Raw genomic sequence first — 53206 nt, forward strand, 5'->3', positions numbered from 1 at the left:
GAAGGACGACGACGGCCGCGCGCCCCGTGGCTGCAGATCAGCTCTCGGCGGTTGCGGTGAGCTGCTGGAGCAGGCGCTGGACGCGGGCGTCGATGTCGTCGCGGATCAGGCGCATGCGCTCCATACCCTCGATCCCGCGCGCGGACGGCTCGTCGGTCTCCCAGGTCTCCAGCCGACCGTCGAGCGGGATCTCGGTGTCGAGCCTGGCCTCGGTGCCCAGCACCACCACGCGGTCGGCGCGGCGCAGGAGGTCGGGGTCGATCGAGCTAGGTCGCCCCTGGGACATGTCCGCACCGAGCTCGGCGACGGCCTCCACGGACTGCGCGTTGAGCTTGCTGCCGGGTTCGGTGCCGGCCGAGCTGACGCGGACGGCCCCCTGGCCTCGGTGGTCCATCAGCGCTGCGGCCATCTGGGACTTGCCGCCGTTGCGGACGCAGACGAAGAGGATCTGGGGTCGGGTGTCGGCGTTCATTGGAATCTCCTGGAGATGGGTCGGTTCAGGCGCGGATGGCCGGCACGGTGGGGTCCCCGGGGAAGAGCCTGCGCCCCGCCCAGAGGCTGACGTACACGAGACCCACCAGCACGGGCACCTCGATCAGCGGGCCGACCACTCCTGCCAGCGCCTGGCCCGAGGTCACGCCGAACGTGCCGATCGACACGGCGATGGCCAGCTCGAAGTTGTTGCCGGCGGCGGTGAAGGCCACCGTCGTCGAATGGGCGTAGTCCAGGCCCGCGGCCCGGGAGGCCAGCAGCGCCAGGGCGAACATGACCACGAAGTAGGCCAGCAGCGGCAGCGCGATCCGCGCGACGTCCCACGGGCTGGAAGTGATCGCCTGACCCTGCAGCGCGAACAGCAGCACGATGGTGAACAGCAGCCCGCGCAGCGCCCAGGGGCTCAGGCGCGGCAGGAGCGACTCCTCGTACCACTGCCGTCCCTTGGCCCGCTCCCCCAGCACGCGCGTGAGGAAGCCGGCGAGCAGCGGGATGCCCAGGAACACGAGCACGCTGAGCACGATCGCCCCGACCGAGAACTCCACAGAGGTCGTCGCCAGGCCCAGCCAGGAGGGCAGGACCTGCAGGTAGAACCAGCCCAGCGCACCGAAGGCGATGACCTGGAAGACGGAGTTGATCGCCACCAGGACCGCTGCGGCCTCGCGGTCGCCGCAGGCCAGGTCGTTCCAGATCAGCACCATGGCGATGCAGCGTGCCAGCCCCACGATGATCAGGCCCGTGCGGTACTCGGGCAGATCGGGCAGCAGCAGCCATGCCAGGGCGAACATCAGCGCCGGGCCCACGATCCAGTTCAGCACCAGCGAGGTCCCCATGAGGCGGGGGTCGGCGGCGATGCGTCGGGTCTCGTCGTAGCGGACCTTGGCCAGCACCGGGTACATCATCACGAGCAGCCCCACCGCGATCGGCAGGGAGACCCCGGCGATCGAGATCGCCTCGAGCGCGGTGTCCAGGCCGGGGATCAGGCGTCCGAGGGCCAGGCCGAGCACCATGGCCAGCAGGATCCACACCGGCAGCCAGCGGTCGGTGAAGGACATGGCCTGCATGACGGGCTGGTCAGGGGCGGTCGTCGTAGCGTCAGCAGCCAAGGAGCGCGGGCCTCTCAGATCGATGGATGTCGATGGGAGGTTACGTCCTCATATCGACGTTCGTCAATGTATTGTGAGGGCATGAGCGCCATCGCACACGAGCAGAACACAGAGGGCACACAGGCCATGGCATCCGGCCAGGAGTGCTGCTCGCTGTCCGCCGGGCCGCTGAGCTCCGCGGACGCCGAGCGCTCCGCTTCCATGTTCAAGGCACTGGGCGATCCCATGCGCCTTCGACTGCTCTCCCACGTGGCCGCGCAGGGCTGCGAGTCCGTGTGCGCCTGCGATCTCACGGAGCCACTGGGGATCAGCCAGCCTACGGTGAGCCATCACATGAAGCGCCTCGTGGAAGCCGGCCTGATCGTCCGGGAGCAGCGGGGCCGCTGGGCGCACTACAGCGTGGTGCCCGAGGCCTTCGCGCGGCTGCGCCAGGTGCTCGACCTGCGCTGAGCGACCCGCGCGCGGCTCAATCCTTCAGCGGGTGCGCGGCCTCGTCGCGCGCCATGCGGAAGGCCAGCCACACGACGACGGCCATCACCGCCGGCACGATCGCTGCGGCGGCGAAGATGGCCTCCACGGGAACCACCGTGGACAGCGGCCCCACGACGGCCATGGACACCGGCATGAGCAACAGCGAGACGAAGAAGTCCAGGCTGGAGACGCGTCCGAGCATCCGCGCCGGCACGCGGCGCTGCAGCAGGGTCCCCCACAGCACCTGGCCGATGCCGTCGGTGGCGCCCACCACGATCACGATCGCGACCAGCACTGCCCAGGACTCGGTGAAGCCCACGAAGAGCAGCGGCAGCGTGCCGAAGCCCCAGGCCACCATGATCCAGGTCAAGTACCGCCGCGGCAGGGGCATCCCGGAGATCACCAGCGCACCGACCGCCGAGGCCGCGCCCGTGACGCCCAGCAGCAGACCGACTTCCGCAGCCCCGCCGCCGAAGGAGTCGCGCACCACGAACGGCAGCAGCACCTCGAGCGGGCCGATGAAGCAGAACACGGTGATCACGGCGAAGATCAGGGTGCCCATCAGCCACGCGGTGCGCCGGACGTAGGAGACGCCGTCCATCATGTCGGCGAGCATGGAACGCAGTCCGCCCGACGGGGCCGCGGCGGGATCGGGCGGAAAGAGGGTGACGGGCTCGTCGTCGCCGGTCTCCCGGTGGTGCTGTGCACCGGTGACCAGCGGATCCGCCGACGGCAGCTGCGGGAGCTGGCCCGTGACCGGATCCGGAACCAGTTCGGGCACGCGCAGACCCAGGATGATCGTCACGGCGACCGCGTAGCAGAGGGCGACCATGGCGAAGCCGGCGGTCGGCGAGAGCGCCGCGGCCAGCAGACCGGCCAGTGCGGGCCCGGCGGCCGTCTGCAGCAGGGGCCGCGCGGAGCCCTCCAGCCCGTTGGCCGCCAGCAGCGCCTCCGCCGGCAGCAGCCGCGGCAGCGAGGCGGAGTACGCCGGATAGAAGATCCCCACGCCCGCGAAGATCAGGAACGACGCCGCCGCCAGCAGCCCCACGCTCAGCATCCCCGTGGCGCTGAGGATCGCGGTGACGGCGGTGACGAGCGTGGAGGAGATCATCACCGTGCGCAGGACCAGGTGCGGAGGGAAGCGGTCGGCCACCACCCCGCCGATCAGCGCGAACATCACCACGCCGACGGCACCGGTGGCCGAGACGACGGACAGCTCGACCGGGGAGCCGCCCTGGGCCATGACCTGGAAGACGATGGTCAGCGCCCAGGTGCCCTGCGCGAGCACCACCGCGAGCATGGCCGCAGCCAGCCGCGGGTAGCCCGCATGGCCGAAGGGCGCCACGGCCCGCCGCGCGGCCCGGGCGGCTCCCGCCAGCCGACGACGCCCGCCCTGGCTCGGTTCGGGCTCAGGCGTGGGCTGCTGCGGCTGATCGGTCGGGGTCATCGCGGGAAGTCTAGATGCTGGTGGTCAGGGGCCGACCGGGCTGCGCGGGGCCGTCCCGAGCCGACTCTGCACTACAGCAGTCCGCGGATCACGAAGACGAACCCCACCACAGCGAGCAGGGCGCCCATCACGCCCATGGGGAGTATGATCCGCGGGCCGCCGCGCGCGATCCCCTTGTTGATGACGTGCTTCTGGACCAGGTAGGCCATGACCACCGACAGGCAGCCGATAGCCAGGAGAGGGACTCCGAACGGGTCGATCATTTTTCCTCAATCACGTGCGACCAGGATTTGCCGAAACTATTTTGAATTGCGTTCATTGCCCATAAAGAAGCCAACAGTTCCGGCGATACCCACAGCACCCAGGGCGATTATTCGCCAGTCGCCGACCACAACACCCGCTACCACCAGGAACACAGACTGCAGCATCCACACCGCAGTTGATCCCGAATATCTTCTCCTGCCCGGATGATTGTGCACTTTCAAACACCCCCCCTTGCGCCCATGCGACCCTCGCGGCGATCCCACCCAAGACAACCCATCAGCCAGCACAACCCACGATAGTCTTGATCAGAATTGCTGCAGTGGCAGCTGCGTCACCTTCGACCCCGCCCTGCCTGTCCTGTCTGTGAACGCTTTTCGACAAAATCGAATATGGCCGTGTACACCAGGACCCCAAACCCTGCTAAGACCCCAAGCCAAAGTTGAGAATAGATGGCGTATGCAATAAATCCCAGCCCGCCAAGCGCCATATATATGGCATTTGTGATGGTTGCGCGCCTCAAGGCTTTGCCGTCTCGACGGAATGCGCCCGCTGCACTCGAGAGCTAGGCGTCGAATATCGATGCGGAACCAACAGTACAGGCATCAGAACCGCCCATCAGAGAAGGAGGGTGCGTCACGATGCCCCCAAGGCGAGGGCTCACAGGATCTGACCCAGTGGACAGTCAACGCCCGTGGAAGAGGTTTGACCACGAAGGTGGGAGACAGGTCTCACTGAGCGCCCTTCACAACCCCCAGAAATTCCCTGCACCCTTGGGAACGACACAGATATCTGGCGTCAAACGTCAACCCGAGCAGTCCAGAGCGGTGATGCCGAACCGCGTGCTCGCATCATGGCCCGTCACCGAGCAGCCCCGAGCCTCGAGAGACTCGACCACCGTCTGGTGATATTCGTTCGAGTGATAGGAGACGACAGCCGTCCTTCCGCGGACAGGGACTTCCCACGCCATCCATCCCTCCCGGTTGATGCCCCAGAGAGTGTCCGAGGACAGTCGATCCTCCGCGAGCATGGGGTCTTCGATGGGATGGTCCAACGGATACGCGTAGATGAGGCTCCGGTCCACGGCTTCCATGAAGATCACCGATTCGGGGTCGCCCAAGAACTCTGCGGCCGTGCGGTACTCATGGCCGATCTTGGCCTCCGCTTCTTTCTGCCCGACCAGAGAGGGGATGAATCCCACCACCAGCACCCCGATCAAGACCATGCGAAGTGCGCGAGACGGAAGCGTCGTCAGGCTCAGCGCAAGCAGTGCGACGACGACTGGTGCCGCGAAGGCCAGATACCTCTCGGTGTAGAGCTGCATGCCCACGATTCGAGCGAGCAGAAGAGCGACCGCAGGCAAGAGGGCATAGGCCAGGAGCCACCTCGTCAGCCCTCGGTCCCGAGATCGGATAAGCCCGACGATCACGATGACTGCGCTCAGCAGCGCCAGCCACGGGGCCAGGGCGTGGCCGATGCCGCCCCAATGCCCATCGGCGTTCGCCGGGCTGAAGAAGTACTGCGCCGCCATTCTCTGCAGCATCTCGGGAATCCCGCGATTGATCCAGGCGACCTGCTCGCTCTGCGAATAGGCGAGGACGGCCAGCGGGGCGGCTGCGACGCCGACACCAGCAGCCGCCATCAGCGTGTGCAGGCCAGGCTTCCTGCCGGCCAGGACAGCTCTCAGCACGAACAGCGGCACCACGAGCAACGAGTACATGGTGAAGCCGACCGCGAGGATCTGGGCGACTCCGAATCCCAGCAGATCAGCTCTGCGATACCCCCGCAGGTAGTTCTCGAAGCACCACAGCGCCACGACGCAGGCGAGCATGCCCATCGCATAGCCCCGGGCCTCCTGCCCGGCCCACGTCAGGCCCGGGAGTGCCGCAGCGAGAACTGCGGTCAGAACTCCGGAGATCACAGATCGAGAGACGCCCTCCCCTGTCACGGAGACGGCCCATCTCATGGTGGTCCTGGTGAGGAACCCGCTCATGAGAATGAGCGCGATGGCGGAAGGAGTCCGCATGGCCAGTTCGGACGTCCCGAAGACGGCCGCCCACGGGTGCATGAGCACGTAATACAGGGCGTGCACGGCATCGACGTTGCGGAGCATCTGCAGAAGCTCAGGGAAAGGACGAGTCACCGCCGAGATCGTGGCGACTTCGTCGTGCCAGAACTCCGGCTGGGCGATGCCCCAGAAGGCTGTCCCGAAGCTCAGGGCCAGCGCAAGAGCAATGGGCCATCTCGGCAGTCGGTCCGCGGCTCCATTTTTCGACTCAGAGGTCTCTCGCCGATCGCCGTTGTCGGGGGCGGCAGTGCTCGAGAGCATGATCCTCCAAGTCCTCGGGAACGGCGGGGCGGGGGCGACCCCCGCGCAGAACTCTCCGCGAGACCATGGTCATCCAAGCGCCTTCTAGGATATCCCCGTTGCTCCCGCAAGCGGCGAGGACCCGTTCGAGGCCTTGTGCCCGAACTCCGAAGGAGACCGATGTCGAGCACCCTCTGGCGAGCCCCCAGCACGGCCTCGTCGACCCATCCGGGTTCGCGGTGGGTGATGCGAGCCGGGATGGCAGTGATCGCGGTGCTCTTCGCGGCCTATATGTCTGCGATCTACTGGGATGCACCGGGACTGGACATGGAGGTCTACTGGCGGGCGGCGCAGGTCCTACACGGCCTGAACCCCGCGACTGACGAGCTCTATGCCCCGTCGCTGGTGGAGACGCGGAAGTTCGAGCTGCCTTTCACCTACCCTCCATCGGCCGCGCTGCTGTTCTATCCCCTGGGCGGGCTGAGCCTCGAACAGGCATGGCATGTGATGTGCCTCGGCGGCTCGCTGGCGATGGTCGTTCTGGTGTGGCAGGTCCTGCGCCTCGCGCCGTTCTCACGCTCGTGGTTCGGTCTCCGGGTGGTTCCGACTCTCGTGGCGTTCTCCTTGGGCTGCCTGGCCGCCAGCCACCTCTACCCCGTGCGCTTCACGTTCTTCTACGGGCAGATCAACACCCTCCTGGCGGTGCTGATCCTCGCCGATCTCACACGCCAGAGCACCCGTCGCCGTGCCGCGGGCTTCTTGACGGGGCTTGCCGCCGGGCTGAAGATCACGCCGGCCGCCATGGGCCTCGTTCCGCTGGCTCTGCAGCAGTGGCGGACGATCGCCGGCATGGCCGTCGGATTCATGACCACGGTGGTGATTGCCGCCCTCTTCCTGCCCCGACAGGTGTTCTCGTACTTCACCGAGCAGCTGTGGTCCACGGACAGAGTGGGCGATGCCACCCGGCTGTCCAACCAGTCGCTGACGGGGACGCTGTATCAGTGGGGTTTCCCAGAGGCATCCGTCCGCCCCCTGTGGCTGGTGCTGTCTCTGCTGCTGATCATGGCCGGGGGCCTGGCGATCCGTCGTCTCGCCCGCCATGACGACCTGTTCTCGGCCGTGTGCATCGGAGCCATGGTGATGCTGCTCATCTCGCCGATCTCCTGGGAGCACCACTGGGTCTGGGTACTGCCTCTGGCAGCGGCAGTCCTTCCGCATGCCCCCGCCCAGCGCACGCCCGTGGGCTGGGCCGTCTCCCTGGCGCTCTTCGCGGCACTGTGGTTCCTCTTCGCCAACAACCCCGCCCTGATCGCAGCCCACGTTCTCGGAGATCTGAACGCCGACTACTACTTCTACGCGGACAGCCGGCTGCAGGCTGTTGTGGCCACCATGCCTGTGCTGGCCGCGATCACCGCCGCCGCCTGGATCAGCCTGCGTCCGCAGGACGAGGCCCTGCTCCACGACGCGGCTTGATCAGGCTGGCAGTCGTCCTCGCCCCGACGACCGGCAGATACTCATGGCACTCGCCCTGATCCAGGCCGACCTGGATTCCCTGGCCCGGCGCTTGCGGCCGTCCGGTGGGAGCGGCGCCGTCGAAGGCCTCACCCTGACGCTGATGTGGCTGGGCAGCAGACTCGGGATCGCAGGCCGCTGGGCGCTCGGCGCCGGCCTCCTCGCCCACGGTGCGGCTGTCGCTCTTCTGGCCGCCTGGCGGTATCGCGGCAGATCCGCCTGTTTTGAGCTCAATCGCCAGCAGTGGTCCGGTCAGACCGGCTGCCTGGGGTTCCTGGGTCTCCTCGGCGGGCTGTTCGTCGCTCAGACTCTCTCCGGCATCCTGGCCGACTCCGGCGCAGGCTTGCTGCCCCAGATCGGGCTGGCGGTGGTGTTCGACCTGGCCCTGTGGCTCGGGATGCGCGCCCGGACCCGGCGCGCTTCGAGTCCGCGCTGGCCCTGCTGGACAGCCGGCTGATCGTCGTCCGGGAGGACAAGCGGCCCGGTTCCGAGCGTCCTGGTTCCGGGCAGCGGGTGCATTTGAGCTTCCAGGGCGAGCAGGCGATCCTGCATCACCTGGCGCACCTTGAGGAGATGGCGCAGCGCGGCTGAGTCTCAGCGTCCGTCGGGCGCCCCCACCGCCGCCAGGCAGACCTCCCGCGTCACCGGCCAGGCGGGATCGCTGACCTGGATCAGGTCGTTGTGCTGCGCGCCCCACACCAGCTCGATCCGCCCGGCCTGCCCCTGCGAGCGCAGCCGCTCCAGGTACGGCTCGACGGTCTGCACAGGAACCGTCCGATCATCTGTCCCGTGCACCACATGCACGGGGAAGCCCGTGGGCAGCTGCTCCAGCGGCGAGGCCAGCGCGTAGCGCTCGGGCTGCTCCTGGGGCGTCCCGCCCAGCAGGTCCACCACGAACTGATCCTGGTCCTCCTCCACGGCGCGCACCGGATCCAGCACGCCGGCCAGAGAGGTCGCGCTGGCCACGGAGACCTCGCTCTGCGCGGCCAGGGAGGCGAGCAGCTCGGCTGGGCCGTCGTCGCCGGTCGCCGCAGCCGCCCCCAGGGCCCCGGACAGTGCCCCTGCCGCCCAGACCGCCAGGTGCCCGCCGGCGCTGTGCCCGACCAGGTGGATCCGCTGCGGATCCGGGATGAAGGGAGCGTGCTCGCTGAGGCGGGCCACCCCCTGCACACCGGTCAGCGCATCCGCGAACGTCCCCGGCCACCCGCCCGGGGACGGCGTCCCGCGATAGGCCGGCAGCCACACGGCCACGCCGTAGCGCGCCAGGTCGCGGGCCGCGCCCAGGACGTAGTCCCAGCTCGACGCCTCCCGCCATCCCCCGCCGTGGAAGAAGACGATCACGGGCAGCCGCTCCCGCCCCCATGCCCGGCGCTGCGGCAGGACGAGATGCCCGTACTGACCCCGATCCGGAGAGCCCCAGACGATCACGCCGACGTCGTCCCAGCCTCTGGCCCGGGCGCGCCCGGCGACCACGAGCGACTGCGCCTTCCCCGGGCGCACCAGGGTGCTCGCTGCCAGGCCGGCGACGGCCGCGGCCGAGAGGCCGGCACCGCGCAGCAGCAGCCGCCGCGAAATCCGGGCGCTCACGCGGAGCCGGGGGGAATCTGCTCGAGCAGAGCCTGGCGCGCCCGGAACCAGGGCTCGCCGTGGACATCGGCCCACGAGTCATGATCGGCGTCGTCCATGATCACGAGCCGTCCGGAGTTGCCGGTCTCCTCGTGGCGCTGCACGTAGTTGCGGATCGTGGACTCCGGGACGGTCATGTCATTGCGCCCGTGCAGGACGTTCACGGCCCGATCCAGCGGCAGCTGATCGATCGGCGAGGCCATCTCGTAGCGCTGCGGATCCTCCTCCGGTTCCGCGCCGCTGAGCAGCGCGCGCACCACCCAGCCCCGCTGCGAGCGCTCGGCGAGCTCGAGGTCATAGACCCCGGCCATCGCGGTGGCGGAGCGGGCGATGACTCGGCAGTCGGCCCCGGGGGCGCCCTCGGCGAGCCGGTCGCGTCCCAGCGCCCACGCGGCCAGGTGCCCGCCGGCACTGTGACCCAGCATGTGGACCTGCTCCAGATCCGGGGTGAACTCCCCCGGCTCGCCGAGCTCTGCGACGTAGTCGATGGCATCCGAGACGTCGTCAAAGGTCTCCGGCCAGCCGCCGGGGCTGTCCTCGCCGTCGATCCCGCGGTAGGTGGGCACCCACACGGCCACACCCCAGCTCGCCAGGTCCCATGCCAGATCGGCCATATAGGAGGGATCGGAGGCGTCGTTCCAGGAGCCGCCGTGCAGCATCACGACCACGGGATGAGTGGGGCGCGAGGAGCCGTCGCCCCAGGCCCCCGGGTCGGGCACGAGCAGCCAGCCGGTCTGGCGCTTCTCATCCGCGCCCCAGGTGTGGCGGCCGCGGTCCACGGGCTCGCCCGCAGGCTCGCGCACCGCGGGGTCGCTCCACTGCTGTGCGCGCTGGTGGCCCACCGGGGTGGAGACGGTTGCCCCCACGCCGATGGCCAGGGCCAGGCCTCCGGCCGTCTGCAGCAGACGACGTCGGCGGATCGCCTCCGGCGCTGCGGCCCTCTCGGCGCGCTCCTGGAGCCGACGGCGCTCCTGCTCTGCTGCCAGCTTGCGCGTCTCTCGCCTGGATCCCGGTTCGGGGCGCGGCTGCTGCGCGCCGTTCACGACCCGCGGACCACGGGACGCAGGGCGGGGTCCTCGGTCTCGCGCCCCCACTCGGACCAGGAGCCGTCGTAGATCGTGAGGTCGCGGTCCTCCCACCCGGCGGCCACGGCCGCGAGCGCCCCGACGCAGGCGGAGACGCCCGAGCCGCAGCTGAAGGCCACGGGGCCTCTCCCGCCCAGGCGCTGCTGAAGCAGGTCGTCCAGCTCGGCGGGCGGCAGCAGGTGCCCGCCGGGGGCCAGGTCGCTGAACGGCAGGCTCACGGCGCCGGGCATGTGACCGGCGCGCAGCCCGGGACGCGGCTCGGGGACGGTGCCGGCGAAGCGCTCGGCGGAGCGGGCGTCGGCCACCGTGCCGTCGTGCTCGGCCAGGCGACGGGCGACGTCGTCGGCATCCGTGAAGGCGCGCGGATCCAGCTGCACGCGCGGAGCGGCGACGGGTTCGGGGCTGTCGTCGAGAGGACCCTCCGGGCGGCCCGAGGCGATCCAGGCGGGCAGGCCACCGTCGAGCACGTAGGGCGTGCCGACCCCGGCGGCGCGCAGCATCCACCAGGCGCGAGCCGAGGAGAACAGGCCCTGGCGGTCGTAGGCGACCACCACGGTCTCGTCGCCGATCCCCAGCTCGCCCAGGCGCTGCGCGAAGTCGTCGGCGCCGAGCATGGTGTGCGGGATGTCGGCCTCCTGATCGGACAGCGGGCCGTCCAGATCGAAGCGACGCGCACCCGGGATACCGGTGGCGGCACCGCGCTCGCCCATGATCGAGGCGTCGACGACCACGACGTCGTCCAGGTGATCGGCCAGCCAGTCGGCGTCGACGACGGGGCCCTGCGGGAGTTGCTCGGAGCGCGCGGTGTCCATGTCCGGCATCTTCGCACTCCCGCCCGTCCAGCACAGCGGCGCAGGCCGCACTGGAGGCGGATCGACCCGAAAGGGACTACAGCAGAGCCCGCGCGCCGCGGCGCACGGCGTCCTCCAGCTGAGCCAGGGCCGGAAGCGCCGTGGACCAGCGCTGCAGGTGCAGGCTCACCGCCTCCGGGTGGAGGCCGGGAACGGGCAGCAGCGGGGTGTCGGCGGCGGCGAAGGGGGCGCCGGGCAGCTGGAGCCGCGGCACCATGCCCCATCCGATGCCGTCGGCGATCGCTCGCACGAAGGCCTCCGCCGAGGGCACCCGGTGCTCGGGCGGGCGGCCCGTGATGCCGGCCCGGTGCAGCGCCGCGGACTGGAGGTCGTCCTTGTCGTCGTAGACCACCACGGGGAGACGGGCGAGGTCAGGCTGCGGTCCCGCGTGCTCCAGCAGCGAGGCCGCCGCGCGGGGTTCGTAGACCATGGCGCCCAGGGGGATCGTGCGGCAGCCGGTGACCGGAGCCGAGGACGTGGTGATCGCCGCCGCCACCTCGCCGGCCAGCAGGAGCCGGCGGGAGTGGTCTTGGTCCTCGGCGCGCAGTCGCACGCTGATCCCGGTGCCGGGTGCGGCCAACTCCGCCAGGACAGGGCGGAACCAGGTGGCCAGCGAGTCCGCGTTGACCGCGACGTCCAGCGGCGTGGACTCGGCCTGATCCATGCCGAGCTCGACCCGGGCGGCGTCATGCAGGGACAGCACCTGCCGGGCCATCCGCAGCACGGCCTCCCCGGGATCGGTGGGACGCACCGGGGCGGTGCGGCGCAGCAGCACGCGGCCCGTCTGAGACTCCAGGGCCTTGATCCGCTGGCTGACCGCCGGCGGGGAGATGCTCAGGCGCTCCGCGGCGCGATCGAAGGCGCCCTCGTCCACGGCCGCCACCAGGGTGCGCAGCTGCTCGATGTCCACTTTTGAATCTCTTATCTGTGTTCAGGATCTTTCGCTGGCCTGAAGGGTAGCTGCGCCGTAGGTTTCCTGGCCATGGACATCTACTTCACCGGCATGCTCACCGGCCTGGCCCTCATCGTGGCCATCGGCGCCCAGAACGCGTTCGTGCTGCGACAGGGCATCCGCCGGGAGCACGTGCTGGTGGTCGTGGCGATCTGCACGGCGGCCGACGCCTTGCTGATCACCGTGGGCACGTTGGGGATCGGCTCGGTCGTGGAGCGGGCTCCGTGGCTGCTCACCGCGCTGCGCTGGGGCGGGGTGGCCTACCTGGTCTGGTTCGCGATCGGCTCGTTCCGCTCGGCCCTGTCTTCCCATTCCCTCACAGCCGACGACGCGGTCGGCCCCGGCGGGTCGCTGCGCAAGGTCGCGCTGACCACCTTGGCGCTGACCTTCCTCAACCCGCACGTCTACCTGGACACCATGGTGATGCTCGGCAACCTGGCCAATCAGCACGGGGACCAGCGCTGGACCTACACGCTGGGCGCGATCACCGGGTCGGTGCTGTGGTTCCCCGCGCTCGGGTTGGGGGCGCGTGCGCTGGCCAAGCCCCTGAACCGCCCCGGCACGTGGCGCGCGGTGGATATCGCGGTGGGCGTGGTCATGCTGCTGGTCGCGCTGCGGCTGGTCGTGGCGGGGTGAGAAGCGGGCTTGTGCTGTCGGATCCTCGGCGCATCCTGCTGATATGGACATGCACTCACCAGCCCCCGGCCGCACCTGGAGCGGCACCGTCTTCTGCGGGGTCAGCCTGGACGGCTTCATCGCGCGGGCGGACGGGGACATCGACTGGCTGGAGGCGCCGGTTCCTGCCGGGCAGGCAGCGCCCTCCGGCTCGGGCGCCGAGGCCGTCCCGGACTTCGAGGCCCTGCTGGCGCGCGTGGACCACCTGGTGATGGGGCGGGCCACCTTCCAGAAGGTCCTGGAGATCGGCTTCTGGCCCTACGACCCCGCCCAGGTCATCGTGCTCAGCTCCACGCTGACCGGCCCGCAGCCCCATGGGGCGCTCGTGGCACCGGACCTGCCTGCCGCCGTTGCGCTGCTGGAAGCGCGCGGTGCCCGCGGCGTCTACTGGGACGGCGGCACCACGATCCAGGCCGCCCTGCGCGCCGACCTGGTGGATGAGCTCGTGGTGACCACGGTGCCCCGGCTGATCGGCGGCGGCATCGCCCTGTTCGGGGCGCTCGAGCACGATCTCCCGCTGCGGCTGCGCGGCAGCAGGGTGCTGGACGGCGGGATGGTGAGCACACGGTACGACGTCGTGCGGGAGGTCTCGTCGGGCTGATCTGCCCGCCGTATCGTGGCCCCGGATCACCGCAGCGGTGCTCCACATGCCCGTCGAGAGGACCCGCCGTGCCCCAGTTCTTCATCTCCGTGAACCACTCCGATGACTTCCAGATGCCCGAGGGCGTCTCCATCGAGCAGCTGCACACGGACGTCATGGCCTTCAACGAGAAAATGGCCGCAGAGCAGCGCATCGTCTTCGTGGGCGCCCTCGAGCAGCCCGCCTCCGATGCCCGCCTGGTGGATGCCACCAGCGGCGAAGCCCTCGTGGCGCAGGAGACGGCCTCCGGTGCGGAGATCCAGCTGGGCGGCTTCTGGATCCTCGAGGCGGCCGACCTGGACGAGGCGCTGAACCTGGGGGCGCAGGCCTCCGCCGCCTGCCAGGGCGCCGTCGAGGTGCGCAAGATGCAGGGCGAGGGCTGAGCCCTGGCTCTCGAGGCTTCGCGGGTCTGCGTGGTCGTCGCCCGGCCGCTGCCTGAGGTGGTGGAAGTGGCCGCAGACCCGCGCCGGCTGCCTGACTGGGCCGCCGGTCTGGCCGGAGCAGAGGTCACGCCGAGCGAGCAGCCCGGGGTCTGGGTCACCGACTCCCCCATGGGCCGCGCCCTGGTGCGCTTCACCGGCGGAGACGACCCCGGTGTGCTCGATCACGAGGTCACGCCGCCGGACGGATCGACCACGCTGAACCGGTTCCGGGCTTCGTCCTGCGCCGGCGGAATCGAGCTCGTGTTCCTGGTGGAGCCCGCTGCCGGCGCCTCGGCGGACGACCTCGCGCGGGATGCCGCCATGGTGCGCGTGGATCTCGAGCGGCTGCGGGAGCTGCTGGAGGGCTGAGATCCTGCCTGAGGGCTAGACCCCGCGTGGCCCTCAGGGCATCCGGCGGAACATGCCGGCGGAGACGTCGTGCCGTTCCTGGAAGCCATGCCGGGCGTACAGCTTCCGACCCGGCGGATCGGCCATGAGCGAGACGTAGGCGTTCGCGGGTGCGCGATCGGTGATCTCCTGCAGCAGCCGGGTCAGGATCGCATCGCCCAGGCCCTGCCGCTGATGCTGCGGGTGCACCGCCATGTCCGTCACCTGGAACATCCAGCCGCCGTCGCCGATCAGACGGCCCATGCCCACGGCTGCTCCTTGGTGCGTGACATGGACGGCGGCCCAGCCGCCTGCGACCGCGATCGCCGCCTGCTCGGGAGTGACCGGCGAGAGCCCAGTCTCCCGACGCAGCATCGCGAAGTCCTCCGCCGACGGCGCGGCCATGTGCAGCTCATATCCGTCCGCAATCTCCATCCCTCCATCCTCTCCTCCCTCGCCGAGTGGATACCCAGTTGCGCTATTCGGGCAGATAGCGCAACTGGGTGTCCACTCGGTGGTGGGGGTGAATGCAGGAGTGTTTCGGTTTGATCACGATCACATCGCGGGACTCGAAAGTGCACTGCTCATCTGGGCACGGTGGGGCTATGGAGACACTTCCTGCGACTCCGAAGGCAGACCGGGTGGCGAATGCGCTGCGCGCCGTGCAGCGGCGATTCCGTCCGGTCTGGTGGCACCGTCTGCCCGAAGGACTCGACACTGACCACCGTGCTCGTGATCGCGGGGCTGGCCGCCATGCTCGTCCTTACGCTGAAGGTCGCCGACCGCAGCTATCACCGCGACCTGGCGAGCATGTGGGCCGACCTGGGCGCCCCTCCCGGCCACGCCGAGGCCGCACCTCCGCTGGACGATCCGCGCACCCTGCAGCTCATGGCGGCCCTGGGCGCCTCCCAGGAGACCCGGGGCTGGGCCTTGCGTGATGACCTCGGGATCAGCGCGGACGAGGCCCTCGAACGGCTCCGGAAGCTCGAGGACTTCGGTCTGATGAAGGGCTACCGGCGGTTCCTCGAGAGCCGTCGGGACGAGGACCGGTGGTATCGGATCACCCCCGTGGGGGACTTCGCCTTGGGCAGTCACCTGGCGGCAACGAGGCAGGACGCCCATGCGTGAGCACATGCCATCCGCCGCGGGAGATGCGTTGACAGCACCGCGCGAGAGCTCGTGGGCTGACGTCGATGTCGCCCTGGAGCAGGCGCAACGGCGGTTGCATCCTCGCTGGTGGGCCAGTTTGCCCGAGGCCGCTCTGCTCCTGGTCGCACTCACCGCCATACTCACCTCCGTTGCCTGGGGATGGCTGATCTTGGTCTGCATCAGCATCCTGATCATCTTCGGACGCATGCGCCCTGCTCTGGTGGGGGCCGAACACCGCTACCCCGCGTATGGCCCGGCCTCCGTCTCGCTCCTTGTGTCGAAGTCCCTCGCGCTGATCTGGATCATCTGGGCCATCTGGAGCGTGCCGGAAGGCCGCCCGCTGGGCACATCCTTCGCGCTGGCACTCCTCACCGTGACTGTCGTCGGAATTCTCGAGCTGCTCACCCAGCGGATGCTGGCCACCTCGATGCCCAGTGCCGGTCGGCGGTGGGCCTCCCTGGCCAGACGACACGAACTGCATCCGGCACTTCGTGACCCGGTTGTCCTGCAGGCCATGGTGATCCTTCACCCCACACGGAAGATGCGAGTGACGCAGCTGGCAGCCGACCTGGAGCTGGACCGTGACCGCGCAGAGGCCGTTGTCGAGGACCTGGCTGGTCAGGGGCTGGTCACGCTCCGGAGGAAGATCGTCGACGGCCCCGACCGTCTCTGGGCGAGTTCCATGGGCCGCGGCCAGACAGTGCTGGAGGCGCACCTGGCAGCCATCCAGAGAGGAACAGAATGACCACCGCTCAGCCCAACCCGTCTCCCGCGCAACGGCTCGGACAGCGGCTCATGCCGGGGCGTTTCGACTTCCTGGTCTTCACCCTGGCGGGGTTCTGGTATCTCCTGGCGAACTGGGCGGGTTCCCCATGGCTCATGGGGGCAGCATCCACCGTCGCGCTGATCGCAGGAGGCCTGGGCCAGTTCCTCCGTCATCGCCGCGACGGCGCGGTGGCGCACCAGCGCTTCGGCATGAATGGCCGGCTGAGCTGGGGGATCGCCGCGATCTGGCTGACAGCCGCTGTCGCCATTTTCGTCTTGGGGGTGGTCTTCGACCCGCAGGAGTGGCCGGCGTGGAGCCGGGCGCGCTGGCCTACGCGGTTGCCTTCGGACTTCTGATCACCGGCCGCCGATGGCTTGCCGCGCGATCTCAGCACATCGCCCAGTCCCCTGGGCCTGCATCCTCACTCCGTGCGGATCCCCGAGGGACCCCCGACGACGTTCTGTGCGATCTGCTGTCCCGCACCCAGATGATGCGCGTCGACGCCCTCATCGGTGGACCTCTCGATCCCACCCGAAGAGCTCTGTCCGCGCCTGGAGTCACTGATGGACGCTGGCGTCGTCGGCCGCAGGATGAAGGACGACGGCCCCGTGGACGACCACCATTGGGTGCATCTGAGCTTCCACGGGGAGCAGCAGCTCACCACCGCCTGACACCTCCGCCGAGTGGACACCCAGTTGCATTGTTCGCCCCGATAGCGCAATTGGGTATCCACTCGGCGGGGTGGGGCGGGCGTAGCGTGGGAGGCATGTCTGAGATGCAGCGAAGTGTCGACGTCGTCGTGATCGGCGGCGGATCCGTGGGCGAGAACGTCGCCCAGTACGCGATCGAGGGCGGACTGTCCGCGGCGATCGTGGAGCACGAGCTGATGGGCGGTGAGTGCTCCTACTACGCATGCATGCCCTCGAAGGCGCTGCTGCGGCCGCTGGACGTCGTCGCGACCGCCTCGCACCTGCCCGGGGTCACCGGGGCGCGCCTGGACGAGGACGCGCTGCTGGCCCGGCGCGACTCCTTCGTCTCCCACTACGACGACGCCGGGCAGGTCTCCTGGGCGGAGCGCGCCGGCGCTGACGTCGTGCGCGGTCACGGCGAGCTGATCGGCGAGCGTCAGGTGCGTGTGCGGGGCGACGACGGCAGCGAGCGGATCGTGCATGCAGAGCAGGCGGTCGTGATCGCCACCGGCAGCGTGGCCGCGATCCCCTCGATCTACGACGGGCTCGGCGCTTGGACCTCGCGCGATGCGACCGGCGTCCGCGAGATCCCGCAGCGCCTGGCGATCGTGGGCGGCGGTGTGGTCGCCTGCGAGGCCGCCGCCTGGATGGCGGGGCTCGGCTCGCAAGTCACCATGCTGGTCCGCGGGGAGACGCTGATGGGCGGCATGGAGCCGTTCGCCGGCGAGCATGTGGCCGAGGGGCTGCGCCGCGCCGGGGTCGAGATCCGCTTCGGGGCCTCCGCCTCCTCGGCCTCCCGGCCCGACGTCCGCGACACCGGCCTCGGCATGATCCACGGCGGTCCGGTCACGCTGGATCTGGGCGACGACCAGCTCGAGGCCGATGAGCTGCTCGTGGCCACCGGGCGCCGGCCGGCGCTGGATGCCGTGGGGCTCGAGGCCGTGGGCCTGAGCGCCGAGGACGTGCTCGAAGGGCGCCTGCCGTCGTGGCTCCACAGCGTGGGCGATGCCTCCGGCGCCGCCATGCTCACCCACACCGGCAAGCACGACGCCCGCGTGCTCGGCTCCCGTCTGGCCGCTGAGGCCGGGACGGCGCCCGCCGAGACGCCCGAGCCCCAGGACGTCCCCGTGCCGCAGGTGGTCTTCACCGACCCGCAGGTCGCCGCCGTGGGATGCACCGAGGCGCAGGCCCGCGAGAGCGGTCTCGATGTCGTGGTCGCGCAGGTGCCGTACGGATCGGCGGCCGGATCGGCGCTGCTGCGCGACGACGTCGACGGCACCGCCCAGCTCGTGGTCGACCGCGGCGCGGGAGTCGTGGTGGGCGCGACGTTCGTGGGCCCGGAGGCCGCCGAGCTGCTGCACGCTGCCACGATCGCGATCGTGGGCCGGGTTCCGGTGTCCCTGCTGCGCCATGCCGTCCCGGCCTACCCCACGGTCTCGGAGCTGTGGCTGCGTCTGCTGGAGCAGCTCCCCCGCGACCTCCGCTGACCCCAGCCCCGCCCACCCCGCCCCCTCCTCGCCGAGTGGGGGCGGGGCGCAGTGTGGGCTCATGCGTGAATGAGACGTGAACGGGACATGATCCCTCCGCACGGCTGACAGAAAACCACGACAACCCCACACGAAACCACATGCCCTCCTCGTAGCGTGAAGGCATGAACAGGAACTCGAAACTCACCGTCGTCGGCGCCGGAGCCGTCGGGTCCAGCGTGGCCTACGCCTGCATGATCCGCGGCTCCGCCCGCCACATCGCCCTCTACGACATCGCCGCCGAGAAGACCGAGGCCGAGGTGCTCGACCTCGCCCACGGCAGCCAGTTCACCGGCGGAACCGACATCGTCGGCAGCAGCGATATCGAGGTCGCTCGCGACTCGGACATCGTCGTCATCACCGCCGGCGCCAAGCAGAAGCCGGGGCAGTCCCGCCGCGAGCTCGCCGACACCAACGCCCGGATCACCCGCACCCTGATGGAGCAGCTGCTGTCGGTGGCCCCGGAGGCCGTCTACGTCATCGTCACCAACCCGTGCGATCCCATGGCCATGGTCGCCCAGGAGTTCTCCGGTCTGCCGGCCAACCAGGTCTTCTCCTCCGGCACCACGCTGGACACCTCCCGACTGCGGTGGCTGCTGGCGGACCGGGCCGATGTCTCGCGCACGAGCGTGCACGCGCACATCGTCGGCGAGCACGGCGACTCCGAGTTCGCCCTGTGGTCCACTGCCTCGATCGGCACCGTGCCGATCCTGGAGTGGACCCGCGACGGGCAGAAAGTCTTCACCCGCGAATCCCTCGACGCCCTGACCGACGAGGTCCGGGGCGCGGCCTACAAGGTCATCCAGGGCAAGGGCGCCACCAACTACGCGATCGGGCTGTCGAGCGCGCGCATCGTCGAGGCCGTGCTCGGGGCGCAGAACGCCGTGCTCAACGTGGCCCCGGTGCTCTCCGACTTCCAGGGGATCGACGGCGTCGCCTTGTCGGTGCCGTGCATCGTCGGCGAGGACGGCGCCTTCCCCATCCGCGAGACCCCGTTCTCCGACGACGAGCTGACCAAGCTGCGGGACTCCGCCGAGACGCTGCGCGAGGTCGTCGACGGCCTCAGCGCCGGCTGAGCCGCACCCCCGTCGCCGAGTGGATACTCAGTTGCGCCATCCGAGCGAACAGCGCAACTGAGTATCCACTCGGCGGGGTGGGGGTTCGACGCCCGCCGCCCCCGCACTCGATCGCGCCCTCCCTCCAACCCGGAAGACCTCTCCCATGTGGACCCAGACCATCGACCCCCTGGGCAGCCTCGCACTCTCCGCGATCGTGGCCGCCCTGCCCATCCTCGTCTTCCTGCTGTGCATGATGGCGCTGAAGCTCTCCGGGCTGACGTCCGGGATCATCGCGCTCGTTCTGCAGATCATCGTCTCGGTGGCCGTGTTCGGCATGCCGGTCTCCGCCGCGGGCGGCGCCGGCCTGCTGGGTCTGCTCACCGCCGTGTGGCCGATCGCGTACATCGTGGTCATGGCGGTGTGGCTCTACCGGATCACCGTGCGCTCCGGGCGATTCGACGTCATCCGGTCCTCGATCGCCGGCGTCTCCGATGACCAGCGCGTCCAGGTCCTGCTGATCTCCTTCGCGTTCGGCGCCTTCCTGGAGGGAGTGGCCGGCTTCGGCGTGCCGATCGCGATCTGCGCCGCGCTGCTCGTGCAGCTGGGCTTCCAGCCGGTGCGCGCCGCCGTCGTCTCTCTGGTGGGCAACGTGGCGGCCGGCGCCTACGGGGCCATCGGCCTCCCCGTGCTGGTGGGCGCTCAGGTCACCGGCATGGAGGTCCACGAGCTCTCCCGCGCCCTGGTCCTGCTGCTGCAGCCCCTGACCCTCCTGGTCCCCTTCCTCATGGTGCTCATGCTCGGCGGGCTGCGCAGCCTGCGCGAGACCTGGCCCGCGGCGCTCGTGGTGTCGCTGGCCTTCAACCTGGTGCAGGGCGGACTGCTGTGGTTCGTCGGCCCCGAGCTCGCCGACCTGGCCGCCGGACTGGTCGGCATGGTCGCCCTCATGGGGCTGTCGCGGGTCTGGAAGCCGACCCGGCTCTCTCGCCCGGAGGGTGCCCCGGAGCCCGACGGCACCCGGACGACGGCTCGCGACGTCCTGGTCGCCTGGAGCCCCTTCTACATCCTCTCGATCCTCATGCTGATCTGGTCGGTCCCGGCGGTGAAGGCGCTGTTCTCGACCGGCGCGCTCAGCGCCACCACCTTCCAGGTGCCCATGCCTGGGCTCACCGGCCAGGTCATCGCCGCCTCCGGTGCGGTCGTGGAGGCCACCTGGTCCTTCTCGATCCTGGGCGCCACCGGCACCGCGATCCTGATCGCCGTGATCCTGAGCTTCCTGAGCACCCCGCAGGTCGACGCCAAGGCGCTTTTCGAGGAGCTGCGTACCACGCTGGCCTCGCTCGGCCCGGCGATCGCGCTGATCGCCGTCATCCTGGTGCTGGCCAACCTGGCCAACTACTCCGGCGGCTCCACGGCCATGGGGCAGGCGCTGGCCGCCGTCGGCCCGATCTTCCCGCTGATCGCCCCGATCATCGGCTGGATCGGCGTGTTCCTCACCGGCTCGGTGACCAACAACAACACCCTGTTCGGGCCGCTGCAGTTCGCCACGGCGCAGGGCATCGGCGCCGACCCGGCCGCCCTGGTCGGCGCCAACACCGCCAGCGGCACCACGGCCAAGGTCGTCTCGCCGCAGTCGATCGCCATCGCTGCCGGCGCCGTGGGCCTCTCCGGGCGCGAGGCCGAGATCCTGCGCGGATCCATCGGCTACAGCCTGGGCATGCTGGGGCTCATGTGCCTGTGGAGCTTCGCGCTGGCGTCGCTGCTCTGACCTCTGCCCCCTATGCCGAGTGGATACTCAGTTGCGCCATTGGGCCGAACAGCGCAACCGAGCATCCACTCGGCGGGAGAGGCGCGTCAGGACGCCCCGGGCTCCCGAGGCGCCTGGGAGAGGACCAGCTCCGCGCCGATCACGCCGTCGAGCATCCCCGGACCGATCGGGTCTCCGGCGCGGATCACGCTGAGGCCGCCGGTGGATTCCAGGATCACGCACTGGACCTGATCCTGGTGCGAGATCCCGCGGTGGCGCAGCACCCCGTAGACCTCGCGCGGCGACAGATGAGTGCGACGCAGAGCGGAGTCGACGAACCGCCCATGCGCCATGATCACCCGGGGCCGAGTGCGCAGGCCGGGGACGCCCGCCGCCTGCTGCACCGCGCCGAAGGCCGCCTCCAGCAGCAGCAGCGTGAGCAGCCCGATCGCACCAGCCGCCAGCGTGGGCGGGTGGCCGATGATCACGCGTCCCGCCACCGATCCGAGCATGATCAGCACGACGGCGTCGAACCCCGTCCAGCCCGAGAGCACCCGCACGCCGAACACGCGGACCAGCAGCAGGAAGATCAGGTAGATCCCGATCGCCGAGGCCACGACCACGGGGATGCGCCACAGCTCGATCCCCAGGTGGTCGATGAATGCCTGCGTCCAGCCGCCCGGTGGTGTCATGCCCTCCATCTTGGCCGATGGCGTGCGACCGTCGTCGCTCCTCCGTCGCCATCCCCTCCTCACCCCGCCGAGTGGTTCCCAGTTGCGCTGTTCGGGCGAACAGCGCAACTGGGATCCACTCGGCGGGGGTTTGCTACGTTGACCGCATGCCTGCCGATGACGTGATGCCGCAGCTGCGGGAGCTCGTCCGCGAGCGCGACTGGGCGCAGTTCCACTCCCCCGAGAACCTCGCGAAGTCCATCAGCATCGAGGCCGGCGAGCTGCTCGAGTGCTTCCAGTGGTCCGGCCAGGCGGACCAGGCCGAGGTGGAGTCCGAGCTCGCCGACGTCCTGACGTACGCGTATCTGCTGGCCGATCGCCTGGGGCTCGATCCGCACGAGATCATGCGGCAGAAGCTGGCTGTGACCGAGCAGAAGTACCCGGTCGAGAAGGCCCGCGGCAGGAGCACCAAGCATGACCGGCTCTGAGGGCTCCGTCGTTCCGTTCACGATCGAGCGGATGCCGTTCACCGCCCAGGCCATCGATCGCGGCGGCCTGGAGATGGAGATGTTCCGGGACTGGCCGATCGTCTATCTGCTGGACGACGCCCGCCGGGTCTACGTCGGCGAATCCCTGCACGGCGTCTCCAGGATGCGCCAGCACCAGGCCTCCGAGGCCAAGCAGGGCATGCGCACCCTGCGACTGGTGCTCAGCGAGATGTTCAACAAGTCCGTCTGCCTGGATCTCGAGTCCGCGCTGATCCGCCTCTTCCAGGGCGACGGCAGCTTCCACGTCGTCAATCGCAATATCGGGATCGTCGACGCCGGCTATTACCAACGCGAGCGCTACCGAGAGGCCTTCCGCGAGATCTTCGAGGAGCTGCGCGCCGGCGGCATGTTCCAGCGGACGATCCCGCAGATCGAGAACAGCGAGCTCTACAAGTTCTCGCCGTTCAAGACGCTCACCGCGGATCAGGCGGTCGCCGTCGGGGAGATCGTGGAATCCCTGCTGCAGGACTTCGAGTCCGACGGCGGCATCAGCATCATCCAGGGCGATCCCGGGACCGGGAAGACCATCGTCGCGGTTTATTTGCTCAAGCTCCTGTCGGATATCGCCGCATATCAGGACGGCGATGAGGCCGACCCTGAGGAGATGTTCTCCGAGCATTTCGACGAGAGCACCCGGGATCTCATGGCTGATCGGAGGATGGCGTTCGTCGTCCCGCAGGAATCGCTGCGTCACGCCATTCAGAGCGTGTTCTCCCGGCTTCCGTCGATGTCCGAGGTGAAGGTCCTGACGGCCTTCGAGGTCGGCGAGAGCGAGGAGGACTTCGATCTCGTGATCGTGGACGAGGCGCACCGGCTGAACCAGTACGCCATGCAGGCCCACGGCACGCAGCTGAAGCGATTCCGGGATATCACCACGAAGCTCTTCGGGCATCTGAATGAGGACAAGAACCAGCTCGACTGGATCCGCGCCAAGTCCAGGCACGTGGTGCTGATGCTGGACCTGCACCAGAGCGTCCGGCCTGCGGACATCCCCCGCGCCGAGCTGGAGGCCGTCGTCGGGCAGGCGCGCGAGCGCGGCCGGGTCCACCCCCTGCACACCCAGATGCGGGCCGCAGGCGGCAACGACTACATCGCCTACGTGCGGGATCTGATGGCCGGGCGGTCCCCTGAGCGTCGGCTCAGCTTCGACGAGTACGAGTTCACCATGTTCGACGACGCCGGGGCCCTCAAGAATCGCATCGAAGCGCTGGAGCCCGAATACGGGCTGTGCCGGATGACTGCGGGATTCGCCTGGCCGTGGCGCTCGAATCCTCGCGGCAAGATCCGGGCAGACCACGACTTCGAGCTGGACGGCACAGCGTTCCGCTGGAACTCCGTGACCACGGACTGGGTCAACTCCCCCAAGGCCCCGTCGGAGGTCGGCTCGATCCACACCCTGCAGGGCTACGACCTCAACTACGCCGGGGTGATCATCGGCCCGGAGCTGCGCTTCGATCCCGACGAGCAGCGGCTGTGGGTCGATCGGGCGCACTACGCGGACCGCAACGGCAAGATCGACAACAGGCTGCGCGGCCAGACGACGACCGACGACGATCTCCTGCACTACGTGACCAACGCCTATGCCGTGCTGCTGACCCGCGGCATGCGAGGAACGTTCGTCTACGTCTGCGATCCGCAGCTGCGCCGCCACCTGGAGCGCTTCCTCCCCAAGGCCGCCCCGCTCCTCTGAGACCCTCCCACCCCACCCCGCCGAGTGGATACCCAGTTGCGCTAAAGCAGCGAATAGCGCAACTCAGTGTCCACTCGGCAGGAGGAGGGGGAAGAGGGCCACCAGGGAGAAGGCCACGCCCGCGAACACCAGGGCCCACCCCATCACCGGGCGGAGGTCGCGGGAGGTCACCCAGTCATAGACCGCAGTGACCCTCCGGGCAGCCGTCGGCACTCGCGGCCAGGCCCAGGCCGCCAGCAGGTACGGGCCCACCAGAGTCAGCAGGAACGGCAGGAAGGCGACCGCCTGCCACAGGATGTCGGGGCTGAGACCGGTGAGGATGCGCCCGACGACATACATCGTCGCGAAGCCGCTGAATCCCAGGAACGTGTTCACGAACCCGACGCCGGCCATGCGCAGCCGATCCTCGTGCGGCGCGTTCTCCGGCACGGTCGGGGCAGGGCGGGGGCGGCGGGCCCGCCGCAGCACCACCGCGCCGGCGATCAGGACCACGACGGCGGCCACGAGATCCACGGCGCGGCGGATGAGCACGGCCTAGATGTCGCTGCGGGCGGCGTCGATCCAGGTGTTCGGGTCGACAGTGCGGAGGACCAGCAGCATGACCGTGGAGCCGACGGCCAGACCCGCGGCCAGGGCGGCGATCGGCGGTTCGGGGCGGGAGGCGCGCGTCAGCACCCGCAGGCTGACGCCGTAGAGCGTGGGGCTGAACCCCACGACGAGGCCCAGCCCCAGCAGCATCGGCGTCGCCGCGACGACGGCTGCGATCTCAGTCCACCCCATGCGCCCCAGTGTCCCCGCCGAGTGGATGCTCAGTTGCGCTATCGCGCCGAACAGCGCAACCAGGTATCCACTCGACGCAGTAGACGGAGCAGAGGCAAGCAGCCGGGGGGCCCAGGGGGCAGGGATGAAGAGGCGCGTGAAGGGGGCGCTCCCCTCTGGCCGAGTGGATGCTCAGTTGCGCTATCGGGGCGAATTGCGCAACTGGGTATCCACTCGGCGGGAGGGGGGAGGGTCAGGTGCCGCAGTAGGTCGTGAACGGGCGGGCACCGGGGGCCGTGCCCGAGGACTCCAGGCCCGCGAAGTCCACGTGCTCCTGGAAGGGCGAGCACACCGCGGCCAGCAGCCGCTCGTACGGCACCAGATCCCCAGACTCAGCCTGATCCAGCGCGTGCTGCAGATGGTGGTTGCGAGGGATGTAGACCGGGTTCACCGAGGCCATGAGGTCGCGCTGCTGCTCCGCCGACGGATCGCCGAACCGGGTCAGCAGGTCGCGGCGCTCGGAGTCCCAGGCTCGGAAGGCCGCGGCGTCGTCGAACAGCGACTCCGCGGCCCCGAAGGCGAGCGCGCGGAAGAACGCCGTGAAGTCCTGCCGGTTCTCCTGCAGCAGCCCGAAGGTCCGCTCCACGAACGCGTCCAGCGCCGAGAGCGCGGCATCGCGCTCCTCATCCGGCAGCCCGTCGACGTCGAGCCCGATCTTGCGCCCCATCCCCCGCGAGAGTGCAGCCCGGAAGGCCGGCGCGTACTCGTGGAGCACCTCGGTCACAGCCTCCACGCCGGCGTCGGGATCATCCGGCGCCACGAGGTCCACGAGCGACTCCGCGAACCGCGACAGATTCCACAGCCCGATCTCCGCCTGGCGCCCGTAGGCGTAGCGCGCCCCGCGATCGATCGAGCTGAACACCGCCCCCAGGGAGAACTCGTCCACGAACGCGCACGGCCCGTAGTCGATGGTCTCCCCGGAGATCGTCACGTTGTCCGTGTTCATGACCCCGTGTACGAACCCCACGTGCATCCACTGCGCGATCAGCTGCGCCTGCGCGTGCACCACGCTGCGCAGCAGCTCGAGCGTCGGATTCTCCGACGACGCCGCCTCGGGCCAGTGCCGCTGGATCGCATAGTCGGCCAGCTCCCGCCGGGTCTCTACCGAGCGCTGCGTGGCCGCGAACTCGAAGGTCCCCACCCGCAGGTGGCTGGCGGCCACGCGGGTCAGGATCGCTCCGGGCTCCGGGTCGGGCCCGTTGCGCTGGATCCGCTCGCCGGTGCTCACGACGGCCAGCCCGCGCGTGGTGGGGATTCCGAGCGCGTGCATGGCCTCGCCCATCAGGTGCTCGCGCAGCATGGGCCCCAGGGGCGCCTTGCCGTCGCCGCCACGGGAGAACGGGGTGCGCCCGGAGCCCTTCAGATGCAGGTCGCGACGGCGGCCGTCGGAGTCCACCAGCTCGCCGAGCAGCAGCGCGCGGCCATCGCCGAGCACCGGATTGAACTGCCCGAACTGATGCCCCGAGTAGGCCTGCGCGTATGTGGTCTCGGCGATGTCGCCGCTGAGCAGCGCAAGACCCTCCGGCGAGCGCAGCCAGTCCGGGTCCAGTCCGAGCTCGCGGGCCAGCTCGTCGTTCACGACGACAGCGCGCGGCTCTCGCACCGGAGCCGCCGACCATTCGCGGGAGAGATCGGGCAGGGCTGCGGCGTAAGTGTGCTCGAAGGATGGAGAAGCGACCATGTCACCCAGGCTATCGACGACGACAACCGCCCCCTGCCGCTGAGGGCGCAGATCTGCAGCCCATCAGCACCCTTGGGCTGCGCTGGTGCGGCGTCATCACCGCCCCTGCCGTGAGGCCGCACCTGCGCAGGCCATCAGCCCCGATCAGCTGCACAAGTGCGGCCTCACGGCGAGGGGCCGGGGGCCAGGAGCAGAGAGGGGGTCGCAGACGGCTGGGGGCTGTGGGCAGGGGGCAGGCGGCGGGGAGCAGCGGACGGAACACTGGGGGCAGGGGGCAGGAGGCAGGAGGCAGACGACGCACGCGCGAGTAGCTTTGAGCCCATGCACCTGCGCAGCTTCCGCGATGTCCTGGCCCACCGGCTGATCGCCCAGGCCCTCGTGACCCCGCGCGCGGATGCCGCCGCGCACATGCTCGCCACGCAGGATCAGATCTACGCCGCAGGCGTCACCGCTCTGCAGATCCGCTCCGGCTCGGACGTCCTGCGAGAGATCCGCGAGCACCGCATCGTGCGCGCCTGGACGCAGCGCGGCACGGTGCACCTGGTCGCCGCGCAGGATGTCGGCTGGCTGACGCGGCTGTGCTCACCGCGCGTGGAGGCCACCGCCGCCAAGCGACGCCCCGGCCTGGGCCTGACCCCGCAGGACTACGACCGCGCCCACACCGCCTTCCGCGAGCGCCTGGCCAACGGCCCCCTGACCCGCCCGCAGGCCTACGACCTCTTCCGCGCGGTCGGGATCTCCCCGGAGAACGGCCCCGGTCAGCACCTGCTGCGCAGCTTCGGCGGCCAGGGCGACATCGCCCAGGGCCCGCGGGAGGGCAGCGACGACACCTTCCTGCTCGTCGAGCACCTGCCCACTCCTCAGCGGGAGCTCGACGGCGACGACGCCCTGCGCGAGCTGGCCGTTCGCTATCTCGCCTCGCACGGGCCCGCGACGGTCCAGGACCTCTCCTGGTGGTCGGGGCTGACGGTGCGCGACGCCAAACGAGCCGTCGAGCTGGCGGGGGACCACACCGAGAAGGTGACGATCGAGGGCCGGACCGAGACCCTGTACGCGCCCCCGGAGGCCGAACAGATCAGCGACGAGCAGCTCGACGCCGCGCTGCAGACCCAGCTCGAGCTGCCCGCCTTCGACGAGTACCTCATCGGCTACAAGGACCGCTCCGAGTTCCTGCCCGGCGAGCTGGTCCCGATCGTCGGGCCCACCAAGAACGGCATGTGCAGGCCGTTCCGCGTGCGGCAGGGGACCATCGCCGCTGCCGAGGGACCTGCCCGCACCGCATGACGCCTGGATTGTTGAACAATCACGGTCGTGCCTGGTATACCGTGAGCCGTATCACTGAAGACGCGCGCCACAGCGCCCGCACCCCACAGGACGGAGACCACGGTGACCCACGGATCCACCGCGGCCGACAGCGCGGACACCCGCCCCGCGGACCCCGACGACCCCCAGAGCCCTCAGACTCACGGATCGAGCCCCCGCTTCGAGCTGAGCTGGACCATCTCCTTGTTCGGCACCGCCGTCGGCGCCGGCGTCCTGTTCCTGCCCATCAACGCAGGCCTCGGCGGCATCTGGCCGCTGCTGATCGTCACGATCCTGATCGGGCCGATGACCTACCTGTCGCACCGGGCGCTCTCGCGCTTCGTGTGCGCTTCCCCGGACCCGGGCGCGGACATCACGGTCGTGGCCCGCAAGACCTTCGGCGAGGGCGTCGGGCGCGTGATCGCCGTGCTGTACTTCCTGGCGATCTTCCCCATCGTTCTGATCTACGGCATCGGCATCACCAACACGGTGGACTCGCTGATGGTCAATCAGCTGGGCATGGGCTCGCTGCCGCGCTGGCTGCTGTCCGGGGTGCTGATCGCGGTGCTGATGCTCGTAATGGTCTCCAGCCAGCGGATCATGCTGATCGTGACCCAGTGGCTGGTCTACCCGCTGATCGCGATCCTGCTCTTCGTGAGCCTGTACCTGATCCCCAGCTGGGATCTCGACGGCCTGGCCGCCGGCCCGAGCGCCGGCGAGCTGATCATGTCCGTGTGGCTGGTGATCCCCGTGCTGGTCTTCGCCTTCAACCACTCCCCGGCGATCTCGCAGTTCTCCCTGGCCATGCAGCGCCAGTACGGCTCCCGCGCCAGCGATCGGGCCTCCGTGGTCCTGCGCCGCACCACCATCCTGCTGGTCATCTTCACCATGGGTTTCGTGTGGTCCTGCGTGCTCTCGCTGGGTCCCGACGGCCTGCAGGAGGCCAAGGACGCGAACCTCCCGGTCCTGTCGCACCTGGCCAACGTGCACGGCAGCCCCTTCATCGCCTACCTGGGCCCGGTCGTGGCGATGGCCGCGATCGCCTCGTCGTTCTTCGGGCACTACCTGGGCGCGGCCGAAGGCGCGGCGGGCATCGTCCGCTCGATGCTCGACCCCGACGGCTCCCGGATCGGCGATCGCGCCCTGCGGATCGGGATCGCCGCCTTCATCTTCCTGAGCACCTGGGCCGCTGCGATCATCAACCCCTCGATCCTGTCCATGATCGAGTCGATCGCCGGCCCGGTCATCGCGATGATCCTCTACCTCATGCCCATGTACGCGATCCGGAAGATGCCCGCCCTGGAGCCGTACCGCGGCCGCCTCTCCAACGTGTTCGTCACGATCGCCGGCCTGGTGGCCGTCAGCGGCATCATCTACGGACTGGTCTCCTGACCCTGATCGCAGCCAGCTCGGCCCGCTGAGGGTCACGACGACGCACCCCCTGCGCGCCCCAGCGAGAATTCCAAATCTCACCTGCGAAGATATCGAGAATCAGGTCGTCTGCCGGGCGACACCTCCACGGGCAATGACCAGAACGTGGACTCGCGCCAGGACACCGTCACCGACGGCGGCAGGGCCAACAAGGGCATCTTCTGAGCCGACGGCAGCGCTGAACGCCCCTCCGCAGGAGGCGGGTCTCACATCGAGACCCGCCTCCTGCGCCGCTGCGGGCACCTCCCCGCGGATACGCTGGATGCCCGCATCGCAGCCCGTCCTTCGCGATGCCACCAGGAGGAACCCCCACCGTGACCGGCCCCGCCGCTCCGAGACCCGGCATCAGCGTGGTCCTGCCTGTGCGCGACGACGCCCCCGCCCTGCGCCGCTGCCTGGCGGCCCTGGCCCGCCAGGACCGCCCCGCCGACGAGATCGTGGTCGTCGACAACGGGTCGAGCGACGACCTCCTCGCCGTCATCGCCGCCGCCGAACGGGACCAGGACCTGCCACTGCGCCTCCTGCAGGAGCCGCGTCCAGGGGTCTCATTCGCCGCCCACGCCGGCTACGACGCGGCCTCCCACGAGATCATCGCCCGCTGCGATGCCGACAGCATCCCGCCGTCGTCGTGGCTGGCACGCATCGAGCGGCAGCTGGCGGCGGAGGACGACAAGCTGGTCGCCATCACCGGGGTCGGGCGCTTCGCCCCCGGGCCGCGCGCGCTGGGCCGATCGCTGTGCGGCCTCTACCTGGGGCTCTACCGCCTCGCCTCCGGACTGGCCCTGGCCCACCCGCCGCTGTGGGGCTCCAACATGGCCATGCGCACCTCATGGTGGAACCGGGTCAGCCCACGACTCGCTCCGCGCCCGAGCATCCATGACGACTTCGAGCTGAGCTTCGAGCTGCAGCCCCACGAGGCCATCGCGCTGGACCGCGGGAGCGTCATGCCGGTGTCGTGGCGGGCGGCCGTCTCCCCCCGTCGGCTGCTGGCCCAGCAGCGCATGGCCCGTCGGCTGCTGCTGCGGCGCTGGGAGCAGGAGCCGCCTTGGGAGCGGCATCGACGCCGATGGGCGGAACGCAGGTCGCCCCTGTGAGCGCCCTCGCCCGCCTCACGGCCTCCGCGCTGTGCTTCACGGGCATCGCCGTCGCCGCGGTCTACGCGCTCCAGACACGCTGGGTGGACGTCGCGGTGCTGCTGCTCGTGGGGCTGGGGCAGGTCCTGTGCTTACTGGCCTTCCGCACCGCAGGAGCCAGGGCCACGGGCAGCCTGATCCTGCTCGTCGCCGGGGTGAGCGCCGCCGAGCTGCTCTACGAGCGCATCCTCCTGTGGGACCTCGTGATCCATCTGCTGGCCACGGGTGTGCTGACGGCACTGTGGCGCAGCTTGCGCGGTCATGGCGACCCGACCGACCGGCCGCGAGGCCGGGAGGGAGGGGCGACGGCGAGCAGGGTCCGGGTCTGCGCCGCGGTGGGCCTGGTCCTGGCGGTGATCTGGGAGCTCATGGAGGCCGCGGGATCCGTGCTGGTCACCCCCGAGATCCACAACCCGCCCCTGGACACAGTGCTGGACATCGGCGCGGGGATGATCGGCGCGGCCATGGTGGGGCTGCGCCGCCGCCCGCTGTGAAGAGCATCGCCCGAGTTCCCGATGACGCATCGATCCCCCGAAGGATCCCCATTCTCATCGCCAACCTGCTGATCGCGCTGCGCGAGGGCTTCGAGGCCTCGCTCATCATCGGCATCCTGGTCGCCTACGGCAACGTCCAGGACCTGGTCCGCGCTCAGGACCCGGACCTGGCCGATGAGATCGAGGGCGGCTTCGGCGACGTCAACGTGCTGTCCGAGCGGCCGTCCGAGGTCGCCGGGACGGTCCTGAGTGGACCGTGGTTGCCGAGCAGATGTGCGCCGGCGAGCTCGTGGGCGGGGAGCCGGATGCCGATCCGAACCGCCCGCCCAACGACACCGGCGAGGCTTGGGGCTATCCCCCGGCCGGGCTCACCATCACGTGTGGGGCCATGACGGCGACGACGATGCAGCCGCGTGGATGTCCGGCGGCAGCTACCTCATGGCGCGCAAGATCCGCATGACCCTGGAGGTGTGGGACCGGGTCCGGCTCTCGGAGCAGGAGCAGATCATGGGCCGGGACAAGCGCTTCGGGGCGCCGCTGTCGGTGACGGAGCCCAGTGCGGAGGCCGAGTTCGAGCCTCTGGACCTCAGGGCCCAGGGCGAGGACGGCCCGGCGATCCCCGAGGACTCGCATGTGGCGATCGTGGCGCCCGAGAACAACGACGGCCGCCGGATGCTGCGCCGCGGCTACAACTACACCGACGGCAACGACTCCCTGGGCCGTCTGGACGCGGGGCTGTTCTTCATCGCGCTCACCCGCGATCCGCGCACCGGCTTCTATCCGATCCTGGAGCGGATGACCCAGAAGGATGCCCTCACGGAGTACCTGCAGCACGTGGGCTCAGCCCTGTTCGCCGTGCCCCCGGGCCTGCGCGAGGGCGACACCATGGTGGGCCAGCGGCTCTTCAAGTGAGACTCCTTCCGACCCACGGTCGGCAGGTGCACTCAGAGGCACGGCGGGGCATCGAGAGGGCGGTCGTCGTCGCGGTGCTTCCCGGCGCCGGCCTGCGACGGCTGCTCGTCGTCGCCGTGGGCGTCGAAGTACTCCAGCGCCCAGCCGACGACCAGGCCGGTCGCGCCCATGACCAGCAGCGGCCGTCGCACGCCGTGACGCACCAGGAAGCGCTCGAACGCACCGTCGAGGGCCATGCTCAGGGCGGCGGAGCCGCTGAGCAAGGCCGCGATCGTCGCCGTCACGCCGACCAGCTGAGGCGTCGCCTTCGGGCGGGTGCCCTGCTTCCCCGAGCTCCCCGGTACGGACAGCTGCGGCATCCCCTGCACCTGATCCGTCTCGCCGCGCCGCGTCATCGCCCATGCGACGACGCCGGCGTAGCCGAGGCCCGGAGCGGCGATGATCGCAGCTCGCCCAGCCCCGCGCGCCCGGTGCCAGGGGATCATCTCGGCCAGCCCCGAGGCGGCCGCGAAAGCCAGGGTCCGGGGCGCGTACAGCCTGCTCAGCGGTGGACGTGCCATGCACTCCACGGTACGGCGGCACGGTCAGGGCGACCAGGGCAGCAGCCGACCCTTCTCCCGCCCGAGCTCAGAAGTCCATGGAGGTCTCGTGCGGCTGGACGGGGCGGATGCGCTGCAGATGCGTGCGGCGCACGAAGCGGATCGTGGGGCGCAGCATCATCTGCACCGAGCCGAGCACGAACAGCCAGGTGCCGAGGTAGACGGTGTCCTCCCCGAAGAACAGGATGCTGCCCACCAGGAAGACCAGGCCCAGCACGAAGTCGTTGGCGATCGACAGCACCTCGTAGCGCTGCCGGATCACCAGCTCGTGGTGTCCCACGCGGATGTCCAGATCCCGATCCTGCTTCGTCATGCGCTGACCCTCCTGTGCTCCACGGGACCTGCGGCAGCTGATCCACTCGTCGCAGACCAGTGGATCATCCGGGCGCATCTCACAGGTGCGGAATGACCTCGCTGCCGAGCTGGTCGATGATCTCGGCGGTGGGGCGATCGTCGCTCGCCTTGGCGAAGAGGCAGTGATCCAGCCCGATCTCCCGGTACCGGCGCAGGGTCTCCACCAGGGCCTTCGACCCGGTGCGCAGGCCCAGGCTGATCTCCTGCGCGGGGGCGTCGGGGTCTTCGAGCAGGTCCAGGCTCATGGACTGGATCAGCACGGGATCATTGCCCTGACCGCGCTGCTCCACGGCCTGGCGCCACAGCCCGAAGCGGCCCTTCTGCTCCTCGAACGGGCGGTAGTAGGTGGCCCAGGCGTCGGCATGAGCCGCATTCCACTGCAGGGTCTGCTTTGCGGAACCCACGATGACCTGCGGGATGCGCTGAGCCGGCGGGACCATGAGCTCGTACCCCTCGGTGGCCTGCAGCAGGTGCTCGCGCTCCTGCGCCACGGGGCTCAGCGCCGAGAGCAGCAGCGCCCAGCGGTCACGGAACGCGTCGCGGCGCTCGTCCAGGGAGGCGCCGAAGATCTCGAACTCCTCCGGTCGATCGCCCGTGGCCACGCCCAGCAGCAGCCTGCCGCCGCTGATCCGGTCCAGGGACAGCGCGGTCTTGGCCAGGTGCAGCGGGTGGCGCAGCGGCAGCACGGCGGCCGCCGTCCCCAGCGCGATCGTCGACGTGGCGCCGGCGAGCATGGACAGCCACTGGAACGGGTCGTCCAGCGACGACGCCAGTCGGTCCTCCCCCTGCGGAACGGCCAGCGGGACGTCACGCACCCACAGCGCGGCGATCCCCTGCTCCTCCGCGAGCCGCGCCAGCTGCTGCGCCTCGACGGGATCTGCCATTGCACCCTGGGGCTGCGGCGGCGGGGTCATCAGCCCGAGCGTCAGGCGGCCGTCGGGAGAGCGGACGGCCGCCATGGCCGGCGAGAAGTCCTGGTGCACAGGTGAGGCCTCCTGTCCCTGAGCGGCATCGCGAGACTCCACACTATCGAGACGTCCCGCTCCTGTATCGCGAGTACGGTGCCTCCCATGTCCTCCCCACAGCTGCACCGCTTCACCGGGCACATCGCAGGAGCTGGCACCGCCGAGGGGACTCGCCTGGTCCTGGGGTGCTGGACCCGCACGCCGCACGGGCCGTTCGCCGACGTCATGGTCGAGGACCGTGACGGCCATCGGATCCTGCTGGCACCCGATCGCTGGGTGGCCGATTTCGTCTCCGCGACCTACACCTTCGACGAGGTGCGCCTCGTCCCCGTCTCGGTGTCCCGCACGGGCCTGGGCCGGACGGGGCAGTGGGCGATCCAGGCAGGACCGCTGGAGTGGCGCTTCCGGATCGGGGCGCGGGCGCCGTTGGGACATCTGCTGCGCCTGATCCCGCAGCCGATCGGCCGCAGCCTCGCCTTCGCGCAGCTCAGCGATCCGATCGCCCGAGCCACGATGCCGGGGGTCCGCACTCTGGGTCAGGCCGGCCCGGGCCGCACCGAGTGGTACGCCGCCGACGATCTCCACCGGCTGAGGGGCAGCACCGCGATCTGGGAAGGGCAGAACCTGGGCGGCATGCGCGAGATGGTGCCCCCGCCGCGCTTCGGATTCAGCTCCACCCCTCGGCAGCCGTCGCTCACCGCGGTGACCAGCACGGTCCGGGTCGACTCCGCGGCGTGAGGCCTGCCCGCCTACGATGGCCGCAGGGGCGCACGCATGCCCCGCTGACCATCCACCACCACCCTCAGGAGACCCCCATGTCCTTCTCCTCGCAGAACCCGCACGACCCGCAGCACAACCCGCAGGGCGGGCAGCCGAACCCGCAGGGCGGCCAGCCCGGCTACGGCGGGCCGCCCTACGGCGGGGCGAACCAGCCGATGCAGCAGCCGGGTCAGCACCAGCAGCCCTCCTACTCCGCACCTCAGGGCGGGTACTCGCAGCCCGGGGGCATGCCCCAGGGTCAGCCCGGACGCCAGCCGGGGCAGGAGAAGGGCTTCTTCGGGGCCCTGTTCGACTTCTCCTTCAAGAACTACATCACGATCAAGTTCGCCTCGGTCCTCTACATCGCGGGCATCGTGCTGCTGACGCTGGGCTGGTTCATCATGACGGTCGCCGCCTTCGCCACGGACAGCGCCCTGGCCGGCCTGGGGATGCTGATCTTCGGTCTGATCGTCCTGTTCATCTACATCGTGCTGTTCCGCCTGATGCTCGAATTCTACGTGGCCATGGTCCGCACGGCCCAGAACACGTCGATCCTGGTGGAGCGCGGCAACCGCCTCTGAGGCGCCTGTCCTTCCGGCTGACGCCCGCCCGAGAGGAACGCCATGTCCGACGCAGAGAGCTCCGCACAGCACAGCGTGCGCCTGTCACCGCAGGCCAGCGCACAGATCCAGAAGCTGCCGCTGTCCTCGCCGGCCTCCGGCGAGGACATGGTGGGCGCGGTCTTCCACGACACCCAGGACCGCGCCCTGCGTCGTCGGGGCCTCACCCTCAGCCGCAGCGCGGAACCCGAGCGCGGCTGGCTGCTGAGCATCCCCGAGGGCGACGACCACTGGGCTGTAGAGGTCCCGCGGCTGCGCAGCGCACCGCAGCGCCTGCCCGCCGCGCTCACCCAGGTGGTCAGCGGGATCGTCGGGCAGGCCGAGCTGGTCGAGATCGACGACGACGCCGATCAGGCCCCGGACGCCGACGACAGCGCGAAGGCCGCCAAGAAGGCGAAGAAGGCCGGCGAGCCCACCGGCGTCGACGTCCTGCAGGCCGTGCTGGCTCAGCAGACCGCGGCCCTGGAGATGTGGGACCTCAAGGCGCGCCTGGACCTGCCGGATGCGCTGCATCAGCTGCGCGTCACCGCCCGGTCCCTGCGAGGGCTGCTCAAGTCCGCGCGGCCGTTCCTGGACCGCGAGAGCGTCGACGAGCTCGGCGAGCGCCTCCAGCAGCTGGGCCGGTCCCTGTCACAGGCCCGCGACGCCGAGGTCGTGGCCGAGCTGCTCCCGCAGCGGGCCGCCGAGCTGCAGGGGCGCGTGAGCGAGAAGACCGCGCAGGCCCTCGCACAGGCTGCGCAGAAGCACTCCGAGACCTCGGCCGCGAAGGTGCGCGGCGGCGCACAGTCCGAACGGACGGCGACCCTGCAGCTTGCTCGCGCCATCGCTCAGGAACCGCCCTTCACGGACAAGGGCCGGAAGAAGGCCGCAGGACTCACCCCGCGGCAGATGAGCGATCAGCTCGTGCGCCGCGCCCTGCGCAAGGCGACCAAGGAGACCGACCGCGCCCTGGCAGCCGCGCGCGACGAGGAGCTGGATGCCGCGCAGCGCCTCGAGCACCTGCACACCGTCAGAAAGGCCACCAAGCGGGTCCGCTACGTCGCGAAAGTGCTCCGAGCTGCCGGCTTCCGGCCGAGCAAGCCGGTGCGCAAGCTCGGCAAGGCCGCCCAGAAGGCCCAGGATGCGCTCGGCAAGACCATGGACACCGCGCTGACTACGGCCTGGCTCCAGGGCGGCGCCGCCGGGATGCGCCGCGCCGGGGCCGACCCGTATGAGCTGGGCCTGCTGACCGGTGTCGAGCTGCAGCGCCTGGCTCACGGCATCGACGCCGGAGACGAGATCGTGGCACGGCTGGCCCGGAGGCTCGAGCAGCACAGCTGATCCGCACCACTCGGATGACAGGCCGACGGCCCTCCCGCCGGCGTCGGGGGGGGGGGCCGTCGAAAGGTGGCCGCGCGAGGGCGGCCGATGCGGATCAGCTCTGCGCGGAGGCTTCCTTCGGGTCGCCGTCGACGTCCGTCTCGGGCTCCTCCCCCACGGGGGTGTACCACTCGGTCAGCGCGGGATCGGTGCTCTCGAAGTCGGCTCCGGCTCCGTCGCCCTCGTCCACGTGGGTGGCACCGAAGACGAAGTCGTCGCCGTGCTCGTCGATGCCGCGGTGCACGCCCTTGTAGATCGCCTCGCGCGCGTAGCGGCGGCGGATCATGTACGGGTCGTTGCGCAGGTCCTTGGCCCAGGCGATCATCACGCCCAGCAGGATGATGCTGAAGGGCAGGGCGCAGGTCACCATGATCGACTGCAGACCGGCGAGGGTGTCCTGACCGCCGGCCAGCAGCAGGAACATCGACACGAGGCCCAGGCACAGGCCCCACAGGATCGTCACGGGGTGGGAGGGGTTGGACCGCCCCGACTGCGACATCGAGCCCATCACGTTGGAGGCCGAGTCGGCCGCCGTCGTGAAGAAGATCAGGATCGCCAGCAGCACGAGGAGCGAGGTCAGACCCGTCAGCGGCAGGTTCTCCAGCATGTCGAACATGACGTTCTCACCGGAGCCCTCGGGAACGAGCTCGTGCCCGTTGAGGTTCATCCACACGGCCGTGCCGCCGAAGACCACGAACCAGGCCACGGAGATCAGCGACGGGGCGAAGATCACCACGGTCACGAACTGGCGCAGGGTCCTGCCCTTGGAGATCTTGGCGATGAACATGCCCACGAAGGGCGACCAGGAGATCCACCACGCCCAGTACATCATCGTCCAGCCGGTCGCGAAGGCGCCCTCGGCCTCGCCCTGGCTGGGCGCCACGGAGAGCATGGCCAGCAGGTTGTCCACGAAGGCGTAGACCGTCACCGGCATCAGGTCCAGCAGGAACAGCAGCGGACCGGTGACCGCGACGAACAGGGTCAGTCCCAGCACCAGCACCATGTTGGTGTTGGACAGCAGGCGGATGCCCCGCTTCACGCCCGAGACCGCGGAGATCAGGAACACCACGGTGAGCACGCTGATGATCACGACGATCGAGCCGTCGCCCTCCAGCGGCTGCCCGGTGAAGATCGAGATGCCGGAACGGATCTGCAGCGCCCCGATGCCCAGCGAGGTCGCCGTGCCGAACAGGGTCACCATCAGCGCGAAGACATCGATGAGCTTGCCCAGGATGCGCTGGTCCGCGTTGGGGAAGATCGGCTCGAACAGCTCGGAGATCAGGGGCAGGCGGCCTCGGCGGTACGCCGCGTAGGCCAGCGATCCGCCGACCAGCGAATACGCCGCCCAGGGGAAGATCGAGTAGTGGAGGCTGGTCTGCGCCAGCGCGGGCGCGACGGCGCCCATGGTGCCGGACTCGCCCTCGAAGGCCGGCGGCAGGGTCAGGAAGTGGCTCAGCGGCTCGAGCGGGCCGTAGAACACCAGGCCGATGCCCAGGCCGGCCGCGAAGAGCATGGCGATCCACGATCCGGTCGAGAACTCCGGCTCGCTGTCATCGGCACCGAGCTTGATCTTGCCCGTGGGCCCATAGCCGATGATGAACATGAACGCCACGATCAGCACCATCAGCGCCCCGAGCATCCACCCGAAGTGGGTGACCACCCAGGTCTGCATGACCGGCCCGACAGCACCCAGGTTCTCCGGAGCGACGATCGCCCAGATCAGCACCCCGATGACGAGCGCGGCGGCTGCGGCGAAGACGAACTTGTCGGTGGGGAAGTCGTCGCGGGCGTCCTCCACGTCGAACCCGGGGACCAGGGCCGGGTGGACGGTGCGGCGGCCGCTGGCCGCCAGGCGCACGGTGGTCTGGACGCTCTCCGGCGCCTTCTGGTCGTGGATCCGGTTCTCGATCTGGATCTCTGAATCGGACTCGCTGTCCGAAGCGCGGTTTCTCATAGGAAGCTCCCTGGGGTTTCGGCGGCGTCCGACACTAGCGGGTCCGCGGAGATATCCCCCAGGACGTCTCTGCCTGAGCAGGCGATGTTCATCTCGGTTTCGCTATCGGGCGGCGGTGCTAGCTTCGGGCCATGACCGAGACCGCCATCCGCACCGCAGTCCCCGACGACGTCCACGAGATCGTCGAGCTCGTGCACGACCTGGCCGTGTACGAGAAGGAGCCCGACGCCGTGAAGCTCACCCCCGACGTGCTGCGGGAGCAGCTCTTCGGTGAGCGCCCGGCGATCTTCGCCCACGTCGCGCCTGCCCCGGAGAGGGCCGGACGGCGGATCGAGGGCTTCGCGCTGTGGTTCCTGAACTACTCCACTTGGGAGGGCACGCACGGGATCTACCTGGAGGACCTCTACGTGCGCCCGGAGGCCCGAGGCACAGGACACGGCAAGGCGCTGCTGCGCACCCTGGCCCGCACCGCCTGCGAGCGCGGCTACCAGCGCGTGGAGTGGTCGGTGCTGCAGTGGAATCAGCCGTCGATCGAGTTCTACCGCTCGCTCGGAGCGCGGCCCATGGACGGCTGGGACGTCTACCGGCTGACCGGCGACGCCCTCGAATCCTTCGGCAGCTGAAAACCCGTGGACGAACAGGAGCTAATGGCCTGGGCGAACGAGATCGCCCTGCAGTGCCCGGGTGCTGAGCTGGAGCACCCCTTCGGCCCCGAGACGGACGTGTACAAGGTCCGCGGGAAGATGTTCCTCATGCGTCTGGAGCTGCGCGGTCAGTGGATGCTGAACCTCAAGGTCGAGCCGCAGGACGGGCAGGCCCTGCGCGATGAGTACGCCGAGATCACCCCCGGCTACCACATGAACAAGAGGCACTGGGTCTCGGTGCGCGCCGGGGAGGCCCTGAGCAGGAGGTTCGTCCGCGAGCTCGTCGTGGACTCCTACCGTCTGGTGCTCGAGAAGCTGCCGCGCAGCGTCCGCCCCGTGGATCCGGAGACGTACGGGGGCTGAGCGCTCAGACGGCGACCTTCTCGAACAGCGCCGCCGTGCCGATGCCGCCGGCCGAGCTGATCATGGCCAGCAGCAGGCTGCCCTCCGGCAGATCGCGCGCTCGGGCCAGCAGCCGGACCACGGAGACCGCTCCGGAGGCGCCGTAGGCATGGCCGAGGGCCAGGGCGCCGCCGTCGGCGTTGAGCACGCGCTCGTCGATGCCCAGCAGGTCGGTGCAGGCGAGCACCTGCCCGGCGAAGGCCTCGTTGAACTCGACCGCCGCGAGCTGCCTCGCGGCCACCCCCTGCTCCGCCAGCAGCCGAGCCGCCGCGGCAGCCGCTCCCAGCCCCAGCCGCGTGGGATCCACCCCCAGGGTCGACGCGCCGCGGAAGGCCAGGGCCGTCGTCGCTCGCAGGCCGTGCGCCGCCGCCGGGGTCGCGATCAGGACCGCAGCCGCCCCATCCGCATCGGCGCACGAATTCCCGGCGGTCACGGTGCCTCCGTCGACGAATGCCGCCGGGAAGCGGGCCAGCAGCTCGGCGTTCAAGCGCGGACGCGGGCCGTTGTCGGCGGTGACTTCGCCTCGGGCTCCGGTCACCGGCACGAGCTCCTCATCGAACCGTCCGACGGCCGCCGCCTCGAGCGCCCTGCGGTGGCTGCGCAGGGCGAAGGCATCCTGGCGCCGGCGATCGATCCCGCGCTCCCGGGCCACGGTCTCCGCGGCTTCACCCATGCCCGGATCCCCCAGGTGCTCGGGGCTGAAGCGGGCGCGCCGGTAGAACTCGACCTCACCGTCCGTCCCTCGACGGCCCCGCAGCGGAGCGGTGCTGATGCTCTCGGCGCCGCCGGCCAGGAAGGCGCTACCCGCTCCGGCCTGCGCCAGTCGGCAGGCCAGCACGACGGCGTCGAGCCCCGAGCCGCACTGCCGATCGACCGTGACCCCCGGGACGGACAGAGGCAGCCCGGCCTCCAGGGCCGACAGCCGCGCCAGGTTGCCGCCGGCGCCCACCGCGTTGCCCATCACGACGTCCGCGACGGACTCCGGCGCCACTCCTGAGTCCGTCATGAGCCTGCGCAGGACGGGAGTCAGGAGCTGATGCACGGGAACGTCGGACAGCGCGGTCCGGGCACGCACCAGCGGGGTCCGGCGCCCGAGCAGCAGCAGAGGAGCTGGGGGCTCAGCCGAGGGGTCGGGCACGGGGATCTCCCTCCTCGATCCAGGACCGCAGCACGGCGCGGCTGATCTTCCCTCCGCCGGTGACGGGCAGCTCACCCAGCCGCCAGTACTGCTGCGGGCGCTTGGTCGGGGCCAGCTGGGTCTCCAGTGCGGCCCGCAGGCTCTGCCGATCCGTCCCTTCGTCCTCGAGAAGGACGCCGGCGACCAGGCGCTGTCCGCGAGAAGGATCCGGCAGGCCCACCACGACGGCCTCGGCCACCCCCGGCACAGAGCCGATCGCGGCCTCCACCTCCTGCGGGTAGATGTTCAGCCCGCCCGAGTTGATCATCTCGGAGGCCCGGCCCTGCACGTGCAGCCGCCCATCGCGCAGGAAGCCCTGATCCCGCACCGTCGCCAGGTCTGCGATCCGCGCGAATGCCCGGCCGTCATCGCCCCACAGGTAGCCGTCGCACACCAGATCGGAGCGCACGGCGATGCTCCCGGTGCTTCCCTCCGGGAGGACACGGCCGTCGTGGTTGACGATGACCGCCTCCACGCCGGGGAACGGCAGCCCCACCGCCGTCGGGTCGAGCGTCCGGATCTCCCCCGGCGAATGCTCCTGAGCGGCCACGAAGCCGAGCTCCGCAGCGCCGAAGTACTCCCAGATCACGGCATTCGGCGCCCATCGGCGGGCCGCGGCCAGCGTCTGCGGATCCAGCTTCTGCCCCGCGCAGACGATTGCACGCAGTCCATGCGCAGACTCTCCGGCAGCCAGGGCGCGCTCGGCGATCAGGCGCAGCATCGTCGGCACGGCCACCACCCGGGTGACGCCCTCGGCGGTGATCGCCGCACGGGCCGCCGCGCTGTCGAAGCGCGGCAGGACGACGACGGCGGCGCCGGCATGCAGGCACTCGGAGAGCGCGTAGAGATTCATGCTCGACGACAGCGGGCCGGGCACCAGCACCCGGTCCTCGCTGCGCAGGTCGAAATGCCGGGTCGAGGCCTCGAAGGAGCGTCGCCAGGAGCCGCGGCTGCGCAGGAACCCCTTGGGCACCGAGGTGGTGCCGGAGGTCAGGCCCACCAGGAAGGCGGAGTCGTCGGGCCCGTCGCGCAGGTCTGCCGGTGCTGCGCTTTCCGGGAGCACGTCGCGGCAGCGCTCTCGCACCGCGCCGCCGATGCTCTCGGGCAGGCCCGGATCCAGGACCGCGCACACGCGCCGCTCGGCCACTCCCGCCGCCCATCGCACGACGAACTCCGTGCCGGTGCCCTGCTGCAGGATCCCGACGGCCTCCCCCGAAGCCGCCAGCTCGGCAGCCCGCGAGCGCAGCCCGCTCCAGCTCAGCCGGTCGCCGGCGCAGACGACGGCCGTGCCCTGCGAACGCTGCTCGGCCCAGCGGGAGAGGCGGTCCAGGAAGGGCACCGCTAGTCCGTTCCCAGCACGAGCTTGAACCCCTCGTGCCTGCGCTCGAAGCCCAGCCGCTCGTAGAAGCGGTGGGCGTCCTTGCGCTGCTTGTCCTCCTCCGAGCGGATCCCATCGCGGGAGGCGCCCAGAATGTCGTCCGACAGCAGCCCGATCAGCGCCGGCAGGTCCTCGGCCGTCGCCTCCTCCAGCACGACTTCAGTTCCCGGAAGCTCGATCCTGTCCATTCGTCCTCACCATCCCGGCTGGTTGCTGCTGGTCCACGGGTCGCTGCGATCGCGCCACGGATGCGGACTGCCGTGGTCGATCTCGCGGCGCATCTCGACCAGGCGGTGATCCGCCTCGGCCCATCCGAGAACGATCTCACGGTGGGCCACGTGCCCGCGCTCCGTCACGACCAGCGGCACGGCGGCCATCCCTGATGCACGGGCGAGCAGCACGAACGGCATCGCGATCCACTGTGCCAGGGACTCGAGCAGCCACAGCACCAGCAGCGGGAGCAGCAGGATCATGGCGATCGCGCCCACGACGACGGAGATCGGATCGTCCACGGCCGAGCCCGGCATGATCTCCAGGACGCCGGCCATCCAGCGCCGCGAGCGGCTTCGCCACGGAAGGAGGCGTCGGCGCGCCTTCATGGCTGTCTCCTCGGTCTCATGGCGGCCGACCGGCCGCGGATCGGTTCGTGAGCAGTCTGCCAGAGGGGTCCCGACAGGGCCTCTGTGTCGTCGGAGCCCCGTTCTACGCTTTCCAGCGGAAGGCACGACACGACTCATCAGGAGGCACCCATGCGCGGCGTCATCATGCACAGCCCCGGCGAGGTCCGGGTCCAGGATCGCGACGACCCCCAGATCGTCGAGCCCACGGACGCGATCATCAAGGTCACGGCCGCCTGCGTCTGCGGCTCGGACCTGTGGCCCTACCGCGGGGCCCAGGACGTGGAGGATCAGCCCATGGGCCACGAGTACGTGGGCGTCGTGGAGCAGGTCGGCGACAGCGTCACCACGGTGAAGCCCGGGGACTTCGTGGCGGGGTCGTTCATGACCTCGGACGGCACCTGCGAGATCTGCCAGGCCGGCTACCAGTCGCGCTGCGTGGACACCACGCCCATGGGCGGGATCGGCACGCAGGCGCAGCTCGCTCGCATCCCCCAGGCAGACGGCACGCTCGTGGCCACCCCGGAGCAGCCGGACGAGGACCTCATCCCGTCGCTGCTCGCAGCCTCGGACGTGCTGGGCACCGGCTGGTTCGCCGCCGATGCCGCAGCCGCCGGCCCGGGCAAGACCGTGGCCGTGGTCGGCGACGGCGCCGTGGGCCTCATGGGCATCCTGGCCGCCCAGCAGATGGGCGCAGAGCGCATCATCGCCATGTCGCGCCACGAGTCCCGGCAGACGCTTGCCCGCGAGTTCGGCGCCACGGACATCGTCACCGAGCGCGGAGACGACGGCGTGGCCAAGATCAAGGAGCTCACCGGCGGGCTCGGCGCGCACAGCGTCATCGAGGCCGTAGGCACCCAGGAGGCCATGCTCCAGGCCATCAAGTCCACCCGCCCCGGCGGTCACGTGGGCTTCGTGGGCGTCTCCCACGGCGTGGAGCTGCCCGGCGACCTCCTCTTCGGCAGCACGGTCCACCTGCACGGCGGCCCCGCCCCGGTGCGCCGCTACCTCCCGGAGCTGATCCAGCTGATCCTGGATCGGAAGATCGAGCCCGGCAAGGTCTTCGACAAGCGCCTGCCGCTCGAGGAGGCCGCGGAGGCCTACCGCCTCATGGACCAGCGCGAGGCCATCAAGGTGCTGCTGGAGGTCTGAGCCGCTTCTCCAACCCCAGTCTTCTCCAAATCCACATTGGGACTTGGAGAAGACTGGGCGCAGTGGATTCAGCGCTCGTACCCGGGCACCGAGCTGATCTGCTTCGCGGGCGTGCCGACCACCACGGCGCCCGCGGGCACGTCCTTGGTCACGGTCGAGGAGGCGCCCACCACCGCCCCATCGCCGATGGTGACGCCGGGCAGGATCGTGACGTTGGCGCCGAGCCAGACGTCGCCGCCCAGGACCACCGGAGCGGGGTGCATGTCGCCGCGCTTGGTCGGATCCATGTCGTGATTCAGCGTGGTGATCACCGCGTTGTGCCCGATCAGGCAGCGGTCGCCGATCGTGATGCCGCCCTGATCCTGGAACGCGCAGCCGGAGTTGATGAAGACACCGCAGCCGATGCGCAGGGCCTTGCCGAAGTCCGAGCGCAGCGGCGGAAAGACGGTCACGGAGGCGTCGATCTCCTGCCCGGTCAGAGCGCCCAGCAGCCGTCGGACCTCACCAGGGTCCTGATAGCCGGAGTTGAGCTCGGCGGTGATCCGCAGCGCCTCCTGGCTGATCTCGTGAATGGCCGCATGCAGGTCCGATCCGCCGCGGATGGTCTCCCCGCGGCTCATCCGCTCCAGCAGCTCGTCGCGCTCCACGGTGTGCTCCTTCGTCGTCTTTCGCGGCGTACTGCCCGGTTCAGGCCGCGAGCATGGCCCTGACGGGGTCCCCCACCGCCAGCTCGCCCTCCGTCACGACCATGCAGCCGTAGGCCAGCAGCGCCCCGGGACGGATGCGCCGCAGCAGGGAATGGTCCTTCGCCCCGGTGACGGGGTCATGGTCGATGATCACGCAGCGCTCCAGCTCCCCCACGACCTCCAGAGTCACCGCACCGACCTCAAGGCGCGATCCGGCCGCGAGCGCCAGCGGGGCGTCGCGGTCGTCGATCACCAGATTGGGACGGTATCGGTCCGTGTCCGACGGCAGCCCCACCAGCTCGGAGCGCAGCAGCACGCTCACAGGCGCACCCCAGACGAGCGCGTCCGAGAAAAGGGTGCGGGCCAGCAGGACCTGCCGCCCGGCCTCGGCCGAGAGGCGCCGCGCGAGAGGTCCGTCGTGCACGCGCGCAGGGATCCGGCGGTCGTAGTAGCGGATCCGTGCCTCCTGATGAACCACGTGCTGGTCATCCCCGGGCAGATCCCCCGGCTCGACCACCAGTCGGACCATGGCCGGGAACTGCGGGGCCCGCAGGCAGGTCAGGTCATTGGCCCAGACCGGCGTCCAGCGACGGTCCCGGTCCAGCCCGCCGACCGCCACCCCGATCCGCTCATGCTGACTCCACCCCAGTCCCTTGACCAGGGTGGAACCGATCCCCTCGAGGTGCGCCATGGTGGCCCGGCGGGGCCTCAGGCCTCCGGGATCTCCTTGCCGAAGTCCTCGAGCGTGACCTGGTGCGGCTCCGGTCCGCCGCGCTTGCCGGTGTTCAGGGCATCGAGCTGCCCCAGCTCGTCCTCGGTCAGCTCGAAGCCGAAGACGTCCAAATTCTCGCGGATGCGCTCGGGATTCACCGACTTGGGGATCACCTGACGGCCGCGCTGCAGCTGCCAGCGCAGCATGACCTGCGCCGGGGTGGCCCGGTGCGCCTGGGCGATCTGGGCGATCGTCGGGTCGTCGAACGTGGTGGTCTCCTGGCCCTCGGAGCCGCGGTAGCTGGTGATGCCGCCGATCGGGGACCAGGACTGGACCAGGATGCCGTGCTCGCGGCAGAACTGCTCCACCTCGGTCTGGGCGAAGTACGGGTGGTATTCGATCTGATTCACGGCCGGGACCACCGTGGTGCGCTGCATGAGCTCCTCCAGGTGGCGGACCTCGAAGTTGCTGACACCGATGGCACGGACCTTGCCGTCTGCGAGCAGCTGCTCGAGGGCCATGTACGCCTGGATCGTGCGCTCGAACTCGCCTTCGAGGGCCTGGTGCAGGATCAGCAGGTCGAGCTGCTCCACACCGAGCTTGCCGGCGGCCTTGTCGAAGGCGTGCAGCGTCTCCTGGTAGCCGTAGTCGTTGATCCAGACCTTGGTCTCCAGGAAGACCTCGTCGCGCGGGACGCCGGAATCGCGCAGGCCCTGCCCGACCTCGCGCTCGTTGCCGTAGGCCGCGGCGGTGTCGATCAGGCGGTACCCGGCCCGCAGCGCGGCCTCGACGGCCTGGGCCGTCTCCTCCGGTGCCGACTGGTAGACGCCGAGCCCGATCACGGGCATCTCGATGCCGTTGTTCAGGACGAACGTGCTGGTGGGGTTCTGCAGATCAGTCATCTGTCCATCATGCGCCTGGGGGCCGACGGCCGGAAGGCCTTCTCCCCGACGCGAACGCCCGAGCGATTTGTGACGGGGCTGACACCGACGCAGACTGAAAGCCCGACTCGCGTCCTCACGACTCAGGAGCCACATGACCGCCGAGCAGGCCTTCTTCCATCGCACCGGCCCCACCACGTTCGAGCCCACCGTGAACGCCGAGGGCGCCTGGTCCGCGGAGGATCACCACTTCGCCTCCATCGCCGGGCTCGTGGTCCACGAGCTCGAGCGGTTCCGGGCCGAGCACGGCAGTGCCGAGCTCCAGCTGAGCAGGATCAGCTACGACATCCTGGGGCGCCTGCCCATGTCCGAGCTGACCGTCGGCATCGAGGTCCTGCGACCCGGCCGGACGATCGAGCTGCTGCAGGCCACCGTGACGATCGGCGGACGCGCCGTCGTCATCGCCCGGGCCTGGTACCTCTCGCGCGCCGACACCACCGATGTCGTCGGCGGGCAGGCCGAGCCCATGCCCTCCCCGGAGGAGGTCGCCCCGTGGGAGATGAGCAACGGGTGGCCCGGCGGCTACATCGCCCAGATCCAGGCCAGGGTGGTGCGTCAGCGCCCGGGCCGGGCGACCGTGTGGCTGCACAGCCCGTCGGAGATCGTGGCCGGGGAGACCGCAGGCGATCTCGCCCGGTTCTTCTCCAGCATCGACGCCGCCAACGGGATCGCCGTGCGCGAGTCCACCGATCGATGGACCTTCCCCAACGTGGACCTCACCGTCCATCTGCACCGGCTGCCGGAAGGCACCTGGACCGGCCTGGACACCGAGGTCGTCTGGGGTCCGGACGGCGTGGGGCTCACCAGCTCCACGCTGCACGACGCCCGCGGCCCCGTCGGCACCGCCGAGCAGTCCCTGACGCTGCGGCGCCTCTGAGGGACCCTGCGACTGGCCGAAAAGCCACTCCATCCTCATCGACTGGCCAAGTCGTCACCGTTTCGTCGCTGAAACGGTCTGCATTCGGCCAGTCGATGCAGGAGCGGTGAGCATTCGGCCTGTCGCGACGACGACGACGGGTGCCGCGACTGCCTCAGCCGCGGTGAGGCTCCGGTGCGGTCTCACCTGCCGGTCGGCGCCGTCCCCAGATCGAGGCCAGGATCCCGCCGGAGATGTTGTGCCACACCGAGAAGATCGCCCCGGGCAGCGCCGCCTCCGGGGAGAAGTACTGCGCGGCCAGACCGGAAGCCAGTCCCGAGTTCTGCATGCCGACCTCCACGGAGACGGCTCGGCGGGAGGCCACCGGGAAGCGCACGAGCGCGGCGACCGCATAGCCCAGGCCGTAGCCCAGCAGGTTGTGCAGGATGACGCCTGCGAGCAGCCCCAGCCCGGCGGCGGCCAGCACCTCGCCGGAGCCGGAGACCACGGCGATCACCACGTAGGTGATGCCCAGCACCGACACCCACGGCAGGATCGGCTCGATCCGCCGCACGAATCCGGGCAGCAGGGAGTGGATGATCAGGCCCAGGACGATCGGGATCAGCACGATCTTCACGAGCGACAGCGCCAGATCGCCGGTGGGCACCGCCAGGAACTGACCGGCCAGCGCCAGGGTGACCAGCGGGGTCAGCAGCGGCGAGAGCAGCGTGGACAGCGATGTCATGGTCACCGACAGCGCCACGTCGCCCTTGGCCAGGTAGGTCACCACGTTGGACGACGTCCCGCCGGGCACCGAGCCCACCAGGATCAGCCCGGCCGCCAACTGCGGCGGCAGATCCAGGACGGTCGCGATGCACAGGGCCAGCAGCGGCATGATCGTGAACTGCAGCAGGACGCCGGCGAGCACCGGCAGCGGCCGCTTCAGCACGAGCGCGAAGTCCGGCAGGGACAGCGTGAGGCCCATGCCGAACATGATGATCATCAGCGCCGGGACCACCCCCGCGCCCCACCCTGCGAAGGCTCCGGGGAGGATCAGGGCGACGGCCGCCCCGGCCAGGATCAGCAGCGGGAACACTGTCACGGCCAGACGGCTGCTGCGCTGCTCTCGAGCTCCCCCGGTCGTCGTCGTTGCCTGCGGGTCGTGCTGGGTCATGCTCGGCCTTCCTCTCGCCGTCCGATCAGCCGAGCCTATCGGCGCTCGGTGGCGGACTCAGCCCAGGTGGGCGATCGCGGAGATCTCCACGAGGAACTGCGGGCGGGCCAGGGCGGCCACGCCGGCCTCCTCCACCACGGCGCGCACGCCGTAGGAGTAGACGGTGCGTTCGGCGGGCTCGGCCGGCAGGGACGCGGGCATGACGGACTGGATGCGGTTCTTCTCGGTCATCTCGGTTCCTCTCTTGCTGGCTCAGGGATTCAGTCGGCGACCCGGGGCGCTTCGGGGATCTGCTCATCGGCGCGGAAGCCGTGCACCCAGGCCAGATGGCGGTCGAAGGCCCCGGGCGCGGCCAGGCGGGCATTGCGCTCCTCGGCCCGCTGACCGTCGGCGAAGTGCAGCACGGCTGCGGAGCCCGAATCGTCGATCTCCACCACGCGCTTGGCCAGGTGCAGCGAGTCGGGGTCCAGGGCGCCGAACAGGATCGACTGCAGGTCGGCGCGGTGGATACCGAGGAACGAGGCCCCGAAGCGGCGCCGGCACTCCTCGTGCGACGACAGCCGTGCGATCCGCTCGCCGGTGCGGCCGTCGCGGAAGATCAGCCCGTCGACCGCAGGTCTGCGGCGAACCTACGGCCTCGTGCTGCGCATCACACCCCCCGGGCCGCCAGCGCCCCGTGGCACGCCGCGAGCACCTCCGTCGCCGGCTCCCCCGCCCGGCAGGTGGACATGGGGACCTGGCCGAAGGCGCCGCGCGGCAGAGGATCCCGGCACAGCTGCGCGGTGCGCGGCCCATCCCAGTCGATGTGCACGAACCACGCACCGTCCTCCTGGACGATCTCGGCCACCGTCCCCACGGCGCACAGCTCCTGCCGCCGGGAGAGGTAGGCCCAGACCAGATCCCCGGGCCGCATGATCCGGAAGCCCGTGCGCAGGCACCAGCGGCGGATCGGCTGCGAGCGCCCGATCGCGTCCCAGACGGCCGTGGCATCTGCGCGGGTGCGCCAGTCGCCCGGCAGGTGCGCGGCGTGGGCGGCGGGGTCGATGGGCAGCAGCCAGTGCGCAGATCTCATCGCGGCGAGTGGTCGAAGATCAGGCTGGTGTTCGTGGAGGCGACCTCCTCGCGCATGCTGATCCGGTCCGAGACCAGAGCACGCAGAGCCTCGGTGTCGCGCACGACGGCGTGGACCAGGAAGTCGCGGTCACCGGCGAGGAAGTAGACCTGCCGCGACTCGGGCAGATCCGTCAGGTAGGCCTGGAACCTCGACAGGGATCGACGAGCATGCGGGTGGACGCGGATGCTGATGATGACCTCGATCGACAGCCCCAGGGCGGCGGGGTCCACGTCGGCGCGGAAGCCGGTGATCACCCCCGACTCGATCAGGGCGCCCACCCTCTTGTGACAGGTCGACTCGGCAGCCCCCACCCGACGAGCCAGCTCGCTGATCGCCATGCGCCCGTTGCCGCGCAGCTCGCGCAGCAGCGAGAGATCCAGCTCGTCCAGGGAACGAGAGGCGACGGATTCTGCGGCGGTCATGGGCACTCCCGAGGGTCGGTCAGCGGATTCCGTCGATTATCGCTGAATGCGCACGGATTCCTCCATGGATCATGGAGGAATCGGCAGAGTCCTTCTAGTGTTCCGGATCACATCATCAGCAGCGCCCGCGGCCACCCGCACCGAACGGTCCCCCAGGAGGAGAGCCATGAGCCACGCCATCGTCATCGGAGCAGGAATGGTCGGTCTGGCCACCGCCTGGCACCTCCAGGAGCGCGGGCACGAGGTCACCGTGATCGACAAGGAGGGCGTGGCTGCGGGGTCGTCGTGGGGCAATGCCGGCTGGCTCTCCCCCGGCAAGACGATCCCGCTGTCGCACCCGAGCCTGTGGGGCTACGGGCCCAAGGCGCTGCTGGACCCCGACGCCGCCCTGCACATCCCCGCCCGCGTGGACCCCACGCTGTGGAGCTTCTTCGCCCGGTTCATGGCGCACGCGACCACCAGGTCGTGGGATAGCACCATGGCCGCGCTGACGCCGATCGACAAGCTCGCGCTGGAGGGCTTCGACGAGCTGACCGACGGCGGCATCGAGTCCTGGACGCGCAAGAGCCCGTTCGTCGTGGGGTTCGAGAACGAGAAGCAGTCCCAGGGGTTCCTGGGCGAGGTGGCCGGAGCGGTCCGCCACGGCCAGGACGTGCCGTTCGAGCCGCTCGAGAACCCCCGCGAGCTCGCGCCGATGCTCTCCGAGAACGTGAAGGTGGCCTACCGGCTGGAGGGTCAGCGCTACTTCGAGCCCGGCCCGTTCATGGAGGCGCTGGGGCAGGCCTTCATCCAGCGCGGCGGCACCCTGCGCACGGGTGTCGAAGTCACCGACGTGAACTCCACGCGGACCCCGTCGGTGACGCTGTCCACGGGCGAGCACCTCACCGCCGACACCGTCGTGATCGCCACCGGTGCCTGGCTGCCCCGGCTGGCAGCGCCGCTGGGCGTGAAGGTGAAGGTCCAGGCCGGGCGCGGGTACTCGTTCTCCGTGGCCACCGACCAGCCCGCCGAGCACCCCGTGTACCTGCCGCACGCGCGCATGGCCTGCACCCCCTATCAGGGACGGTTCCGCATCGCCGGCACCATGGAGTTCAAGCACGCCGACGAGCCCTTCGACCCGGGGCGCATCACCGCGATCGTCAACGAGGCGCGGAAGCTGATGACCGGCGTGGACCTCGACGACCGCCAGGACGAGTGGGTCGGCTCGCGCCCCGTCACCCCGGACGGCCTCCCGCTGATCGGCGCCACGCAGGTCCCCAATGTCTACGTGGCCGGCGGGCACGGCATGTGGGGCATGGTCCTGGGACCCATCACCGGGCGCCTTCTGGCCGATCAGATCACCACCGGAGCGATCCACCCGGCGATCAAGGCCTTCGATCCGCTGCGCTGAGACGGATACTGGGGCCATGAGCCCCACCTCCGACGACGTCCTGGCCGCCGCCCGCATCCTCGAGGGCGTCGCGCACCGCACCCCGGTGCTGAGCTCCAGCACCCTGGACGCACAGCTCGGGTGCTCCGCGCATCTCAAGGCCGAGAACCTGCAGCGGGCCGGAGCGTTCAAGTTCCGCGGGGCGTTCACCGCGCTGTCGCGGCTGCCGCACGACGACGCCGTCGTCGCCTTCTCGTCGGGCAACCACGCCCAGGCGGTGGCCCTGGCCGCTGCGCTGCAGGGGCGTGCGGCCACGATCGTGATGCCGTCGGATGCGCCCGAGATGAAGACGGCCGCCACGCGCGGCTACGGCGCCGAGGTGGTGGCCTACGACCGCCGCACCGAGGATCGCGCGGCGCTGGCGGCCCGTCTGGCCGAGGAGCGCGGGGCGCATGTGGTCCCGCCGTTCGATCACCCGGACATCATCGCGGGGCAGGGCACGGCCGCGCTCGAGCTGTTCGAGGACGTCGGGGCGCTCGATCTGCTGTTCGTGCCGCTGGGCGGCGGGGGTCTGCTATCGGGTTCCCTACTGGCGGCGGGCCTGCTGGCGCCGCAGTGCCGCGTGATCGGCGTGGAGCCTGCCGCCGGGGACGACGTGCAGCGGTCGCTGGCTGCCGGACATCCCCTCTCGATCGAGGTCCCCGAGACGCTGGCCGACGGCGCCCAGACCACCCGGGTGGGCGATACGACCTTCGAGATCATCCGCGAGCGCGTGGATTCGATCATCACCGTGCCCGACGACGCTCTGATGGCCGAGATGCGCTTCCTCGCCGAGCGGATGAAGACGGTCGTGGAGCCGACTGGCTGTCTGGGCCTGGCGGGACTGCGCGCCTGGGCTCAGGAGCACGACGTCGGCGGGCTGCGGGCGGGCGTGATCCTCAGCGGCGGGAACGTGGATCTGCGGAGGTTCGCGGCGCTAGTGGGGTGAGCGTGTCGCTCATTGCGACTCGGGCGCCGCATCCACCACGAGCAGGGAGCGCAGCGGCATCCGCGACCGCCAGCGGGGCGGCAGCTCCATGTAGTGCTCCAGCGTCAGACGCGTGATGTCGGCACCTCCGAACAGCCTCAGGTTCTGCCGCTCCCTCTCCAGATCGATCGCATCGCGGCTGTAGGAGCCCAGCGTCACGAACAAGCCCACTTCACCCGTGGACAGAGTGCCGATCAGCTGCTGGACGTCCGGCCTTCCCCTCGTGGCCGTCGAGTGCTTGCACTGCACCTTGATGAGCGGGGGCTCCAGCCCCAGCGGATCCTTGTGCGCCAGGACGTCGACGCCGCCATCCGTGCTGAAGGCAGTGACTCGCGCCTGGTATCCCATGGTGCGCAGCAGATCGGCCACGAAGTGCTCGAACTCCTCGTGGCTGAGCTCATCCCGCAGTGTCCGGATGATGAAGTCGCGCGTGTGCTGGTCGATGCGGTCGGCATTCGGCTCATCTTCGGCGATGCGAACAGCTTCCGCGGCGGAATTGCTGCCAGTCGTCTTGCTGACCCGGGCCTCGAAGGTCTCATCCGACGCCGAGTCGAGGAACTCCTGGAAGACCCCGGCATGCCTGCTGACCCGGAACAGCGTGATCGCGGACCCGATCTCGTAGAGAGCGCTCTGCGGGAAGAGCCCGCGCGCAACCCCGGTCTTGAGCCAGCGCACCTTCCGTCGGTGCGGATGGCGCTCGGCCTCCGGATGGAACTCGTAGTCGCCCTCCACCACACCGAAGTTCAGTGTGGAATCGGGCTTGTAGGGCGCCACCACGATGTCACCGCGCTGGATCTCTGCCGCGAAGCGATAGAGCACCCCCACCCAGACCGGGATCGCCCCGGCCTTGGCATCCGGATTCGCGCGCAGCACCGCCTCTCGGATGCTCTCCCGATCCATGCCGACGACTCGCAGATCGCCGATCGCCTCCCAGCCGATCGAGACGAACCCTCCCGCGACCAGCTCGGCCCCCAGAGCGTCGTTGTGGATCCCCCACATCCTCGCCATCACTGCCCTCTTCCTGTCGGCCCGACATGCTGGTGTCCACTCTCGTCGATCTTCGGGAACCCACCGAAC

At 70.1% G+C, this 53206-nt stretch carries 61 protein-coding genes; 30 read left to right on the forward strand and 31 right to left on the reverse strand.

All coding sequences use genetic code 11. From position 1 onward, the window contains the following. Positions 1-37: 37 nt before the first annotated feature. Together M3E84_RS00540 and arsB are read right to left on the reverse strand one after the other, a co-directional pair. Entirely contained in the window at positions 38-472 is a 435-nt protein-coding gene (locus tag M3E84_RS00540) for a low molecular weight phosphatase family protein (RefSeq protein ID WP_259893939.1), read from the reverse strand. A gap of 25 nt (positions 473-497) precedes the next feature. Beyond that, on the reverse strand, positions 498-1556 hold the full coding sequence (gene arsB / locus M3E84_RS00545; RefSeq protein WP_259894094.1) for an ACR3 family arsenite efflux transporter: 1059 nt from the start codon (positions 1554-1556) through the stop codon (positions 498-500). Between the two features lie 123 nt (positions 1557-1679). On the opposite strand from arsB, the gene M3E84_RS00550 reads away from it, so the two are divergent. Then, positions 1680-2048, forward strand: coding sequence for a helix-turn-helix transcriptional regulator (locus tag M3E84_RS00550; protein ID WP_259893941.1), 369 nt, complete (start codon positions 1680-1682; stop codon positions 2046-2048). Between the two features lie 16 nt (positions 2049-2064). On the opposite strand, the gene M3E84_RS00555 is transcribed toward M3E84_RS00550, so the two are convergent. From M3E84_RS00555 to M3E84_RS00565, 3 genes are all read right to left on the reverse strand, one after another. Further along, positions 2065-3516, reverse strand: coding sequence for an MFS transporter (locus M3E84_RS00555; protein WP_259893943.1), 1452 nt, complete (start codon positions 3514-3516; stop codon positions 2065-2067). Positions 3517-3587: 71 nt separating this feature from the next. Further along, the gene (locus tag M3E84_RS00560) at positions 3588-3779 is read right to left on the reverse strand and encodes a hypothetical protein (protein WP_259893944.1); all 192 of its coding nucleotides are present in this window, start codon (positions 3777-3779) and stop codon (positions 3588-3590) included. 803 nt (positions 3780-4582) lie between these two features. After that, entirely contained in the window at positions 4583-5614 is a 1032-nt protein-coding gene (locus tag M3E84_RS00565) for a hypothetical protein (protein WP_259893945.1), read from the reverse strand. A gap of 651 nt (positions 5615-6265) precedes the next feature. On the opposite strand from M3E84_RS00565, the gene M3E84_RS00570 reads away from it, so the two are divergent. After that, positions 6266-7558, forward strand: coding sequence for a glycosyltransferase 87 family protein (locus tag M3E84_RS00570; RefSeq protein ID WP_259893946.1), 1293 nt, complete (start codon positions 6266-6268; stop codon positions 7556-7558). Positions 7559-7601: 43 nt separating this feature from the next. Then, positions 7602-8054 (forward strand): hypothetical protein, encoded by a 453-nt coding sequence (locus M3E84_RS00575; protein ID WP_259893947.1) that lies wholly within the window; start codon positions 7602-7604, stop codon positions 8052-8054. Between the two features lie 137 nt (positions 8055-8191). Here the strand turns inward: M3E84_RS00575 and M3E84_RS00580 are convergent, their stop codons facing one another. The 4 genes from M3E84_RS00580 to M3E84_RS00595 form a co-directional block, all read right to left on the reverse strand. Then, the gene (locus M3E84_RS00580; protein WP_259893948.1) at positions 8192-9184 is read right to left on the reverse strand and encodes a S9 family peptidase; all 993 of its coding nucleotides are present in this window, start codon (positions 9182-9184) and stop codon (positions 8192-8194) included. Beyond that, positions 9181-10266, reverse strand: coding sequence for a S9 family peptidase (locus tag M3E84_RS00585; protein ID WP_259893949.1), 1086 nt, complete (start codon positions 10264-10266; stop codon positions 9181-9183). The genes M3E84_RS00580 and M3E84_RS00585 overlap by 4 nt, the downstream gene beginning before the upstream one ends. Next, the gene (locus M3E84_RS00590) at positions 10263-11120 is read right to left on the reverse strand and encodes a sulfurtransferase (protein WP_259893951.1); all 858 of its coding nucleotides are present in this window, start codon (positions 11118-11120) and stop codon (positions 10263-10265) included. Before M3E84_RS00590 ends, M3E84_RS00585 begins: the two co-directional genes overlap by 4 nt. A 76-nt stretch (positions 11121-11196) precedes the next feature. Continuing rightward, positions 11197-12069 (reverse strand): ArgP/LysG family DNA-binding transcriptional regulator, encoded by an 873-nt coding sequence (locus tag M3E84_RS00595; RefSeq protein ID WP_259893952.1) that lies wholly within the window; start codon positions 12067-12069, stop codon positions 11197-11199. 72 nt (positions 12070-12141) lie between these two features. Between M3E84_RS00595 and M3E84_RS00600 the strand changes: the two genes are divergently transcribed. From M3E84_RS00600 to M3E84_RS00615, 4 genes are all read left to right on the forward strand, one after another. Then, a complete protein-coding gene (locus tag M3E84_RS00600) occupies positions 12142-12747 on the forward strand; it encodes a LysE/ArgO family amino acid transporter (protein WP_259893954.1) in 606 nt (201 codons plus the stop codon). Between the two features lie 49 nt (positions 12748-12796). Then, positions 12797-13387 (forward strand): dihydrofolate reductase family protein, encoded by a 591-nt coding sequence (locus M3E84_RS00605; RefSeq protein ID WP_259893955.1) that lies wholly within the window; start codon positions 12797-12799, stop codon positions 13385-13387. A gap of 68 nt (positions 13388-13455) precedes the next feature. After that, positions 13456-13809: a YciI family protein gene (locus M3E84_RS00610; RefSeq protein ID WP_006214006.1), complete on the forward strand. Its 354-nt coding sequence runs from the start codon at positions 13456-13458 to the stop codon at positions 13807-13809. A 66-nt stretch (positions 13810-13875) separates the two neighbouring features. Further along, entirely contained in the window at positions 13876-14217 is a 342-nt protein-coding gene (locus tag M3E84_RS00615; RefSeq protein ID WP_259893957.1) for an SRPBCC family protein, read from the forward strand. A 33-nt stretch (positions 14218-14250) separates the two neighbouring features. Here M3E84_RS00615 and M3E84_RS00620 read toward each other — a convergent pair whose 3' ends face one another. Next, complete coding sequence (locus M3E84_RS00620) at positions 14251-14670, reverse strand: GNAT family N-acetyltransferase (protein WP_259893958.1); 420 nt, start codon at positions 14668-14670, stop codon at positions 14251-14253. A gap of 291 nt (positions 14671-14961) precedes the next feature. Between M3E84_RS00620 and M3E84_RS00625 the strand changes: the two genes are divergently transcribed. From M3E84_RS00625 to M3E84_RS00650, 6 genes are all read left to right on the forward strand, one after another. Next, complete coding sequence (locus M3E84_RS00625) at positions 14962-15363, forward strand: hypothetical protein (protein WP_259893959.1); 402 nt, start codon at positions 14962-14964, stop codon at positions 15361-15363. Next, on the forward strand, positions 15356-16129 hold the full coding sequence (locus M3E84_RS00630) for a hypothetical protein (RefSeq protein ID WP_259893960.1): 774 nt from the start codon (positions 15356-15358) through the stop codon (positions 16127-16129). Before M3E84_RS00625 ends, M3E84_RS00630 begins: the two co-directional genes overlap by 8 nt. After that, positions 16126-16506 carry a hypothetical protein gene (locus tag M3E84_RS00635; RefSeq protein ID WP_259893961.1) on the forward strand — a complete coding sequence of 127 codons (381 nt, stop codon included), beginning with the start codon at positions 16126-16128 and terminating at the stop codon, positions 16504-16506. The genes M3E84_RS00630 and M3E84_RS00635 overlap by 4 nt, the downstream gene beginning before the upstream one ends. 419 nt (positions 16507-16925) lie before the next feature. Beyond that, positions 16926-18326 carry an NAD(P)/FAD-dependent oxidoreductase gene (locus M3E84_RS00640; protein WP_259894095.1) on the forward strand — a complete coding sequence of 467 codons (1401 nt, stop codon included), beginning with the start codon at positions 16926-16928 and terminating at the stop codon, positions 18324-18326. 164 nt (positions 18327-18490) lie between these two features. After that, complete coding sequence (locus M3E84_RS00645) at positions 18491-19441, forward strand: L-lactate dehydrogenase (RefSeq protein ID WP_259893963.1); 951 nt, start codon at positions 18491-18493, stop codon at positions 19439-19441. Between the two features lie 145 nt (positions 19442-19586). Continuing rightward, positions 19587-21188 carry an L-lactate permease gene (locus tag M3E84_RS00650; protein ID WP_259893966.1) on the forward strand — a complete coding sequence of 534 codons (1602 nt, stop codon included), beginning with the start codon at positions 19587-19589 and terminating at the stop codon, positions 21186-21188. An 86-nt stretch (positions 21189-21274) separates the two neighbouring features. On the opposite strand, the gene M3E84_RS00655 is transcribed toward M3E84_RS00650, so the two are convergent. Then, positions 21275-21859 (reverse strand): DUF421 domain-containing protein, encoded by a 585-nt coding sequence (locus M3E84_RS00655; protein ID WP_259893968.1) that lies wholly within the window; start codon positions 21857-21859, stop codon positions 21275-21277. A gap of 146 nt (positions 21860-22005) precedes the next feature. Here M3E84_RS00655 and M3E84_RS00660 point away from each other — a divergent pair, with 146 nt between their 5' ends. After that, positions 22006-22326: a nucleotide pyrophosphohydrolase gene (locus M3E84_RS00660; protein ID WP_259893970.1), complete on the forward strand. Its 321-nt coding sequence runs from the start codon at positions 22006-22008 to the stop codon at positions 22324-22326. After that, the gene (locus M3E84_RS00665; protein WP_259893972.1) at positions 22313-24076 is read left to right on the forward strand and encodes a DNA/RNA helicase domain-containing protein; all 1764 of its coding nucleotides are present in this window, start codon (positions 22313-22315) and stop codon (positions 24074-24076) included. Before M3E84_RS00660 ends, M3E84_RS00665 begins: the two co-directional genes overlap by 14 nt. A gap of 63 nt (positions 24077-24139) precedes the next feature. Here the strand turns inward: M3E84_RS00665 and M3E84_RS00670 are convergent, their stop codons facing one another. From M3E84_RS00670 to M3E84_RS00680, 3 genes are all read right to left on the reverse strand, one after another. Further along, positions 24140-24607 carry a hypothetical protein gene (locus M3E84_RS00670; protein WP_259893973.1) on the reverse strand — a complete coding sequence of 156 codons (468 nt, stop codon included), beginning with the start codon at positions 24605-24607 and terminating at the stop codon, positions 24140-24142. A 3-nt stretch (positions 24608-24610) separates the two neighbouring features. After that, the gene (locus M3E84_RS00675) at positions 24611-24856 is read right to left on the reverse strand and encodes a hypothetical protein (RefSeq protein ID WP_259893975.1); all 246 of its coding nucleotides are present in this window, start codon (positions 24854-24856) and stop codon (positions 24611-24613) included. A 232-nt stretch (positions 24857-25088) separates the two neighbouring features. Next, positions 25089-26576, reverse strand: coding sequence for a YdiU family protein (locus tag M3E84_RS00680; protein WP_259893977.1), 1488 nt, complete (start codon positions 26574-26576; stop codon positions 25089-25091). A gap of 321 nt (positions 26577-26897) precedes the next feature. On the opposite strand from M3E84_RS00680, the gene M3E84_RS00685 reads away from it, so the two are divergent. From M3E84_RS00685 to M3E84_RS00710, 6 genes are all read left to right on the forward strand, one after another. Continuing rightward, positions 26898-27860 (forward strand): winged helix DNA-binding domain-containing protein, encoded by a 963-nt coding sequence (locus M3E84_RS00685; protein WP_259893979.1) that lies wholly within the window; start codon positions 26898-26900, stop codon positions 27858-27860. Positions 27861-27962: 102 nt separating this feature from the next. Further along, complete coding sequence (locus M3E84_RS00690; RefSeq protein WP_259893980.1) at positions 27963-29270, forward strand: aromatic amino acid transport family protein; 1308 nt, start codon at positions 27963-27965, stop codon at positions 29268-29270. A 353-nt stretch (positions 29271-29623) separates the two neighbouring features. Then, a complete protein-coding gene (locus tag M3E84_RS00695; protein ID WP_259893981.1) occupies positions 29624-30403 on the forward strand; it encodes a glycosyltransferase family A protein in 780 nt (259 codons plus the stop codon). Next, the gene (locus tag M3E84_RS00700; RefSeq protein ID WP_259893982.1) at positions 30400-30936 is read left to right on the forward strand and encodes a hypothetical protein; all 537 of its coding nucleotides are present in this window, start codon (positions 30400-30402) and stop codon (positions 30934-30936) included. Before M3E84_RS00695 ends, M3E84_RS00700 begins: the two co-directional genes overlap by 4 nt. Next, positions 30933-31328, forward strand: a complete 396-nt coding sequence (locus tag M3E84_RS00705; protein ID WP_259893984.1) for an FTR1 family protein — start codon at positions 30933-30935, stop codon at positions 31326-31328. Before M3E84_RS00700 ends, M3E84_RS00705 begins: the two co-directional genes overlap by 4 nt. Positions 31329-31353: 25 nt before the next feature. Next, positions 31354-31848: a Dyp-type peroxidase gene (locus M3E84_RS00710; protein ID WP_259893985.1), complete on the forward strand. Its 495-nt coding sequence runs from the start codon at positions 31354-31356 to the stop codon at positions 31846-31848. A gap of 32 nt (positions 31849-31880) precedes the next feature. Here M3E84_RS00710 and M3E84_RS00715 read toward each other — a convergent pair whose 3' ends face one another. The 3 genes from M3E84_RS00715 to M3E84_RS00725 all read right to left on the reverse strand — a co-directional run bounded on the left by M3E84_RS00715 (position 31881) and on the right by M3E84_RS00725 (position 33784). Then, positions 31881-32408, reverse strand: coding sequence for a hypothetical protein (locus tag M3E84_RS00715; protein WP_259893986.1), 528 nt, complete (start codon positions 32406-32408; stop codon positions 31881-31883). Positions 32409-32475: 67 nt separating this feature from the next. Then, positions 32476-32760, reverse strand: coding sequence for a YrhK family protein (locus tag M3E84_RS00720; RefSeq protein WP_259893988.1), 285 nt, complete (start codon positions 32758-32760; stop codon positions 32476-32478). A gap of 79 nt (positions 32761-32839) precedes the next feature. Next, positions 32840-33784, reverse strand: a complete 945-nt coding sequence (locus M3E84_RS00725) for a TIGR03571 family LLM class oxidoreductase (RefSeq protein WP_259893990.1) — start codon at positions 33782-33784, stop codon at positions 32840-32842. Positions 33785-33871: 87 nt separating this feature from the next. Here M3E84_RS00725 and M3E84_RS00730 point away from each other — a divergent pair, with 87 nt between their 5' ends. The 3 genes from M3E84_RS00730 to M3E84_RS00740 all read left to right on the forward strand — a co-directional run bounded on the left by M3E84_RS00730 (position 33872) and on the right by M3E84_RS00740 (position 36465). After that, a complete protein-coding gene (locus M3E84_RS00730) occupies positions 33872-34504 on the forward strand; it encodes a hypothetical protein (protein ID WP_259893992.1) in 633 nt (210 codons plus the stop codon). 77 nt (positions 34505-34581) lie between these two features. Beyond that, positions 34582-35106, forward strand: a complete 525-nt coding sequence (locus M3E84_RS00735; protein ID WP_259893995.1) for a DUF4282 domain-containing protein — start codon at positions 34582-34584, stop codon at positions 35104-35106. Positions 35107-35148: 42 nt separating this feature from the next. Continuing rightward, positions 35149-36465, forward strand: coding sequence for a CHAD domain-containing protein (locus M3E84_RS00740; RefSeq protein ID WP_259893996.1), 1317 nt, complete (start codon positions 35149-35151; stop codon positions 36463-36465). Between the two features lie 94 nt (positions 36466-36559). Here the strand turns inward: M3E84_RS00740 and M3E84_RS00745 are convergent, their stop codons facing one another. Beyond that, a complete protein-coding gene (locus M3E84_RS00745; RefSeq protein ID WP_259893998.1) occupies positions 36560-38458 on the reverse strand; it encodes a BCCT family transporter in 1899 nt (632 codons plus the stop codon). Positions 38459-38589: 131 nt separating this feature from the next. Between M3E84_RS00745 and M3E84_RS00750 the strand changes: the two genes are divergently transcribed. Together M3E84_RS00750 and M3E84_RS00755 are read left to right on the forward strand one after the other, a co-directional pair. Beyond that, positions 38590-39081, forward strand: coding sequence for a GNAT family N-acetyltransferase (locus M3E84_RS00750; RefSeq protein WP_259893999.1), 492 nt, complete (start codon positions 38590-38592; stop codon positions 39079-39081). Between the two features lie 24 nt (positions 39082-39105). Continuing rightward, positions 39106-39465, forward strand: a complete 360-nt coding sequence (locus M3E84_RS00755; RefSeq protein WP_259894001.1) for an MmcQ/YjbR family DNA-binding protein — start codon at positions 39106-39108, stop codon at positions 39463-39465. 4 nt (positions 39466-39469) lie between these two features. Here M3E84_RS00755 and M3E84_RS00760 read toward each other — a convergent pair whose 3' ends face one another. The 4 genes from M3E84_RS00760 to M3E84_RS00775 are packed head-to-tail and all read right to left on the reverse strand — an operon-like array spanning position 39470 to position 42658. Continuing rightward, on the reverse strand, positions 39470-40642 hold the full coding sequence (locus tag M3E84_RS00760) for a thiolase family protein (protein WP_259894003.1): 1173 nt from the start codon (positions 40640-40642) through the stop codon (positions 39470-39472). After that, positions 40623-42020 carry a class I adenylate-forming enzyme family protein gene (locus M3E84_RS00765; RefSeq protein WP_259894005.1) on the reverse strand — a complete coding sequence of 466 codons (1398 nt, stop codon included), beginning with the start codon at positions 42018-42020 and terminating at the stop codon, positions 40623-40625. Before M3E84_RS00765 ends, M3E84_RS00760 begins: the two co-directional genes overlap by 20 nt. Before the next feature lie 2 nt (positions 42021-42022). Beyond that, positions 42023-42247, reverse strand: a complete 225-nt coding sequence (locus M3E84_RS00770) for a hypothetical protein (protein ID WP_259894007.1) — start codon at positions 42245-42247, stop codon at positions 42023-42025. Positions 42248-42253: 6 nt separating this feature from the next. Beyond that, positions 42254-42658, reverse strand: a complete 405-nt coding sequence (locus tag M3E84_RS00775; RefSeq protein WP_259894008.1) for a hypothetical protein — start codon at positions 42656-42658, stop codon at positions 42254-42256. A 150-nt stretch (positions 42659-42808) separates the two neighbouring features. On the opposite strand from M3E84_RS00775, the gene M3E84_RS00780 reads away from it, so the two are divergent. Beyond that, positions 42809-43828, forward strand: coding sequence for a zinc-dependent alcohol dehydrogenase family protein (locus M3E84_RS00780; protein ID WP_259894010.1), 1020 nt, complete (start codon positions 42809-42811; stop codon positions 43826-43828). A gap of 68 nt (positions 43829-43896) precedes the next feature. On the opposite strand, the gene M3E84_RS00785 is transcribed toward M3E84_RS00780, so the two are convergent. From M3E84_RS00785 to M3E84_RS00795, 3 genes are read right to left on the reverse strand one after another with little or no spacing between them, the layout of a single operon-like run. Continuing rightward, on the reverse strand, positions 43897-44475 hold the full coding sequence (locus M3E84_RS00785) for a DapH/DapD/GlmU-related protein (protein WP_259894012.1): 579 nt from the start codon (positions 44473-44475) through the stop codon (positions 43897-43899). 40 nt (positions 44476-44515) lie between these two features. Beyond that, positions 44516-45205: an MOSC domain-containing protein gene (locus tag M3E84_RS00790; protein WP_259894013.1), complete on the reverse strand. Its 690-nt coding sequence runs from the start codon at positions 45203-45205 to the stop codon at positions 44516-44518. A gap of 17 nt (positions 45206-45222) precedes the next feature. Continuing rightward, the gene (locus tag M3E84_RS00795; protein ID WP_259894015.1) at positions 45223-46128 is read right to left on the reverse strand and encodes an aldo/keto reductase; all 906 of its coding nucleotides are present in this window, start codon (positions 46126-46128) and stop codon (positions 45223-45225) included. Positions 46129-46261: 133 nt separating this feature from the next. Here M3E84_RS00795 and M3E84_RS00800 point away from each other — a divergent pair, with 133 nt between their 5' ends. Beyond that, a complete protein-coding gene (locus M3E84_RS00800; protein WP_259894016.1) occupies positions 46262-47044 on the forward strand; it encodes a thioesterase family protein in 783 nt (260 codons plus the stop codon). Between the two features lie 154 nt (positions 47045-47198). Here the strand turns inward: M3E84_RS00800 and M3E84_RS00805 are convergent, their stop codons facing one another. The 5 genes from M3E84_RS00805 to M3E84_RS00825 form a co-directional block, all read right to left on the reverse strand. Beyond that, entirely contained in the window at positions 47199-48197 is a 999-nt protein-coding gene (locus M3E84_RS00805; protein WP_259894018.1) for a bile acid:sodium symporter family protein, read from the reverse strand. A gap of 57 nt (positions 48198-48254) precedes the next feature. Beyond that, positions 48255-48428: a hypothetical protein gene (locus M3E84_RS00810; RefSeq protein ID WP_259894020.1), complete on the reverse strand. Its 174-nt coding sequence runs from the start codon at positions 48426-48428 to the stop codon at positions 48255-48257. Between the two features lie 29 nt (positions 48429-48457). Next, positions 48458-48634 carry a hypothetical protein gene (locus tag M3E84_RS00815; RefSeq protein ID WP_259894021.1) on the reverse strand — a complete coding sequence of 59 codons (177 nt, stop codon included), beginning with the start codon at positions 48632-48634 and terminating at the stop codon, positions 48458-48460. 212 nt (positions 48635-48846) lie between these two features. After that, on the reverse strand, positions 48847-49269 hold the full coding sequence (locus M3E84_RS00820; protein ID WP_259894023.1) for a hypothetical protein: 423 nt from the start codon (positions 49267-49269) through the stop codon (positions 48847-48849). Continuing rightward, positions 49266-49733 carry an Lrp/AsnC family transcriptional regulator gene (locus M3E84_RS00825; RefSeq protein ID WP_259894024.1) on the reverse strand — a complete coding sequence of 156 codons (468 nt, stop codon included), beginning with the start codon at positions 49731-49733 and terminating at the stop codon, positions 49266-49268. Before M3E84_RS00825 ends, M3E84_RS00820 begins: the two co-directional genes overlap by 4 nt. A 166-nt stretch (positions 49734-49899) precedes the next feature. Between M3E84_RS00825 and M3E84_RS00830 the strand changes: the two genes are divergently transcribed. Together M3E84_RS00830 and M3E84_RS00835 are read left to right on the forward strand one after the other, a co-directional pair. After that, entirely contained in the window at positions 49900-51123 is a 1224-nt protein-coding gene (locus tag M3E84_RS00830) for an FAD-binding oxidoreductase (protein ID WP_259894026.1), read from the forward strand. 16 nt (positions 51124-51139) lie between these two features. Then, positions 51140-52090, forward strand: a complete 951-nt coding sequence (locus tag M3E84_RS00835) for a pyridoxal-phosphate dependent enzyme (protein ID WP_259894027.1) — start codon at positions 51140-51142, stop codon at positions 52088-52090. A 9-nt stretch (positions 52091-52099) separates the two neighbouring features. Here M3E84_RS00835 and M3E84_RS00840 read toward each other — a convergent pair whose 3' ends face one another. Further along, positions 52100-53137: a restriction endonuclease gene (locus tag M3E84_RS00840; RefSeq protein ID WP_259894029.1), complete on the reverse strand. Its 1038-nt coding sequence runs from the start codon at positions 53135-53137 to the stop codon at positions 52100-52102. Between the last annotated feature and the right edge of the window lie 69 nt (positions 53138-53206).

The sequence above is a fragment of the Kocuria sp. p3-SID1428 genome, from assembly GCF_025149945.1.
Lineage (GTDB): Bacteria > Actinomycetota > Actinomycetes > Actinomycetales > Micrococcaceae > Kocuria.

What these genes read in the sequence shown, in the direction of transcription:
- M3E84_RS00575 (WP_259893947.1), top strand. Translation starts at nt 7,602, where the DNA reads ATGGCACTCGCCCTGATCCAGGCCGACCTGGATTCCCTGGCCCGGCGC.
- M3E84_RS00715 (WP_259893986.1), bottom strand. Translation starts at nt 32,408, where the DNA reads ATGGCACGTCCACCGCTGAGCAGGCTGTACGCGCCCCGGACCCTGGCT.
- M3E84_RS00755 (WP_259894001.1), top strand. Translation starts at nt 39,106, where the DNA reads ATGGCCTGGGCGAACGAGATCGCCCTGCAGTGCCCGGGTGCTGAGCTG.
- M3E84_RS00840 (WP_259894029.1), bottom strand. Translation starts at nt 53,137, where the DNA reads ATGGCGAGGATGTGGGGGATCCACAACGACGCTCTGGGGGCCGAGCTG.
- M3E84_RS00810 (WP_259894020.1), bottom strand. Translation starts at nt 48,428, where the DNA reads ATGACCGAGAAGAACCGCATCCAGTCCGTCATGCCCGCGTCCCTGCCG.
- M3E84_RS00645 (WP_259893963.1), top strand. Translation starts at nt 18,491, where the DNA reads ATGAACAGGAACTCGAAACTCACCGTCGTCGGCGCCGGAGCCGTCGGG.
- M3E84_RS00565 (WP_259893945.1), bottom strand. Translation starts at nt 5,614, where the DNA reads ATGGGCATGCTCGCCTGCGTCGTGGCGCTGTGGTGCTTCGAGAACTAC.
- M3E84_RS00780 (WP_259894010.1), top strand. Translation starts at nt 42,809, where the DNA reads ATGCGCGGCGTCATCATGCACAGCCCCGGCGAGGTCCGGGTCCAGGAT.
- M3E84_RS00675 (WP_259893975.1), bottom strand. Translation starts at nt 24,856, where the DNA reads ATGGGGTGGACTGAGATCGCAGCCGTCGTCGCGGCGACGCCGATGCTG.
- M3E84_RS00805 (WP_259894018.1), bottom strand. Translation starts at nt 48,197, where the DNA reads ATGACCCAGCACGACCCGCAGGCAACGACGACGACCGGGGGAGCTCGA.
- M3E84_RS00720 (WP_259893988.1), bottom strand. Translation starts at nt 32,760, where the DNA reads ATGACGAAGCAGGATCGGGATCTGGACATCCGCGTGGGACACCACGAG.
- M3E84_RS00685 (WP_259893979.1), top strand. Translation starts at nt 26,898, where the DNA reads ATGCACCTGCGCAGCTTCCGCGATGTCCTGGCCCACCGGCTGATCGCC.
- M3E84_RS00620 (WP_259893958.1), bottom strand. Translation starts at nt 14,670, where the DNA reads ATGGAGATTGCGGACGGATATGAGCTGCACATGGCCGCGCCGTCGGCG.
- M3E84_RS00770 (WP_259894007.1), bottom strand. Translation starts at nt 42,247, where the DNA reads ATGGACAGGATCGAGCTTCCGGGAACTGAAGTCGTGCTGGAGGAGGCG.
- M3E84_RS00570 (WP_259893946.1), top strand. Translation starts at nt 6,266, where the DNA reads ATGTCGAGCACCCTCTGGCGAGCCCCCAGCACGGCCTCGTCGACCCAT.
- M3E84_RS00750 (WP_259893999.1), top strand. Translation starts at nt 38,590, where the DNA reads ATGACCGAGACCGCCATCCGCACCGCAGTCCCCGACGACGTCCACGAG.
- M3E84_RS00820 (WP_259894023.1), bottom strand. Translation starts at nt 49,269, where the DNA reads ATGAGATCTGCGCACTGGCTGCTGCCCATCGACCCCGCCGCCCACGCC.
- M3E84_RS00630 (WP_259893960.1), top strand. Translation starts at nt 15,356, where the DNA reads ATGCGTGAGCACATGCCATCCGCCGCGGGAGATGCGTTGACAGCACCG.
- M3E84_RS00665 (WP_259893972.1), top strand. Translation starts at nt 22,313, where the DNA reads ATGACCGGCTCTGAGGGCTCCGTCGTTCCGTTCACGATCGAGCGGATG.
- M3E84_RS00650 (WP_259893966.1), top strand. Translation starts at nt 19,587, where the DNA reads ATGTGGACCCAGACCATCGACCCCCTGGGCAGCCTCGCACTCTCCGCG.
- M3E84_RS00745 (WP_259893998.1), bottom strand. Translation starts at nt 38,458, where the DNA reads ATGAGAAACCGCGCTTCGGACAGCGAGTCCGATTCAGAGATCCAGATC.
- M3E84_RS00605 (WP_259893955.1), top strand. Translation starts at nt 12,797, where the DNA reads ATGCACTCACCAGCCCCCGGCCGCACCTGGAGCGGCACCGTCTTCTGC.
- M3E84_RS00710 (WP_259893985.1), top strand. Translation starts at nt 31,354, where the DNA reads ATGTCCGGCGGCAGCTACCTCATGGCGCGCAAGATCCGCATGACCCTG.
- arsB (WP_259894094.1), bottom strand. Translation starts at nt 1,556, where the DNA reads ATGCAGGCCATGTCCTTCACCGACCGCTGGCTGCCGGTGTGGATCCTG.
- M3E84_RS00800 (WP_259894016.1), top strand. Translation starts at nt 46,262, where the DNA reads ATGACCGCCGAGCAGGCCTTCTTCCATCGCACCGGCCCCACCACGTTC.
- M3E84_RS00590 (WP_259893951.1), bottom strand. Translation starts at nt 11,120, where the DNA reads ATGGACACCGCGCGCTCCGAGCAACTCCCGCAGGGCCCCGTCGTCGAC.
- M3E84_RS00775 (WP_259894008.1), bottom strand. Translation starts at nt 42,658, where the DNA reads ATGAAGGCGCGCCGACGCCTCCTTCCGTGGCGAAGCCGCTCGCGGCGC.
- M3E84_RS00655 (WP_259893968.1), bottom strand. Translation starts at nt 21,859, where the DNA reads ATGACACCACCGGGCGGCTGGACGCAGGCATTCATCGACCACCTGGGG.
- M3E84_RS00660 (WP_259893970.1), top strand. Translation starts at nt 22,006, where the DNA reads ATGCCTGCCGATGACGTGATGCCGCAGCTGCGGGAGCTCGTCCGCGAG.
- M3E84_RS00735 (WP_259893995.1), top strand. Translation starts at nt 34,582, where the DNA reads ATGTCCTTCTCCTCGCAGAACCCGCACGACCCGCAGCACAACCCGCAG.
- M3E84_RS00640 (WP_259894095.1), top strand. Translation starts at nt 16,926, where the DNA reads ATGCAGCGAAGTGTCGACGTCGTCGTGATCGGCGGCGGATCCGTGGGC.
- M3E84_RS00740 (WP_259893996.1), top strand. Translation starts at nt 35,149, where the DNA reads ATGTCCGACGCAGAGAGCTCCGCACAGCACAGCGTGCGCCTGTCACCG.
- M3E84_RS00835 (WP_259894027.1), top strand. Translation starts at nt 51,140, where the DNA reads ATGAGCCCCACCTCCGACGACGTCCTGGCCGCCGCCCGCATCCTCGAG.
- M3E84_RS00795 (WP_259894015.1), bottom strand. Translation starts at nt 46,128, where the DNA reads ATGACTGATCTGCAGAACCCCACCAGCACGTTCGTCCTGAACAACGGC.
- M3E84_RS00560 (WP_259893944.1), bottom strand. Translation starts at nt 3,779, where the DNA reads ATGATCGACCCGTTCGGAGTCCCTCTCCTGGCTATCGGCTGCCTGTCG.
- M3E84_RS00635 (WP_259893961.1), top strand. Translation starts at nt 16,126, where the DNA reads ATGACCACCGCTCAGCCCAACCCGTCTCCCGCGCAACGGCTCGGACAG.
- M3E84_RS00680 (WP_259893977.1), bottom strand. Translation starts at nt 26,576, where the DNA reads ATGGTCGCTTCTCCATCCTTCGAGCACACTTACGCCGCAGCCCTGCCC.
- M3E84_RS00540 (WP_259893939.1), bottom strand. Translation starts at nt 472, where the DNA reads ATGAACGCCGACACCCGACCCCAGATCCTCTTCGTCTGCGTCCGCAAC.
- M3E84_RS00600 (WP_259893954.1), top strand. Translation starts at nt 12,142, where the DNA reads ATGGACATCTACTTCACCGGCATGCTCACCGGCCTGGCCCTCATCGTG.
- M3E84_RS00825 (WP_259894024.1), bottom strand. Translation starts at nt 49,733, where the DNA reads ATGACCGCCGCAGAATCCGTCGCCTCTCGTTCCCTGGACGAGCTGGAT.
- M3E84_RS00830 (WP_259894026.1), top strand. Translation starts at nt 49,900, where the DNA reads ATGAGCCACGCCATCGTCATCGGAGCAGGAATGGTCGGTCTGGCCACC.
- M3E84_RS00730 (WP_259893992.1), top strand. Translation starts at nt 33,872, where the DNA reads ATGTCCTCCCCACAGCTGCACCGCTTCACCGGGCACATCGCAGGAGCT.
- M3E84_RS00555 (WP_259893943.1), bottom strand. Translation starts at nt 3,516, where the DNA reads ATGACCCCGACCGATCAGCCGCAGCAGCCCACGCCTGAGCCCGAACCG.
- M3E84_RS00550 (WP_259893941.1), top strand. Translation starts at nt 1,680, where the DNA reads ATGAGCGCCATCGCACACGAGCAGAACACAGAGGGCACACAGGCCATG.
- M3E84_RS00790 (WP_259894013.1), bottom strand. Translation starts at nt 45,205, where the DNA reads ATGGCGCACCTCGAGGGGATCGGTTCCACCCTGGTCAAGGGACTGGGG.